Origin of the sequence: Gellertiella hungarica, from assembly GCF_014197145.1 — a bacterium.
Classification (GTDB): Bacteria; Pseudomonadota; Alphaproteobacteria; order Rhizobiales; family Rhizobiaceae; genus Gellertiella; species Gellertiella hungarica.
The window spans coordinates 523396-569968 of sequence record NZ_JACIEZ010000003.1; the positions used below are offsets into that span (position 1 = coordinate 523396).

The window sequence follows — 46573 nt, forward strand, 5'->3', positions numbered from 1 at the left end:
AGAGCCGCAGGCTGAAGAGCCCGCGCCGGCGGAAGAGCCGCAAGCCGAGGAGCCGCAGGCCGAAGAGCCCGCACCGGCGGAAGAACCGCAGGCCGAGGAACCGCAGGCCGAAGAACCGCAGGCTGAAGAACCGGCACCGGTGGAAGAGCCGCAGGCCGAGGAGCAGCAGGTGGAAGAGCCGCAGGCGGAAGAACCGGCACCGGCGGAAGAACCGCAGTACGAGGAACCCGCACCTGAGCCCGAACCGCAGGCCGAAGAGCCCGCGCCCGAGCCTCAGTACGAGGAGCCCGCACCGGAACCCGAACCGCAGGCAAAAGAGCCCGCACCGGAGCCCCAGTACGAGGAGCCGGCACCGGAACCCGAGCCGCAGGCCGAAGAGCCCGCACCGGAGCCCGAGCCTCAGTACGAGGAACCGGCGCCCGAGCCGGAGCCGCAGTATGAAGAGCCGGCACCTGCTGAAGAGCAGGCGGCACCGGCCTGCGAGGACGGTTCGGAAGAGTGCCCCCAGTAAGGGGCACGGCCGCCGCCTGACCGAGATGCAGAAAGCCGGCACGGAGCGATCCGTGCCGGCTTTTCCTTTTTCAGCGAAGGGCGTTTCAGAGCGGCAGGGCGTTTCGCTGCCAGATGGGGCGAAGAACGGGGTGGGACGAAATGCGCTGGGCAAGCTGGATCAGCCCCGGGAACACGTCGCGCATGCCCTCCTGGTTCTCCTCCCATCCGATCAGCATCGCCGCATAGATATCCACCGCGCTCATCTTCGTTCCGAGCAGATAGGGGCTGGTGCCGAGCCCCGCCGCCAGCACGGCGAATTCGCGGGTCAGGCGGGAGATCGCGGCATCCTTGACCGCTTCGGCTCCGGCGGGATCGGCCGTGTAGCGCTCTGGATAGAACTTGCGCAGCGAACTCGGATAGACTGCCGATGCAAGAAAGGCCATCCAGCGGAGATAGCGCGCCCGCAGGGGATTGGAGGGAACGGGGGCCAGATCCTTCTCCGGCACGAGATCCGCCAGATACAGCGTGATCGCCGCCGATTCCGTCATGATCTCCCCATGGGGCAGCTTGAGAACCGGCACCTGTCCGAGCGGATTGACCTGAATGAGTTCGGGATCGGGCCCGGTCGGTGCAAGAATCGTCACGTCCACCCGGCGATGCGGCAGGCCGCTGAGGGCGAGCACGGCCTCGCAGACGACGGAACCGGTGCCTTCACTGGCATACAAGATATAGGTCACGACTTCCTCCTGGCGGCTCCGGGAAGCAGCAGCCGGAGCCCATGTCGGGGAAAGTGTGCAATTTTCGAAGCTCCGTCAACGCCTTCCGGGGCCTGGCGACAGCCTGCGCGATGCGTGCGCCCGAACGAAAAAGGCGCGCCCCTTTCGGGACGCGCCGCATCGTCTGGCTGCCGGAGGCAGGTATCAGGCGGAAACCTTCGCCGCGATCTTGGCCACATGGGCGCCCTGGAAGCGGGCAGCGGCCAGTTCGTTCGCGGAAGGCTGACGCGAGCCGTCGCCGCCGGTGATGGTGGAGGCGCCGTAGGGCGAGCCGCCGGCGATTTCGTCCATGGTCATCTGGCCCTGGTAGGCATAGGGCAGACCGACAACGACCATGCCGTGGTGAAGCAGGGTCGGGATGAAGCCGAGGATCGTGCTTTCCTGACCGCCGTGCTGGGTAGCCGACGAGGTGAACACCGAGCCGACCTTGCCGACGAGGGCACCCTTGGCCCAGAGGCCGCCGGTCTGGTCGATGAAGGCGCGCATCTGAGATGCAACGGTGCCGTAGCGGGTGCCGGCGCCGAAGATGATGGCGTCGTAATCGGCCAGTTCATCCGGCGTTGCGACGGGGGCGGCCTGGTCCAGCTTGAAGTGGTGGGCACGGGCGACGTCTTCCGGAACGGTTTCCGGGACGCGCTTCACGACGACATCGGCACCGGCTTCGCGGGCACCTTCGGCAACGGCATTTGCCATGGTTTCGACATGGCCGTAGACCGAATGATAGAGAACGAGAACTTTTGCCATTTCAAGGCTCCTTCGCAAATGTGGAACGGGGTGATAGGGGGGCGGGGCCGCGTCCTGGCGCATCGCGACCCCTGTTGAACCGATTGATATTGAAGATGCCGCCGGCGGGTAAGCCACCGATGGGCAAACGCACTGTTCAACAAGTGAACCCTTGAACCGGGTTTCGCGGGACGGCAGGCGATGCCGGACAAATCCTCTTTCGCCGCATTGCATTGGCCGGTCGGCACGCTAGATTTGCGGCAGCAAACCCTCATCCGGATGATCTCCATGAACGCCTCTTCACCGCAGCAAACCATTGTCACCGCTGGTATTCTGGCCATCGGCGACGAACTTCTCTCGGGCCGCACCCGCGACCGCAACATCGGGCATCTCGCCAGCGTGCTGACGGCGGCCGGCATCGATCTCCGGGAGGTCCGCATCGTTGCCGATGACGAGGACGCCATCGTGGAAGCCCTGAACGCGCTGAGGACCCGCTACGACTATGTCTTCACATCGGGCGGCATCGGCCCCACCCATGACGACATCACCGCCGATGCGGTTGCGAGGGCCTTCGGTCTGCCCTGCGAGCACGATGCGGAGGCGATGCGGCTGCTCGGGGACATGTATGCCGCCCGCGGCCTCGAATTCACCGAGGCGCGCCAGCGCATGGCCCGCATGCCGCGCGGCGCCCGCCATATCCCCAATCCGGTCTCCACCGCACCCGGTTTCATCGTGGAGAATGTCCATGTCATGGCCGGGGTTCCGCAGGTCTTCGTGGCCATGGTCGAGGCGGTGATGCCGACGCTGCGCACCGGCGCAACCGTCCACTCCCTCACGGTCAAGAGCCCCTTCGGCGAAGGGGATATCGGCACCGCGCTGGGCAAGGTGCAGGCCGCCCACAAGAACACGGCCATCGGCTCCTATCCGAAATATGACGGGAAGAGCTTTTCGACCGAGATCGTGGTGCGCGGCCGGGTGCTCGAGGATTGCGAGGCCGCAGCCCGCGCGGTGGAGGCCATGCTCGAGGACATCGGGCGCCGCAAGCAGGCCGCAGCGGCGATCATGGAGGCCTGAGCCCCGGGCGACCCAGCAGATTTCACGTAGGGCCGTTGACATTGTCCACAGCACTTATTGATTGAAATCAAGGGAGCGTCACCGGCCCGGTGTATTCTGGTTGCGGAAAGGGGCGGACGGGTTCCGCCCCGGCAAGACGAGCCAAGGCACCGGCGAGCCACGCGCTGCTCCGTGCCGACGCCAAACCGCCACAAGGAGGCCCCCATGGCTTACAAGACCATCGTCTGCGTTCTTTCAAACGCCAGGAACGCCGATAACCTGCTTCAATGCGCGATTGATCAGGCACGGCGCAACGACGCGCACCTGATCGGGCTGCATGTCGAGCAGGTATCCATCGCCCCGCTGGCGGCCCCGATGGCCATGCCCGACCCGGTCAGCATCCAGGCGCTGCAGGATGCCGCACGCGAGACCAGCAACGAGCTGAAAGGGATCTTCGAGGAAGCCTGCCGCCGCGAGGGCATCTCTTGCGACTGGCGCAACGTCGTCTCCATGTCCGGCTACGGCGCCGGCAGCAGCACGGACATCCTGCGCTGCGCCGACCTGATCGTGGCGGCCCAGGCAGATCCTTCCTATGCCAGCGACGACTCCGAAATCGAGCAGGTGCTGTTCGAAAGCGGACGCCCCGTGCTTCTGGTGCCCTACATCTTCACGACGGCAAAACCGATCAACCGCGTGCTGATCGGCTGGAACGGGACGCGCGAGGCGACGCGCGCCGTGTTCGACGCCCTGCCCTTCCTGAAGAAGGCGCAGTCCGTGGAGGTCTTCACCGTCGATCCCGAAACCAGCGGCGATCAGGCCGCCGATCTCGCCGGGGCGGAACTTGCGGCAACGCTTGCCCGCCACGGCATCAAGGTGAATGTGGTCGCGGTCGCCAGCGAGGGCCTGTCTCCGGCAACGGTTCTCGAAAACCGCCTGTCGGATGCCTCCATCGACCTGCTGGTCATCGGCGCCTATGGCAAGAGCCGCCTGCGCGAGATGCTGTTCGGCGGGGTGACGCGCACCCTGCTCGACTCGATGACGGCGCTGACGCTGATGTCGCGCTGACACGCCGGCTACAAGTTCGAAATTTGGGGGAGCGGACTGCAGGGTCCGCTCCTTGTTTTTGCCGTCTTGCGCTCCGATATGCGCATTCGGTCACGCACCGTTCACGGATAATGCAGTTGCCTCCCGGCCCGCTCCTGGGGAATAAGCGGAAACGACACTGGATCATCGAGGACGGCCTTTGCAGATCGACCTGCCCCAACTGAGAAAGCATCTGCACCTGGCTTCGGGCCTGGTGATGGGCGCGTTCATCATCGGGCATTTCAGCAATCATGCGCTGGGTCTCGTATCGCTCGGCGCGATGGAGCGGCTGCGCGAGACGCTCAGCCTCGTGTGGCGTTCGGCGCCCGGGACGGTGCTGCTCTACGGCTCGATCCTCACCCATTTCCTGCTGGCGATCGATTCCCTCTACCGCCGTCACACGCTGAAGATGCCTTTCCGCGAGGGGCTGAGAATCGCGCTCGGCCTGTCGCTGCCGTTTCTCATCGCCGTCCATGTGATCGCCACGCGGGTCGACTATTCCCTCACCGGCCATGCCGGCGGATACACCGAGACGCTGGCGCGCATGGCCCAGAGCCCCGGCACCATCGCGCGCCAGTCCATCGCGCTCCTGGTCGCCTGGACGCATTTCTGCCTTGGCATATGGTTCTGGATCCGGAACCGGGACTGGTATCAACGGGTGAAGATGCCGCTCTATACCGTAGCGATCCTGCTTCCCGTTCTGGCCCTGCTCGGCTTTTCGCTCGGGATGCGGTCGATCGACTACCAGCCGACGCCGATGTGGTTCCGCGACCGCTCATCCGAGCTTGCGATGCTCGCGCGGATCACCGATGGCGTCTATGCCTTCCTGACGGGCGCGATCGGCTGCGTTCTGGTCGCCCGGGCCATTCCGCGCTCCGGCCGGGTGCGGATTTCCTATCCCGATGGCGGGGCTGTGACGGTAGAGGCCGGAACGAGCGTGCTGGAGGCGAGCCGCCTTGCCTCGCGCCCGCACCTTTCCGTCTGCGGCGGGCGCGGGCGCTGTTCCACGTGCCGGGTCAAGGTGCTTGCCGGAATCGAGGGCCAGCCGGAGCCGAGCGGGCTGGAGCGCGCCACGCTGGAGCGGATCGGCGCGCCCGGCAATGTCAGGCTTGCATGCCAGCTGCGCCCAGAGGCGGACATCACCGTTTCTCCGGTGCTCAAGGCAGCGCCGCATCTGCGACGGGCCCATGCGCTGCGCGAGAACGCCGGTGGCCGGGAGCGCCAGCTTGCCGTTCTTTTCTGCGACCTGCGCGATTTCACCCGCCTGTCCGAGGAGAAGCTTCCCTTCGACACGATGTTCCTGCTCAACAGTTATTTCGAGATGATCGGCGAGGCCGTGGAGCAATCCGGCGGCGTGATCGACAAGTTCATCGGCGATGGCGCGCTCATCCACTTCGGCCTGTCCGACGGCTACCGCACCGCCTGCATCAAGGCCATCACGGCGGCGGTACGGATCTCCCAGGGCATCGACGACCTGAACCGCAGCTTCAAGGGCGAGCTGAAGGAACCGCTGCGCGTCGCCATGGGAATGCATGGCGGCCCCGCCATCATCGGGCGGGTCGGCTATGGCGAAATCTCCGAACTGACGGTGGTGGGCGACACGGTCAACACCGCAAGCCGCCTTGAGGGCGTCGCCAAGGAATATGACGCGGAGCTTGCCGTATCGTCGGACATTCTCGATGGAGCGGGCATGCGGGTCGAGGCGGCGCTGAAGCAGGAGATCGCGTTGCGCGGGCGGGCCCAGCCGGTGATCGCCTCCATCTTCACGGATGCGCGCGAACTCAGCCGCTTTCTCTATTCAAGTCTGTGAGGAGAAGGCCGCGCAAGCCGGCGCGCCCTTGCCAAGCCCGCGGCAGATTCGGTATCTCAGGTCATCATTCCCGCAGACACTGGCTCTCACAAAGGTTCGTTCATGTCCCTTCCCGACAAAGCATTCCCGGTTTCCTGGGATCAGTTCCACCGCGATGCCCGGGCGCTTGCCTGGCGGCTGGCCGGCCTCAACCAGAACTTCAAGGCCATCGTCTGCATCACCCGCGGCGGCCTCGTTCCGGCGGCCATCATCTCGCGCGAGCTCAACATCCGCCTGATCGAAACCGTCTGCATCGCCTCCTATCACGACTATGACACGCAGGGCGAAATGAACGTGCTGAAGGGCGTGACCGAGAAGCTGACCGAGAATGGCGGCGAAGGCGTGCTTGTCATCGACGACCTCACCGATACCGGCAAGACCGCGGCCGAAGTGCGGGCCATCCTGCCGAACGCCCATTTCGCCTGCGTCTATGCGAAGCCGAAGGGCGTGCCCATGGTCCACACCTTCGTCACCGAGGTGTCGCAGGACACCTGGATCTATTTCCCCTGGGACATGGGCTTCACCTACCAGGAGCCGATCGCCAAGGGGTCGCGCGGCTGACGGGCCGCCTCGACGCCTCTCGACGCTGTTTTCACGATCCCCGGCCCCGCGCCGGGGATTTTGCGTTTCGCCGCCTCTATCGCGGCTGATCCCGAAGGAAAGGAACGGCATCCGCATCGACCGGCATGTCGAGTTCGCGTGCATAGCGATGGCCGGCATAGGTGGCATGGACGATCATACCCGGGGCATGGGCGTCGCCGATGGTGGTGACGCTTTCCAGCCCGGCATCGGCCCATTCCGCTTCCCGCGCCTTCAGCGACCGGAAGAGCTCGAGCTGCGGCTCGCGGCTTGCCACCAGCACCACGTGATCGGCCGCGATCTCGAAGGGACGGCCGGTGACGCCGTCACTGCCTGCAAAGGTGCCCTTGCGGATGCCGGCCGCGACGCCCCGGGTGACGATGGCGACGCCGCTCTCGACGAGCCGTGCCTCGATGAATCCCTGCTCCAGCGTGTTGTGGGTCCAGTGGGAGACGAGCGGCGCCGGGGTGACCAGCGTGACCCGACAGCCCGCCGCGGCCAGCTTTTCCGCCAGCGCCGAGCCGATGGCATAGTGATCGTCGTCGTAGACGACCACATCGCCCGACGGAGCCGCCCCTTCGAAGATGTCGTCCGGGGTGAAGACCGAAGCCCCTTCCCCGACCGGAATCCCCTGCGGATGATTGCGGCCACGGCCGTTTGCCCGGAAGCGCGCGCCGGTTGCGACCGCCACATGGGTGGCGCCGAAGGCCAGCACGTCATCCGCCGTCATGAAGCTCGCAGGATAGGTCTCGACATTGGCGAGCTTCCCGATCTGGCCGAGGCGGTAATCCGCGACCCGCTGCCAGGTGCGAAGGCCGGGCAAGGTCGTCTCGCGGACCACGCGGCCGCCGAGCGTGTCGCGGGCATCGGTGAGCGCTACCTCGTAGCCGCGTTTTCCCAGCTGGTGCGCCGCTTCAAGACCGGCAGGACCGGCGCCGATGACAAGCACCCGCGCCTCGCGCGCCTTCGGTGCGATCTTCTCGGGATGCCAGCCGCGCCGCCACTCCTCGCCCATGGTCGGGTTCTGGGTGCAGCGGAGCGGCACCGACTGCATGTCTCCGGCCACGCAGATGTTGCAGCCGATGCATTCGCGCAGATCCTCGGAGCGGCCTTCCTCGATCTTCTTCGGCAGGAAGGGATCGGCAATGGAGGGGCGCGCCGCGCCGATGAAATCCAGCACGCCGGAACGGATCTGCTCCACCATGGCATCGGGCGAGGTGAAGCGGCCGACTCCGACGACCGGCTTCGTCGTCAGCTTCTTCAGCCCGCGCACGAAGGGTTCCTGGAAGCCTTCCGCGGAAAAGCGGGCCGTGCGGCTGTCGCGCGACCAGGACCCCATGCAGAAATCCCAGAGATCGGGAAGTTCGGCGAGCATGCCGACGATATCTTCCATCTCCGCCCGCTCCAGCCCCAGGGGCAGCTGGCTTTCCTCGACCGCGATGCGCAGCGGAACCGCGCAATCGTGGCCCACGGCGTCCCGGGTGTCTTCGAGAAGCTCCCGGAGAAAGCGGACCCGGTTTTCCAGCGAGCCGCCATATTCGTCCGTCCGGTCGTTCGTGGCGCGGGAGAGAAGCTGCTGGGTCAGCGTAAGCCCATGGCCGGCATAGACATAAATCAGATCATAGCCGGCCTTGCGGGCCCGCAGCGCCGCGTTGCGATGCCAGCGGCGGATGGCGCGGAAATCCTCCCGGTCCATCGCCCGGCTCTGCTGCGGCTCCAGCCATTCGGAATTGACCGGCATGGAATTCACCCCCATCGGCGGCAGGCGGGAGGCGAGATTGGTGCGCGGGCCGTTGTAGACGAGCTCGATGCCGGCGAGCGCGCCGTGGCGGTGAATGCCTTCCACCACGCGCTCATGGGCGAAGATATCCTTGTCCTCCCAGATGCGGCCCTCGATCGCGGGCGACACCTCGCTGGAAGGATGGATTTCCACCTCCTCCGTGCAGATGACCGCCCAGCCGCCTTCCGCCTTCATGGCACGCATGCCGGCAAGGGCGGTCGGCTCGCGGTGGCCCATCCCGTTGCAGTGAGGCACCTGGTAGAAGCGGTTGCGCGCCACCTTCGGGCCGATGGCCAGGGGTTCGAACAGGATGTTGTGCCGGGGATCACGCATGAGGCGATGCCTTTGTTGTACGAGCGAATAATTTCACCTATTCGTACCCGCAAACCTGATCCTGTCAATGGCTCGCCGGGCTTGGCGCACAGCCGGGCGAGCCTTTCTCACCGGATGAAGCTCTGAACAGAGTGAATCCGGTTCTTCCGCTTACCCGTTATAAACAATAGCCAATTTGTTCCCCGCCGGATCGCGCACATAGGCGCTCATCCAGTTCGGTCCGTACTGGGGACGCGGGCCGGGAGCCCCCTCGTCCGTGCCGCCATGGGTCATCGCGGCGGCATAGAATGCCTCCACCTCCGCATAGGTCGCGGCATCGAAGCCCAGCATGGCCCCGTTCCCGGCTGTGGCGGGCTCGCCGTTGAAGGGTTCGCAGATCCACAGCGTGAAGCCCTCGCCCGACCCTCCGCGGGAATAGGCGCGCCAGCCGGGAAATTCCGTATGGCTTGCCCAGCCGATGGTCGCGAGCACCGCATCGTAAAAGAGCGTCGAGCGGGTCAGATCGTTGACGCCGAGCGTTGCGTAGAGGCCCATGGGCGATTCTCCTCCGGAATGTATGGAACATAACAAGAACACAACCGATCTTCAGCGGCAAGGGCCCCCTCACCGGAAAAGATTTCACTTATAACAAAAAAGGCTCGTTCCGGTTCACTGCGAGCGCGGATTTTCCAAACCGGTGTCAAGGGCTTGGCGGCGGTTTCCAATGTCATCTTTTTTTCATGTTTCACCGTCGCAAAACCCCTGTGGGAAGGTCGCAAAAGGGGACGGCACGGTGGAAAACGTCTGCATCCCTGCTTCCAAGTTTTTGATTTTCCTTTTGAAGTTTGCTTTCCCCGTTTTCCACAGCACAATGACACAAGATATTGTGGTTAAAAAACTGACAAGAACCACCGCTTGACGGAATCAGGTGTTTCAAAGTTAATGGGGACCATGTTGCGGCGGCGACTGGACCGGAAGTAACGAGGCCGGTTCGATACCAGACAGGAACAGCGGAAAACACTCCCGTGCGCCGATGGTGCGGCCGGGAAACGGGATCCCTTGCGCCCTCGTCCGGTAGCACTCCAATCGCCCGCCCACAGAGGGGACATGGGTAATTTTACGGAGTTGGCAAAAATTCTGTAAACACTATATTTAGTGTTTACGAGCTACGATCTCCACAATATAGAGTGCCGCATGACAGCGGCTCATCCATCAGGGACAGCCATCCGGTTCGCGGCAGACGCGGCCCGGAACCGAAACATCGCGCGCCTTCGACATTGGGCGCCACGCATCGAAAGAGGACGGAAACACCATGCGCATCGAACGCCGTTTCACAAAGCCCGGGCAGTCTCCCTATGCGGAGATCCCGTTCCGCAAGGCGACCAGTGAAATCAAGAACCCCGATGGGTCGATCGTGTTCCGCCTCGCGGATATCGACGTGCCGGAGCAGTTCAGCCAGGTGGCGGCAGACATCCTCGCGCAGAAGTATTTCCGCAAGGCGGGCGTGCCCGCGCGGCTGAAGAAGGTGGAAGAGAACAGCGTTCCGTCCTGGCTGTGGCGCTCCGAAGCCGATCTTGCCGCGCTCGAGGCCCTGCCGAAGGAAGAGCGCTACGGGTCCGAAACCGATGCGCGCCAGGTTTTCGATCGCCTGGCCGGCACTTGGACCTACTGGGGCTGGAAGGGCGGCTATTTCCACACCGAGGAAGATGCCCTCGCCTTCCGTGACGAGCTGGCCTACATGCTCGCCACCCAGCGCGTTGCGCCGAACTCGCCGCAGTGGTTCAACACCGGCCTGCACTGGGCCTACGGCATCGATGGCCCCGGCCAGGGCCATTTCTACGTCGACCCCTTCACCGGCAAGCTGGTGAAGTCGAAGTCGGCCTATGAGCATCCGCAGCCGCATGCCTGCTTCATCCAGTCCGTGGAAGACGACCTCGTCAACGAGGGCGGCATCATGGATCTGTGGGTGCGCGAGGCCCGCCTCTTCAAGTATGGCTCCGGCACCGGCTCCAACTTCTCCTACCTGCGCGGCGAAGGCGAGAAGCTTTCGGGCGGCGGCCGCTCCTCCGGCCTGATGAGCTTCCTGAAGATCGGCGACCGGGCAGCCGGGGCGATCAAGTCGGGCGGCACCACACGCCGTGCGGCCAAGATGGTCGTGGTCGACATCGACCATCCCGACATCGAGGAATACATCAACTGGAAGGTGAAAGAAGAGCAGAAGGTTGCCGCGCTCGTCACCGGCTCGAAGGTCGTCGCCAAGCATCTGAAGGCGATCATGAAGGCCTGCGTCAACTGCGAGGCCGACAATGACGACTGCTTCGACCCCGCCCGGAACCCGGCGCTGAAGCGCGAGATCCGCGCCGCCAAGAAGGACCAGGTGCCGGAAAACTACGTCCAGCGCGTGATCCAGTTCGCCCGTCAGGGCTATACCTCTATGGAATTCAAGACCTATGACACGGACTGGGATTCCGAGGCCTATCTGACCGTCTCCGGCCAGAACTCCAACAACTCCGTCTCCATCAAGGACGACTTCCTGCGCGCCGTCGAGACCGATGGCGACTGGCACCTGACCGCCCGCAAGGACGGCAAGGTGATGAAGACGCTGAAGGCGCGCGACCTGTGGGAAAGCATTTCCTATGCCGCCTGGGCATCGGCCGATCCTGGCCTGCACTTCAACACCACGATGAACGACTGGCACACCTGCCCGGCTGCCGGCCCGATCCGCGCGTCGAACCCGTGCTCGGAATACATGTTCCTCGACGACACGGCCTGCAACCTCGCCTCGCTGAACCTGCTGCAGTTCAAGGATGCCGTCACCAAGCGCATCAACATCGGCGACTACGAGCATGCCGTGCGGCTGTGGACCATCGTTCTCGAGATCTCGGTGATGATGGCGCAGTTCCCGTCGCGCCAGATCGCGGAGCTTTCCTACGAGTACCGCACGCTCGGCCTCGGCTATGCCAATATCGGCGGCCTGCTGATGTCCTCGGGCATTCCCTATGACTCGGCCGAAGGCCGTGCCATCGGCGGCGCGCTGACGGCGATCATGACTGGCATTTCCTACGCCACCTCGGCGGAAATGGCGGCCAAGCTCGGCACCTTCCCCGGCTTCAAGCCGAACCGCGAGAACATGCTGCGGGTGATGCGCAACCACCGCCGCGCCGCCTATGGCGAGGCCACCGGTTATGAAGCCCTGTCGGTTAACCCGGTTCCGCTCGCCCATGGCGACTGCCCGGACCAGGACCTGATCGCCCATGCCAAGGCCGCCTGGGACAAGGCGCTGGAGCTCGGCGAGAAGCACGGCTACCGCAACGCCCAGACGACGGTGATCGCGCCGACCGGCACGATCGGCCTCGTGATGGACTGCGACACGACCGGCATCGAGCCCGACTTCGCGCTCGTGAAGTTCAAGAAGCTCGCCGGCGGCGGCTACTTCAAGATCATCAACCGCGCCGTTCCGGAAGCGCTGCGCACGCTCGGCTACACGGAAAGCCAGATCGCCGAGATCGAGGCCTATGCAGTCGGCCACGGCAACCTGAACCAGGCGCCGGGCGTGAACCCCTCGACGCTGCGCGCCAAGGGCTTCACCCAGGAGAAGATCGACGCCGTCAACGGCGCGCTGAAGAGCGCCTTCGACATCAAGTTCGTCTTCAACCAGTGGACGCTGGGTGCCGACTTCCTGAAGGATGTGCTCAAGGTTTCCGACGAGCAGCTTTCCCAGATGGATTTCAACCTGCTCGATCACCTCGGCTTCACGAAGAAGGAGATCGAGGCCGCGAACATCCATGTCTGCGGTGCGATGACGCTGGAAGGCGCCCCGCATCTGAAGGCCGAGCACCTGCCGGTCTTCGATTGCGCCAACCCCTGCGGCAAGATCGGCAAGCGCTATCTCTCGGTCGAAAGCCACATCCGCATGATGGCGGCTGCCCAGCCCTTCATCTCCGGCGCGATCTCCAAGACGATCAACATGCCGAACGATGCGACGGTGGAAGACTGCAAGAGCGCCTACATGCTGTCCTGGAAGCTCGGCCTCAAGGCCAATGCGCTTTACCGCGACGGCTCCAAGCTTTCCCAGCCGCTCAACGCCTCGCTGATCGAGGATGAGGAGGACGAGGACCAGCTGGAGGAATTCCTGCAGCAGCCGGTGGCCGCGCAGGCCGTGACCGTCACGGAAAAGATCGTTGAGCGCGTCATCGAGAAGGTGGTGCATGGCCGCGACAAGCTGCCGAACCGCCGTCAAGGCTACACCCAGAAGGCCGTCGTCGGCGGTCACAAGGTGTACCTGCGCACCGGCGAATTCGGCGATGGCCGTCTCGGCGAGATCTTCATCGACATGCACAAGGAAGGCGCCGCCTTCCGTGCCATGATGAACAACTTCGCCATCGCGATCTCGCTCGGCCTGCAGTACGGCGTGCCGCTCGAGGAATATGTGGAGGCCTTCACCTTCACGAAGTTCGAGCCGGCCGGCATGGTGCAGGGCAACGACGCGATCAAGAACGCCACGTCGATCCTCGACTACGTGTTCCGCGAACTCGCCGTCTCCTATCTCGGCCGCCACGATCTCGCCCATGTGGACACGTCGGATTTCGGCAACACCGCGCTCGGCAAGGGCATCCAGGAAGGCAAGACCAACCTGATCTCCACCGGCTGGACCCGCGGCCACAAGCCCACCCTCGTCTCCGGCCACATGCCGATGGGCGAGGCCAAGGGCGCGGCAACGGCAGCCCCCGCCAAGGCCTCCTCTTCGGGCAACGTGACGGCCTTTGCCGGCTCCGCCGCCCGCAAGCTGGAAACCACGGTCGCCATCTCCACCTCGGAAGTGGTGTCCTTCAAGCGGGACTATGAAGAGCGTGCCGCGGAACTGGCGGAAGAAATCGCCGAGGAAATCGCCACCGAAGAGCAGCAGTCCACCACCGCCCTCTTCTCCGACAAGGCCGCCGCCGACGCGGCATCGGCCAAATCCGAAGCCAAGAAGGTCGAAGCCGAACGCCGCGCCCGCTCCATCATGCAGGGCTACACGGGCAACATGTGCTCCGAATGCCAGAACTTCACGATGGTCCGCAACGGCACCTGCGAGAAGTGCGATACGTGTGGGGCGACGAGCGGCTGCAGCTAAGGCAATCGCATAACAACAGTCAGGGGATCAAACCCGGTGTCATGCGCCGTATGATATTTGTCTGACGCGCACCAGTTTTGCCGAAATAGCTTCTCCCGGAACCTCATTCAGCTTCCGGGAGAAGTACTTTAGAGCCAAGCGCTGAAGCTGCTGCCTGCTGTGCATCTGTTCAGGAACGCGCCTTGTAGACGAACGCTCGCCGCCATCCTCCCCTGCGTCAGCTTTAGCCTAGTCCTGCAGATACCTCGGACCTGCTCGATACGCCGTGCGGAAATCTCGGAACACCTCGTCCGAACTCGGCAAGGTCATCATCTTTACAGATGAAGTTCTGTTAAGAGTGACGTTGCAGGACCAATATTTAATAGGGCGATACAGCTGATCACTGGAATTGGTTCATTGCCACCAGTGTCAGTATTACTTTTCAAACATTCAATTTTTTTCTAGAGAAGATAGTGGCGATGTCTAATAAATGCCTATTTTGCCAAATTGCAAAGCGATCGATCTCAGCAAGAATATTTTGGGAGTCGGAGACGCATATGGCGTTCCTTACGCCGTACCCTAATACCCTCGGCTTTACCGTTGTGGCGACAAAAGCTCATCTCCAAAGTGACATTTTCTGCCTGAACGAAGTGAATTTTAGAGCGATTTGTAGCGCGGCGAAGGAAGTTTCAGGCTTACTCAAGAAAAAATTGGAGCTTGCACGAGTCGGATGCGTATTTGAAGGCTATGGAATCAATCACGCGCACGTCAAACTTGTTCCAATGCACGGGATCGCGGCGGGTCCTTGGCGACCGATAGCGAGTTCCGAGGCGGATCGAAGGTATTACGATGCATATCCGGGTTTTATTTCTTCACATGATGGCCCCAGAATGGACGACACTTCTCTGGACGAAGTCTTTCGGAAGCTGTCCAATCCCGGATGATCAATTAATCCCCCGGCGCGGAGGCAGCCATGCCAGCAGTCGTGAACCACGTCACAGCACATCTGGGCGCATTTCGGCCCAGCGACCGCTCGGCCTTGGATCGCTACCTAAAGGACGAAAAATCCGCTCGGAAACGCTGTCAGCGATCAAGGATTTCGTCGTTCGGTGGGAGGAAGCCGACTGGCTGGAAGCCTATTCCATCGAGCGCATCGGCAAATGGATCGCGAAGCGCCAGCTTTCTGAAACGTCCGAGGAATTGACGCGCTGGTGCAAAAGCGGGTCCTCCGACGCCCGCATGGCGCTGCTCAGCGGTTTGCAGCAGGGCCTCGGCGAGCGCCAGGCAGCATTGGCCTGAAGCAAATCTCCCGTTAGGGGCATGGCCGAGCCGCCCCCTCATCCGGCGCTTCGCGCCACCTTCTCCCCGGTGGGGAGAAGAGTGAGTTTGCGGCATCGGCTTCCCCTGAAGTCTCCTGCCACCCCGGCGGTTTATGGCCCCCGGCAGCGCCGCTTGCCTCTTCTCCCCGCCGGGGAGAAGGTGCCGGCAGGCGGATGAGGGGGCGGGCGGCATCGCATGGGCCTCATCCCCCGAGGCGGATCAGGGGCGGGCGCCGTTTCCCCTTTCCATTCCATCGATCCTTTCTTATATTAGCGCTCGAACGGGCCATATCCCGTTCAGGGGCCTGAGAAACCCCTCTAGAATCGGTGCGCCAACCCCTCTTCCGGGTAACGCGAACCCGTGCTTTAAAAGCACTCGCCTGCCTCTTTGGCCGGGGAGGTCGCTGCGCATGTCCAGGGCTCACGCCTAAAGGCAGCGACGGCCGTACACGTGCGGTTTTCTTAGCTCCCCTGGCCGCCAGAGAATTTCCTCTGGCGGCTCTCAACCAAGGGGGAACCGCCATGGACTGCACCTTCAATCCGATCGAATTCTACCGGGTATCGCCAGACTGGATAAAGGTTGTGTGGATCCTTTCGATCCCGCTCTTCGTCGCGGCCATGACGGCGATCGTGCTGCGGTATCGCATCGAGCGCGAACGGCTGGCGCTGTCCGCCCGGGCGATGGGCGAAACGGGCGTCTGAGACCTCAGAAGACGAACATGTCCGACGTGAGCTTGCCGTTCAGTTCGGCGATCAGGCGCGCCTGATGATTGGTGACGTCGACGACGAACCAGTCGTTGTCGAGGCCGAGGGCGCGGTCGGCAGGGCCGGTCACGGTGGAGGAAAGGCCGTTCGCGCCGCGGACGGTCCAGATCGCGCCGACATCGTCCGAGACGAGATAGCGTCCGTTGGCCATCGCCCAGCCGGCCCGCAGATCGAGCGTTCCCGCGGGAATGAGATGGTCCACATGCAGGCCGTGAAGGTCCACCCGGTCTCCGGCATTGATATCCGTGAAGGTGAGGTCGGCAGGCGCGGTTCCCCGCGAGGCGAAGACGAAGGTGTCATTGCCGCCGCCACCGGAAAAGGCGATCTTCACCGGAGCGCTGCCGGTATGGTTGACGGAGATGGTGGACGAGCCCGCATTGCCCGTTACCGAGAGGTTCATGCCCGTATCGGGCGCGACCTGACCCGGCGCGGCGAAGGTAAAGGCCGCGCTCGAAACCCCCGGCGCGAGAACGACCTTCTCGACATGGTCGATCGCGAAGGCACCGTTCGCCTCCACGCGCACCGTATCGACGCCGCCCCCGGCACCTTCGACGATCCGGTCGCCGGGCGTCTCCACCACGTAGACATCATTGCCCGCGCCGCCCTGCATCACGTCGCGCCCTGCCCCGCCGACAAGGAGATCGTGCCCTGCCCCGCCGGTCAGCGTGTCGTCTCCCGCCTGGCCGAAAAGCGCCTTGTTGGAAACCGCGAGCTGGCGGCCGGACGGATCCATCGCCTCACGGCCCCTAAGGGTGTCGGCGGCCGCCGAGCCCGATGTCAGGATGTGCAGCGTGCCCCTGTAGCCATAGGCGCCGGCCAGCTCGGCCAGCAGCTTCCCCGCTTCCGGAATGAAGCGCTCCGCCTGCGGCAGGGCATAGCTCACGTCGCGGGCGAGCATGGTGGCATAGAGATCCTTGCCCGACTGATCCCGGGCATTGAACAGGAAATGGAGGTTGCGGACGATTTCCGCGATCCCGTGCTTTTCCGGCACGATGCCGACCCGTTCGGATTCGTCGATCCGCCGAAGCTCGTTCTGGTTCTTGTGATTGTAGCGGATCTCGTACCACAGCGCCCCGCGCAGGTCGTTGCGGATGGCATATCGCACCCCGTTCCCCACCAGCGCCGGGCTGTTGTAGTACATGGACAGAACCGCCGCCCTTTCCACCGAATCCATCAGCGCGGCATCGGCACCGAGCGCTTTTGTCAGGCGGGCATCGATGCTGGAGGCGAAGATGCCCGCGCGGCCGAAAAGCATTTCACCGAGCAGCCTGTCCTGCTGCGCGGTGGTCAGCGTGAAGCTCTGAAGCGCCGCCTGCTGGGCAGCGGTGCCGGCCTTTCCCGCCATGATGTCCTTGAAGAGCAGCGCGTCGAAGCTGCGATACGTCCCGCCGATCAGAAGACTGCCGCCCGCCTTGTAGATCGACAGCAGCTTCATGCCCTCCGCCTGGAGCGCCGAAAGGCTGCCGAGCGCGAAGGTGAGAGCCTTTTTCACGTCGGTGAAGCTGAAGGCATCGATGTTGAACCCCCGGCCGATGGTGGGGTGCGGGTCCCAGGGCGCATTGACGTAGAAGCGGGAACCGGAGCCCTCGTAGCGCCCGATCAGGCTCGTGGCATAGCTCTCGAAGGCCGCTTCACGCGCAAAGAGGGTCTGTTTCGAAAGGGCCATGGCACGGTCCGGTGATCGATATCGGCACAGAGCATAGCCGCCAATCGCCACCACCGGGTTGACGGGAATCCTCGCATTCGAACGATTGCCTCATGCGGCACCCAGAAAGAGGTGGGATTCCGATTTCGCGACCCCCTCCATGGCGCGCAGCTCGGTCACCACATGGTTGAACTCGCCGAGCGACGCCACCTCGATCTCGCCGATGAGATCCCACAGGCCGTTGGTGGTGTGAAGCGCCGCGATGCCCGGCAACCGCCGAAGGCTGGCCGTCAGGGCCTTGATGTTGCGGCCCGACAGCTCGATCATCACCACGCCGCGAATGCGCTCCTGCGCCATCCGGTCCTTCAGGCGCACCGTGAAGCCCCGGATCGTGCCGGAGGCGATCAGCCGGTCGAGCCGCGTCTGCACCGTGCCGCGCGCCACGCCGAGCAGCTTTGCAAGAGTCGGCACGGTGGCCCGGGCATTGATCTTCAGCTCCTCGATCAGCCGTCGGTCGAGATCGTCCATGGCACCCTCCCTGCGCATTACGCCAATCCTCTGACGATATCGCCAGAGAATGACATTTCCGCAAGCAGTTTTGCCGTTTTGTCTGAACGCCACCCTGCCTAAGCTTGCCGCACATATCATTCCGGAGGAGACCCCACCCATGTCAGAGCACCCCTTCGCCCCCGAGGAGCGATGCCGCGCCCTTTCCGTTGCCATGACCCGCTGGAAGAGCGAGACGGGAACGGAGGGCGAGCGCGATTTCGGGCCGAAGCTTGCCGCCACCCTTTCGGAATGGCCCTATTTCCGCGCGCATCCCGAGAACCTGAAACTGGTCCCGAGCCATGACGGCACCATGAATGTCGTGGCGCTGGTGCGGGGGCAGCCCGGCCACCGCCGGACGCTCGCCTTTGCCGGCCACTACGACACCGTTCCTGTTGCCAATTACCGGGATCTTGCCAGCCTGGCCACGGAGCCCGATCTGCTTCTCGACGCCCTCCTCGCCGATCTTGGCTCCCGCGCTCTCGGCCCGCAGGAGGAGAAGGCGCTGGCCGATTTCGAAAGCGGCGACTTCATCCCCGGCCGCGGGCTTCTCGACATGAAATGCGGCCTTGCCGCCGGCCTTGCCGTCCTCGAGCATTTCACCGCGCGGAGCGATCTGGCGGGCAACCTGCTTTTCATGGCCACCCCGGACGAGGAGCGCAATTCCCGCGGCATGCGCTCCATGCGCGATGCGCTGCCCGGCCTTGCCCGCGAATGGGATCTCGAGATCGTCGGCGGCATCAACCTCGATTCCACCAGCGACCAGGGAGACGGGGCGGAAGGCCGCGCGATCTATCGCGGTACCATCGGCAAGCTCCTGCCTTTCGCCTATGTGATCGGCCAGCCCTCCCATGCGAGCTATCCCTTCGAGGGGGTGAGCGCCCATCTGATCGCGGCGGAAATCCTGCGCCGCATCGAGGCCAATCCCGCGCTGTGCGACACCGGCGATGGCGAGGTTTCCCCGCCGCCGATCTGCCTGGAAGGCAAGGATTTTCGCGGCGGCTACGATGTCACCACGCCGGACGCGGTCTGGCTCGGCTTCAACTGGCTGTTCCACAGCTGGTCCCAGGACCGGCTGCTGGCCCGCTTCAACGGCATCGTGACCGAAGCAGTGGAATGGGCGACCGCAACGCTTGCAGGGCATGCGGAGGCCTATGCCGCCCTTTCCGGCACCGGCCGCGCCGAAATCGAGCCGGGTTTCGTCATGTCCTTCGCCGAACTCAAGGCAAGGGCGTTCGCGGCCGGAGGGCCGGCGGCGGAGGAGCGATTCGCCGCAAGGGCGCAGGAGGTCGCCGCCCTCGGAAATCCGCTGGAGACCAGCCGCCTGCTGACAGCCCATCTGATCGCGGAAGCGAGGCTGACCGGACCGGCGGTGGTGACCGGCATCGCCGGGCTTCATTATCCGCCGACCCGGCTCGACAGCACCTCTCCCCCCACCGATGCATTCGAGGCGGCCATCGAGGCGGCGCGGCAGGAGATGGAGGAGCGGCACCGCGTCGGCATCCGCTACCGCAACATCTTCACCGGCATCTCCGACATGAGCTTCTTCGGTCACCGGCCGCCGGAGGCGGCGATCGAGGCGGTGGCCGGCAACACCGCCGATCCCGCCATGGTTGATCGTCCGCCGGCGGAGGCGCTGGTCTTTCCGGTGGTAAACATCGGTCCCTGGGGGCGCGAATACCACCAGCGGCTGGAAAGAGCCCATGCCCGTTACGCCTTCCGCGATCTGCCGATTTTCCTGCAGCGGATCGTACTGCAACTTTTGATGGCCCAATAATAATCCTCCGAAACCGGGTCGGGCGGCGGATGCAAAATTGAAAAAAGACAGCTATGGTCCGCTCCGCAAGCGTCACGCTGCGGACCTGCGTCCGCCTCTTTCAAAAGGTTCGACTATGAAAAAAGCAATCATTGCTGCCCTTCTCCTGGCTTTGGCTCCGGCTGCCTCCTACGCCGGTACGCTGAACTTCCCGAGCGATGCGCCGGCAGCGACCATCACCATCCCGGACGACTGGAAGCCGGAAGAGACCGATTCCGGTATCCAGGCCGAATCGCCGGATGGCGCGATCTACATGTCCATCGACGTCGCAGGCGCCGAGAACGTGGAAAAGGTCATCCAGGACGCCATCACCTTCCTGAAGGACCGCGGCGTCACCGTCGACCCGGCCAGCCAGAAGGAAACCGACAACGAGCTGAACGGCATGCCGGTCAAGAACTTCGACTGGAACGGCAAGGACGAGAACGGCGACGTCTCGATCGCCCTCTCGCTCGTGCAGCCGAGCGAAGACAAGCTCCTGGTCCTCACCTACTGGGGCACCCAGGGCGACCAGGACAAGCACAACGACGCCATCGTCGCCATGCTCGCCTCGCTGAAGCCTGCCCAGTAAGCGGCCGGATTCAATCAGCCTTTCGGAGCCCTGCCGTCCTGCGGCAGGGCTTTTTTCATGTGGGCCGACGGAACAACCTTTCCTTGCGCGGTGTTCTTCATGCGTATCGAACAGGACAGGAGACCGAAGGCCATGCGCGGTTTGAACATCATTACCCTGCTTCTCATCATCATCGGCGGCGTGAACTGGCTGCTCGTCGGCCTTGCCGACTACGACCTCGTGGCCGCTCTCAGCGGTGGCCAGGATACCGCCCTCGCCACGATCATCTATGTGGCAGTCGGCGTTTCTGCCCTCTGGCAGCTGGTGCCGTTCTTCAAGGCCATGTCGGTCGGCGAAGAGCTGGCCGAAGCCGGCACGCGCCGCACCTACTGATCCGCGAGATCATCCCCCCGAGGAATCGAGGGCCCCGCAGCGATGCGGGGCCCTTTTGTCGTTGAGAAACCGATTCATGTTGCTCGCGATCCGATTCAGCAAACCGCGCCAAGCACCTGATGCGGAATCCTATTTGGCATTCCGCTCCCGTCTCAGCTTCGACCACCAGTCCAGCCGCTTGCGGATCTCGCGCTCGAAGCCGCGTTCTGGCGGATCGTAGAACTGCCGCCGCCCCATCTTTTCCGGAAAATAGTCCTGGCCGGAAAAGGCGTCCGGTTCGTCATGGTCATAGCGGTAGCCGTCCCCATAGCCCTCGCCCTTCATCAGCTTGGTCGGCGCATTGAGAATATGCTTCGGCGGAAGCAGCGAACCGTTCTCCTTCGCCGCCCGCATGGCGGCCTTGTAGGCGGTATAGACGCCGTTGGATTTCGGTGCGGTCGCCAGATAGACGCAGGCCTCCGCCAGCGCGAGCTCTCCTTCCGGCGAGCCGAGAAAATCATAGGCGTCCTTGGCCGCATTGCAGACCACCAGCGCCTGCGGATCGGCAAGGCCGATATCCTCGACCGCCATGCGCACCAGTCGCCGCCCGATGAAGAGCGGGTCCTCGCCGGCATCGAACATGCGGCAGAGGTAGTAGAGCGCGGCATCGGGATCGGAACCGCGGACGGATTTGTGGAGCGCGGAAATGAGGTTGTAGTGGCCGTCCTGCCCCTTGTCATAGACCGGAGCGCGGCGCTGGACGACCCGGGAGAGGCCTTCCGTATCGAAGACCTCGCCCTGTCGCGCTGCCCGCCACACCTCTTCGGCCAGTGTCAGCGCGGCGCGGCCATCGCCATCCGCCATGCGGATGAGGGCCGCGCGGGCATCCGCATCGAGCGGCAGCGGCCGCTCCTCCACGGTTTCGGCGCGCGAGAGGAGATGCTCGAGGCTCGCCTCGTCATGCGCCCTGAAGGTCAGCACCCGGGCCCGCGACAGCAATGCGGCATTGAGCTCGAAAGACGGGTTCTCCGTCGTCGCGCCGACGAGGATCACGGTCCCGTCCTCCATGACCGGCAGGAAACTGTCCTGCTGGGCACGGTTGAAGCGATGGATCTCGTCCACGAAGAGCAGGGTCTGGCGGCCGTTCATCCGCCGCGCGCGGGCGGCTTCGAACACCTTCTTCAGGTCCGCCACGCCGGAAAAGATCGCGGAAATCTGCTCGAAGGCAAGCCCCGCCTCGCCGGAGAGCAACCGTGCGACGGTGGTCTTGCCGGTGCCGGGCGGCCCCCAGAAGATCATCGAGCCCAGGGTCCCGCTTTCGATCATGCGCGTCAGCACGCCGTCCGGACCCGTCAGGTGCTCCTGGCCGGAGACTTCGCCGAGATTGGCGGGGCGCAGCCGGTCGGCCAGCGGTCTGCGACTGGCGACATCGTCGGGTATGCGCGGCGAAAACAGGTCGCTCATCGGAAGATCTGCCGGAAAATCTGGCCGCCGCGATTGATCTCCACCTGCCAGAAGCCCTGATCCTGGCCCAGCTGCGCTTCCAGCGTGGCGGTGCTGTCGATCGCGGTTCCGTTCAGCGACAGCACGATGTCGCTCGGCCGGAAGCCGACGTCATCCGCGGGCGAACCGCCCTTGATCCTCAGAATGATGACGCCCTTGAGATCGCTTGGCAGATGCAGCTCGTCGGCCAGCCGCGGCGAGAGATTGGCGACCAGCGCGCCGGCAAGCGGGTTGTTGCCCTTCAGCAGTCGCTCGTCGCGCGGCTGGGTTTCCGGCGGGCCGGCAAGCGACAGCTTCACGGCGCTCTTCTCGCCATTGTCCATCACCTCGAGCGTCACGCTGGTGCCAAGGCCGGCGGTCGCCAGGCGGTAGCCAAGGGCATCGGGATGTTCCACCTCGATGCCGTTGACGGCGGTGATCACCTCGCCCGGCTTCAGGCCGGCCTTTGCCGCCGGTCCACCGTCGACCACCTTGACGATCAGGGCACCCCGGGCGCGGGTCAGCCCCAGCGCCGACGCGACCTCCGAGGTGACCGGCTCGAAGGTGGCGCCGATATAGGGCCGTTCGAAACTCGTCGCACCGCGCTCGGCAGCATTGAGGAACGCCTTGACCAGATTGGCCGGGATCGCGAAACCCACGCCGTTCGATCCGCCGCCGCGCGAGAAGATCGCCGTATTGATGCCGATCAGCTCGCCCTTCATGTTCATCAGCGCTCCGCCGGAATTGCCGGGATTGATGGCTGCATCCGTCTGGATGAAGAAGCCGAACTCGGATTTTACCACCTGGTTGCGCGCCAGCGCCGAGACGATGCCCGAGGTCACCGTCTGGCCGACGCCGAAGGGGTTGCCGATGGCCAGCACCAGATCGCCCACCTCCACCTGGTCGGAATTGCCGATCGTGAGCGCGGCGAACCGGTCCCTGCTCTTGATCCGCAGCACCGCCAGATCGACCCGCTCGTCCTTCATCACCACCTCGCAGGGGTATTCCCGCCCGTCGGCAAGCGCCACCTTGATGTCGTCTGCACCCTCGATCACATGGTTGTTGGTGATAACCATGCCGTCCGCCGTGGCAATGACGCCCGAGCCCAGCGAGGACTGCTTCTCCGTGCGATTGGGCATGCGCTGGCCGAAGAACTGCTCGAAGAACGGATCGTCGAACACCGGCGACCGGCGCTGCACGATGCGTTCGGCATAGACATTCACCACGGAATTCGAAGTCTGCTTCACCAGCGGCGCAAAGGAAAGCTGCATCTCCGCCGCCGATTGCGGCACGGTCTTGGTCTCCTCGGCGCGCATGCCGGCAGCAGGCAGAAGCGATGCCACCAGCACCAGGCCCAGAACGCGGCTTCTGTTGAAAATCATGCTGATTCCCTTTCGATCTCTCCACCGGAAGATGGTCGCTTGCAGCTTCGATGAAAAGGGGGCGAAAGCATGAAGATGACCGTTGCGGGCGATGGCCGACTGTCCCGCATGCCGTCGATTTTGCGCTACTGCCCCCTTGTGCCGGGAGCAGCGTGGGGTTGGAGGGGCTGTAGTGCGCTTGGGCCGCGCGCGGCGTCGAGTGTGCCGATGCGCACCCCCCTCTGCCCTGCCGGGCATCTCCCCCTCAAGGGGGGAGATCGACCGTAGTCTTTTGGTTTCCCCAAATAACAAGCGTCTCAATTGCAGATACGCTTGCGAGGGACTGCCTACATAAACCCCATCCCGATCTCCCCCCTTGAGGGGGAGATGCCCGGCAGGGCAGAGGGGGGTGCGGTGCGTCACACTCAACCCAGTGCGAGGCAGAGCGGGGTGCGGTGCCTAGCCCTCGCCGTCCCGCGGACACCACGTGGTGCCCCCTCGTGACGCCCCGTTACTTCAGCAAGCTGAGGTCGCGGACGGCGCCCTTGTCGGCGCTGGTGGCGAAGGCGGCGTAGACCTTGAGGGCGGTGGAGACGGCGCGTTTGCGGGGTTCGGCGGGCTGCCAGCCCTTCTTGTCCTGCTCGGCGCGGCGGGTCGCAAGTTCGGCTTCCGACACCCGCAGGCTGATGCCGCGGTTGGGGATGTCGATGTCGATCATGTCGCCGTCGCGCACGAGGCCGATGACGCCGCCATTGGCGGCTTCCGGCGAGACGTGGCCGATGGAGAGGCCCGAGGTGCCGCCGGAGAAGCGGCCGTCGGTGACGAGTGCGCAGGCCTTGCCCAGGCCCTTCGACTTCAGGTAGCTCGTGGGATAGAGCATTTCCTGCATGCCCGGGCCGCCCTTCGGGCCCTCGTAGCGGATAACCACCACGTCGCCGGCCTTGATCTCGTTCGACAGGATGGCCTTGACGGCCGCATCCTGGCTTTCGAAGACGCGGGCCGGACCCGAGAAGACGAGGATCGATTCATCGACGCCTGCCGTCTTGACGATGCAGCCATCGACAGCGAGGTTGCCCTTCAGCACGGCCAGGCCGCCATCCTTGGAGAAGGGATGCTGCGCATCGCGGATGACGCCGTTTTCGCGGTCGAGATCGAGCTCCTCCCAGCGTGCCTCCTGGCTGAAGGCGACCTGGGTCGGAATGCCGCCGGGCGCAGCCGAGAACAGCTTGTGGGCTGCCGGATTGTCGGTGATGGCGATATCCCAGTTGTCGAGCGCCTCGCGCATGGAGCTGGAATGCACGGTCGGCAGGTCGCTGTGCAGCAGGCCTGCCCGATCCAGTTCGCCGAGGATCGCCATGATGCCGCCGGCACGGTGGACGTCTTCCATGTGCACGTCCGACTTGGCCGGCGCGACCTTCGACAGGCAGGGTACCTTGCGCGACAGACGGTCGATGTCGTCCATGGTGAAGTCGATCTCGCCCTCATGGGCGGCGGCAAGCACGTGGAGCACGGTGTTGGTGGAACCGCCCATGGCGATATCGAGCGCCATGGCGTTCTCGAAGGCGCGCTTGTTGGCGATCGAGCGCGGCAGGACACTTGCGTCTTCCTGCTCGTACCAGCGGCGGGCGAGATCGACCACGCGGCGGCCGGCCTCCAGGAAAAGCTGCTTGCGATCCGCATGGGTGGCAAGCGTGGAGCCGTTGCCCGGCAGCGAAAGGCCGAGCGCTTCCGTCAGACAGTTCATCGAATTGGCCGTGAACATGCCCGAGCAGGAGCCGCAGGTGGGGCAGGCCGAACGCTCGATGACCTTAACGTCCTCGTCGGAAACATTGTCGTCCGCGGCGGCAACCATGGCATCGACGAGGTCGAGCGCATGCTTCTTGCCGTGCAGCACCACCTTGCCCGCTTCCATCGGACCGCCGGACACGAAGACGGCGGGAATGTTGAGGCGCATGGCAGCCATCAGCATGCCGGGAGTGATCTTGTCGCAGTTCGAGATGCAGACCATGGCGTCGGCGCAATGCGCATTGACCATGTATTCGACGCTGTCGGCGATGATTTCGCGCGACGGCAGCGAATAGAGCATGCCGTCATGGCCCATGGCGATGCCGTCGTCGACGGCGATGGTGTTGAATTCCTTGGCGACGCCACCGGCCGCCTCGATTTCGCGCGCGACGAGCTGGCCAAGGTCCTTCAGGTGCACGTGACCAGGCACGAACTGGGTGAAGGAATTCACCACCGCGATGATCGGCTTGCCGAAATCGCTGTCCTTCATGCCCGTGGCACGCCACAACCCGCGTGCACCGGCCATGTTGCGGCCATGGGTCGTGGTTCTGGAACGGTAGGCAGGCATGGGTTTGTCCTCGAATAGAGCTTCAGGGGTTGGGGCGGATGCCGCAGCCGGCGGCAGGGGCCTCGCAAGCCCGATTTCCTACCGGAAAGGGCCCGGGCTGTCACTATCACCTCGGGCCAAAGCGGTACGCCTGCCATGGGGCGTTTTTTTGTTGGCGGGCAGAAACAATTCCGCTCCCGGCTTCGTATTCACTTCCGAGTACACGAAAATGTGGTCAGGCTGCCCCTTTTCCTGCCGCGTGCGGCGGATAAGACAGGAAGCAGACGACGAGCCCCGATGAGGACAGCATCATGCCGAGCTTCAAGGTACCGAAAATCCCCTCCAGCGAAATCACCCCGCAGCGCATCTATGCCCGGCGCCGTGAGATCCTCGGCCTCATGGCCGGCGGCGCGGCGCTGGCCGCCGCCCCATCCGCATTTGCAGCGGCCCTGAAGACGGTGCCCTCCCCCTACAGGCTCGACGAGGAGCTGACGCCCAGGGAGAGCGTGACCACCTACAACAACTTCTACGAATTCGGGACCGACAAGGGCGACCCGGCCGCCAACTCCGGTACGTTCAAGCCCATGCCCTGGACCGTGGAGGTGGGCGGCATGGTGGCCAAGCCGAAAACCTTCGGCCTGGAAGACCTGATGAAGGCCTATCCCATCGAGGAGCGCATCTACCGGATGCGCTGCGTCGAGGCCTGGAGCATGGTGATCCCCTGGAACGGCTTTCCGCTTGCTTCGCTGCTGAAGGCGGTGGAACCGCTCGGCTCGGCGAAATACGTGGCCTTCGAAAGCGTGGTGCGGCCGGAGGAAATGCCGGGCCAGACGGGCGGCTTCCAGCCCCTGCCCTGGCCCTATGTGGAGGGCTTGCGGCTGGACGAGGCGATGCATCCCCTCACCCTTCTTGCCGTCGGGCTTTACGGCGAGACGCTGCCCAACCAGAACGGCGCGCCGATCCGCCTGGTCGTTCCGTGGAAATACGGCTTCAAGGGTATCAAGTCGATCGTCAAGATCACGCTGACCGACAAGCAGCCGCCTTCCACCTGGAACATTCTCGCGCCGCAGGAATACGGCTTCTATTCCAACGTCAATCCGGCAGTCGATCATCCGCGCTGGAGCCAGGCGACGGAGCGGCGGATCGGCACCGGCGGCTTCTTTGGCACGAGCCGGGTCGATACCCTGCCCTTCAACGGCTATGCGGACGACGTGGCGAGCCTTTATGCCGGCATGGACCTGAAGGCGAACTTCTGAGATGGCGCCGGCAAAGCTTTCGCCGCGGGCGCAATCGGCGCTGGTCTGGGCGGTCTATGCGGTGGGCCTTGCGCCCGCGCTCTGGACATTCTGGCTCGGCGCCAGCAACCAGCTCGGCGCGGACCCGGTGAAGACATTCGAGCGCTTCCTCGGGCTCTGGACGATCCGCTTCCTGATCCTGACGCTGGCGATCACGCCGCTGCGGGACCTAGGCCTCTTCAACGGGCTGCGCTACCGACGGGCACTGGGGCTGCTTGCCTTCTACTATGCCGCCCTGCATTTCCTCACCTATGCGGTGCTCGACCAGACCATGGTGCTCTCGGCCATCGTCGCCGACGTGGTGAAGCGCCCCTTCATCACCTTCGGCATGATCGCCCTCACCCTGCTGGTGCCGCTTGCCGTTACGTCAAACAATGCATCGATCCGCCGCCTCGGTTCGCGCTGGTCAAGCCTGCACAGGCTCGTCTATCCCGTGGCGGCCCTGGGGGCGCTGCATTACAGCATGGCGGTCAAGGTGCTCGGCGCGGAGCAGTATATCCATATCGGCCTTCTGGTCCTGCTGCTCGCCTATCGCATCGCCCGCCCGCGGCTGATGGAGGCAAAACGGCAGAAACGGCGCGCCGCGGCGTGAGCCCTAGCATCAGCCGCAGCGCCCTTCACAAAGCAGGAAACGAAGGCTGATTGTCTGGTCCAGCTCCCGTTCGAAGGCGCGAGCAAGGTGATCGCAGACCCCTCCGGGATCCGCCCCTCTCCTCGTCATCTCCTCGCGGAACAGGGTTCCGCGAAGAAAACCCGTTGCGAACTCGAACGGATCGCCGAGGCGTGACGATCTGACGACCACCTCCGGCCCGGCGGTGGAGAACCCGTTCTCCTCAAGGGCGCCCCGGATAACATCCACCTGATGATAGGCATAGGGGGTCTGGAAATAGACGGGCGGATCTTCCGGAAAGAATTCCGACAGCGCGCGGTTGAGGACCATGGCGAAGGGATTGTGTGCCAGGCTGTCCCAGACCGTGAAGACGAAACGGCCCTCCCGCTTCAGGACACGGCGCGCCGACGCGTAGGCTCCGGCCTTGTCCGAAAACAGCATGAGACCGAACTGGCAGACCACAAGGTCGAAGCTGGCCGGGGTAAAGGGCAGGTTCGTCGCATCGCAGACCCGGAATTCGAGCTTGTCAGAGGCGAGGAATTTTCTTCTTGCCACCTCCAGCGCAGAGCCGTTGAGGTCGGAGGCAACGTATTGTCGGATCTTCGGCGCCCTGTCGAAGATTTCACGGGTCAGGATGGCCGTACCGGCCGCCGTTTCGAGGATGTCATCACAGCCGAGGGCCGCGACATACTCTGCGACATGGCGTGCAGGTTCCCGAAAAATGACCGGAACAAGATAGCGGTCATAGCACTCCGGCATCGTCATCGCGGGGCGGTCGTCCATGGCAAACCTCGAAAGCAGCAACGGGGGCTACGTGAAAATCCGGCTTTACATTATTTTTTCCTGATATTCATATATAAAGCGGCCTCGGGTCAAGCGGCGGGGGCATCTGTTGGCGCCCGATCCACGGCGACCGATTTTTTTTGCCTCCTTTGTCGAATCCGGCTGCGCTTGCGCGTCATGTCGATATGCGCACAGGATGCGCACAGACGAACCGAAGGAGAAATGCGATGCGTGTGGTGGTTTTTGTGAAGGCGACCGGGGACAGCGAAGCGGGCGTGATGCCGAGCAGCGAGCTTGTGGAAGCCATGGGCCGTTTCAACGAGGAACTTGTGAATGCCGGCATCATGCTGGGTGGCGAGGGTCTCAAGCCCTCGAAGATCGGCAAGCGCGTCGCCTTCGATGGCGAGAGCCGCCGGGTAATCGACGGTCCCTTCGCCGAGACGCGCGAACTGGTGGCCGGCTACTGGATCTGGGAAGTGCGCGACATGGACGAGGCGGTGGAATGGGTGAAGCGCTGCCCGAACCCCATGCCGGGCCCGAGCGAGATCGAGATCCGGCCGGTCTATACCATGGAGGATTTCGCCGAGGCGATGACGCCCGAAGGCAGCGCGGTGCACGACCGGGTGGCCGCCAAGCTGGCCGAAAAGCAGTGAGGCGCCCATGACCCGGATGATCTTCATCAACCTGCCGGTTGCCGACCTCTCCCGGTCGATCCGCTTCTATGCCTCCATCGGCGCCAACCAGAACATGCAGTTTTCCGACGAGCGGACGGCCTGCATGCTGCTCTCGGACAGCATCGGAGTGATGCTGCTCACCCACGACCGCTACCGGGATTTCATCTCCCGTCCGATCGGCGATGCCCATGCGGAAAGCCAGCTGCTGATGGCGCTGACCATGGAAAGCCGCGATGCGGTGAATGCCACGGTCGATAAGGGCGCCGCCGGAGGCGGCAGGGCCGATCCCACGCCGCAGCAGGATCACGGCTTCATGTTTTCCCGATCTCTCGAAGATCCGGACGGCTATGTCTGGGAGCTGATGTGGATGGACATGTCCGCCGTTCCCCCGCAGGCCTGATCCCGCCGGCCTGTCAACTCCCCGGACGGCGTCGATTGACGATCCCGCCGCCCGGGGGATAATCCCCCGCATGAACCAGCATGACATTCACCGCACCGTCGAAACCGTGTTCCTGATGGAGCGCACCCGCCTGATCGCGGGTCTCGCCCGGACGACCGGAAGCCTCGATCTTGCCGAGGAACTGGCCCAGGAAGCGCTGGCCGCCGCGCTCGTGCACTGGCCGAAGACGGGCGTTCCCGCCAACCCCGCCGGGTGGCTGATGCTTTCGGCCAAACGCCGCGCCATCGATCTTCATCGCCGGCGCGTGACCGCCAGACGCGCGCAGGCGGAAATCGGCCTTGCCCGCAGCCACGACGAGGAGGCCCTGCACGAGGCCTTCCTCGACGGGCTCGACGACGATATCGGCGACGACCGGCTGGCGCTGATCTTCACGGCCGCCCATCCCGTCCTGCCGCCGGACCAGCGCGCGGCACTGACGTTGCGTCTCATCGGCGGATTGACGACGGCTGAAATTGCCCGCGCCTATCTGACCGGCGAACCAACCATTGCCCAGCGCATCACCCGCGCGAAGAAGCGACTTGCCGATCCGGCCATCGCCTATGAGGTGCCGCAGGGAAAGGAGCGCCCGCCCCGGCTCTCGTCCGTGCTGGAGGTGATCTACCTGATCTTCAACGAAGGCTATTCCGCAACATCCGGCCCCGAGGCGGTGCGGGCACCGCTCTGCCACGAGGCGCTGCGGCTCGGGCGCATTCTCGCCGCCCTGATGCCCGAGGAAGCGGAAGTGGCCAGCCTGCTGGCGCTCATGGAGATCCAGGCGTCCCGCCTTGGCGCCCGCACCGCGGCGGACGGCCGGTCGATCCCTCTGCCCCGGCAGAACCGCGCACTCTGGGACCGGCTTCTCATCCGACGCGGCCTGGAGGGTATCGAAAGGGCACGAGCGCTCGGCGGCGGCACGGGCCCCTATTGCCTTCAGGCAGAACTCGCCGCCTGCCACGCCCGCGCAGCCCGATTCGAGACGACGGACTGGGCGAGGATAGCGGCGCTCTATGGCGATCTCCTCGCCCTTCAGCCATCTCCCGTCGTGGCGCTCAACCGCGCGGTCGCGGTCGGCATGGCACAGGGCCCCGCCGCGGGGCTGCAACTGCTCGAGGACCGGTCCCTCGCCTCGACCCTCTCCACCTTCGCCCCCTATCACGCGGCCCGCGGCGACTGCCTGGAGCGCCTCGACCGCCACGCCGAAGCGCGCACCGCCTTCACCCTTGCCGCCTCCCTTTCCGGTAACGATGCCGAACGCCGGTTCCTGGAAGACCGCGCCCGCTTGTGCGGGTGACTGGGAAGCTCCGCCCTCAGGGCGATGACGCGCTGTGTCGCGGGTGGCCGATGGGGCTTGTGCATCCCCTCGCCAGGCCGGGTTAGAGGCAGCGCCCACCCGTCTGTGCCTCGCAGGGAGGGGAGTTTGCCGTGCTGCACCCCCCTCTGTCCCTGCCGGGACATCTCCCCCACAAGGGGGGAGATCGGGATGGGGTTTATCATGGCAGTCCCCAGCAGACGTTTCTGCAATTGAGACATTTATTGTTTGAGGAAACCAAAAACCCCGCGGTCGATCTCCCCTCTTGAGGGGGAGATGTCCCGGCAGGGACAGAGGGGGGTGCGGTGCCACACACGCAACGCCCTGCAAGACCCAGTCGGACACCCTTCGGCACCCCACCCATTTCCCCAGAACGGCAAAAGGCCGGAGTGTTGCCACTCCGGCCCATGCAATTGTCCCACCGGGGGAACTGACCGATCAGGCTGCTTCGGCGGCTTCGGCTTCGGCGCGGGCCTTGTCGGCGGCGCCCTTGGCGTCGACGTCGCGGTCGACGAACTCGATGACGGCCATGGCGGCGTTGTCGCCGTAGCGGAAGCCGGCCTTCATGATGCGAAGGTAGCCGCCGTTGCGGTTGGCATAACGCGAGGCAATGGTGTCGAACAGCTTCGAGACGACAGCGGCGTCACGAACCTGGGAGATCGCCTGACGGCGGGCGTGCAGGTCGCCGCGCTTGCCGAGGGTGACGAGCTTCTCGACGATCGGACGGATTTCCTTTGCCTTCGGCAGGGTCGTCACGATCTGTTCATGGGTGATCAGCGAGGCTGCCATGTTGGCAAACATGGCCTTGCGGTGGCTGGCGGTGCGGTTGAGCTTGCGGCCGGCTTTCTGGTGGCGCATGAGCTTTACTCCTTGATGGCAGGCAGGGCCTGCTTAACGGTTAATACTGGTCTTCGTAGCGCTTGGCGAGATCTTCGATGTTCTCGGGCGGCCATGCGGGCACTTCCATGCCGAGGTGCAGGCCCATGGAAGCGAGAACTTCCTTGATTTCGTTCAGCGACTTGCGACCGAAGTTCGGAGTGCGGAGCATTTCTGCTTCCGTCTTCTGAATGAGGTCGCCGATGTAGACGATGTTGTCGTTCTTCAGGCAGTTGGCCGAGCGAACGGAGAGTTCGAGTTCGTCCACCTTCTTGAGGAGCGCCGGGTTGAAGGCAAGCTCGGTCACGGCTTCCTCGACGGCTTCCTTCTGCGGCTCGTCGAAGTTGACGAAGACCGAGAGCTGGTCCTGGAGGATGCGGGCCGCGAAGGCTACCGCGTCTTCACCGGTGACGGAACCATCGGTTTCGATGGTCATGGTCAGCTTGTCGTAGTCGAGAACCTGGCCTTCACGGGTGTTTTCCACCTTGTAGGACACTTTCTTGACCGGCGAGTACAGGCTGTCGACCGGGATGAGGCCGATCGGCGCGTCTTCCGAGCGGTTGCGCTCGGCCGGCACGTAGCCCTTGCCGTTGTTTACCGTGAATTCCATGCGGATCTCGGCGCCCTCGTCGAGGGTGCAGATCACGTGGTTCGGGTTCAGGATCTCGATATCGCCGACCGTCTGGATATCACCAGCGGTGACGGTGCCGGGGCCCTGCTTGCGGACAACCATGCGCTTGGCATCGTCGCCATCCATCTTGATCGCGATTTCCTTGATGTTCAGGACGATGTCCGTCACGTCTTCGCGAACGCCCGGGATGGACGAGAACTCATGCAGCACGCCGTCGATCTGGACGGCGGTGACGGCAGCGCCGCGGAGCGACGAAAGCAGCACGCGACGGAGCGCGTTGCCGAGGGTGAGGCCGAAGCCACGCTCCAGCGGCTCGGCGACGAGCGTAGCCTTGGTGCGGCCGGAGGAGGTGAACTCCACCTTGTTCGGCTTGATCAGTTCCTGCCAGTTCTTCTGGATCATTGTTTTTTCCTTCCGTTCGCCGCCACCATCCAATCGTGACGGCCGAGCATGAAACAAGCAGGGCGGACGGCCTTTCGGGCCACCCGCCTGCCACGGACGATGATCAGACGCGGCGCTTCTTGCGCGGACGGCAGCCGTTGTGCGGGATCGGGGTCACATCACGGATCGAGGTGATCATGAAGCCGGCAGCCTGAAGGGCGCGCAGAGCGGATTCACGACCGGAGCCCGGGCCGCAGACTTCGACTTCCAGCGACTTCATGCCATGTTCCTGGGCCTTCTTCGCAGCGTCTTCGGCAGCGATCTGGGCAGCGAAGGGGGTCGACTTGCGCGAACCCTTGAAACCCTTCGAACCGGCCGACGACCAGGCAATTGCATTGCCCTGCGCATCGGTGATGGTGATCATGGTGTTGTTGAAGGTGGAGTTGACGTGAGCAACGCCCGAGGTGATGTTCTTGCGCTCGCGACGGCGGACGCGGGTGGCTTCCTTGGCCATGGTCTTCCTTTCAAGTGATCTCTTCACCGCCGTAACACCAGCGGCTACACCGGAAATGTGAGTGAGTAGTGCGCAGTGAGAAGTGAGTAGTTCAGACCACCCTCAACCCGGACCCGTCGCTACTGACCGTCCATTTCCAACCCTCTCCCAGCGGGAGCATTTTTTCGCCGCCGGAGGGCGACGACATCATAAGCAAACAGCGAAAGTGAGCAGCAAGCAGAGACCTACTTACTACTCACTATTCGACTACTCACCAAATTTACTTCTTCTTGCCTGCGATGGCCTTTGCCGGACCCTTGCGGGTGCGGGCATTGGTGTGCGTGCGCTGGCCGCGGACCGGGAGGCCACGGCGATGACGCAGGCCGCGGTAGCAGCCGAGGTCCATCAGACGCTTGATGTTCATCGAGGTTTCGCGGCGCAGATCGCCCTCAACCTGATAGTCGCGGTCGATGGTTTCGCGGATCGCCAGTACGTCAGCGTCAGACAGCTGATGAACGCGACGATCGGACGGAATGCCAACCTTCTCGCAGATTTCCTTAGCGAATTTCGGACCGATCCCGTGGATGTAGGTCAGCGCGATTACTACGCGCTTCGCAGTCGGGATGTTGACGCCAGCGATACGTGCCACGCCTATTCTCCTTGCGTTCCCTGACGCCATCAGGCGCTAGGTGCTTGTTATGCGGCAAAGCCGCTTGTTTATCTTAAAGGGTTCGAACACGCAGACGCGACCGGACCCGGACTTCCCTTTGTCCGCGCCGTTCGCCTGATGTTGCGAGTTGGCGCGGTCTTTAACGGAATCGGCCGCAAAATGCAACCTGTCCCGCCATATTAATTGGCCTGGCGGTTCACCGCCAGGCGCAAGGGAGCATCGCGCCCCCTATTCGATGGAGCGGGAAACGCGTCCCCTGCCCCGAAACTCTTCCTATCGGCTGTAGCCGGACAGGATGCTGTCGATCGCCGCGGAAACCACATCGATGTCGGCCATGCCGTCCACCGACTTCAGCTTCTTCTTGGCGTAATAGTAGCCGATCAGCGGCGAGGTTTCCTTGTAATAGGCCTGCAGGCGCGTGACCATGGTCTCGGCATTGTCGTCCGGACGGCGCTTGAACTCGGTCGAGCCGCACTTGTCGCAGACGCCATCAACCTTCGGCTTGTGGTTATGGTCGTGATAGCCCGCGCCGCACTTGGCGCAGGTGTACCGGCCCGCCACGCGATCCACGAGAACCGCATCGTTCACCTGAAGCTCGACCACCACATCGAGCTCCAGCCCCTTGGACTGAAGCATCGATTCGGTCGCGTCCGCCTGAACCAGCGTGCGCGGGAAGCCGTCGAGGATGAAGCCGTTGGCGCAGTCCGCCTGATCGATCCGCTCGGATACGATGTCGATGACAATATCGTCGGACACGAGCTTGCCCGCATCCATCACCGCCTTGGCGCGCTTGCCGACATCCGTACCGGCGGCGACGGCTGCACGAAGCATGTCACCGGTGGAAAGCTGCGGAATGCCATACTTCTCCACGATCCGCTGGGCCTGGGTACCCTTGCCCGCGCCCGGCGGTCCTAACAGAATTAACCTCATCGTCCCCTCTTCCCTCCACGGAGCTTGCTCTTCTTGATCAGGCCCTCGTATTGCTGCGCAATCAGGTGCCCCTGGATCTGTGCTACCGTATCGAGGGTGACGCTGACAACAATCAAAAGCGATGTACCACCAAGGGCTAATGGGATGCCCGTCTGGGATACCAGGATTTCGGGAAGAATGCAGACGATCACGAGGTAGATCGCACCGACCACGGTGATGCGGGTCAGGACGTAGTCGAGATATTCCGCGGTCCGTTCGCCGGGGCGGATCCCCGGGATGAAGCCGCCGTGCTTCTTGAGGTTATCGGCCGTATCCTTCGGGTTGAAGACGATGGCCGTGTAGAAGAAGGCGAAGAAGGCGATCAGCAGCCCGTAGAGCACCATGTAGACCGGACGGCCGTGGCCGAGGGCGGAAATGATCATGGTGGCCCATTCGGGCAGGTTCTGGTTGTTCGAGAAACCGGCGATGGTGCCCGGCAGCAGCAGCAGCGACGAGGCGAAGATCGCCGGGATGACGCCCGAGGTGTTGAGCTTCAGCGGCAGGTGGGACGATTCGCCCCGCGACATGCCGTTGCCGATCTGGCGCTTCGGATACTGGATGAGCAGGCGGCGCTGCGCACGTTCCACGAAGACGATCAGCGCGATGACGGCGATGGCGACGACCAGCACCGTGAGGATCAGGCCGGTGGACAGCGCACCCGTGCGGCCGAGCTCCAGCGTGCCGGCGAGCGCGCTCGGCAGACCGGCGGCAATGCCCGCGAAGATGATCAGCGAGGTGCCATTGCCGATGCCGCGCGAGGTGATCTGCTCGCCGAGCCACATCAGGAACATCGTGCCGCCCAGCAGCGAGATGACCGTGGAGATGCGGAAGAACAGGCCGGGATCGGTGACCACGTTCGCGGCGCTTTCGAGACCGACGGCGATGCCGTAGGCCTGCAGCGCGCCCAGCAGCACGGTGCCGTAACGGGTATACTGGTTGATGATCTTGCGGCCCTGCTCGCCTTCCTTCTTCAGGTTCTCGAGCGCGGGGACGACGGAGGTCATCAGCTGCACGATGATCGAGGAGGAAATGTAGGGCATGATTCCGAGCGCGAAGATCGCCATGCGCTGCACGGCGCCGCCCGAGAACATGTTGAAGAGACCGAGGATGCCGCCAGACTGGCCCTTGAAGGCGCTGGCATAGGCTTCCGGATTAAGACCCGGCAGGGGGATATGGGTGCCGAGACGATAGACGATCAGCGCCAGCAGGGTGAACCAGAGGCGCTTCTTGAGGTCTTCGGCCTTGGCGAAGGTCGAAAAGTTGAGATTCGAGGCCAGTTGTTCCGCTGCAGATGCCATGCATTTCTCCGCACAACCCGTCCGGTGAAAGGCGTGCGCCCGGCTTCGGAGCAACGGGCCTCACCCGGAGTCAAATTAAATCGATTTGGAAAGCGGCGGCGGGCGTATCGCGGACCTGGTACGCGTGCCTCACCCTCGTCTTCCCTAGTGCCCGGCGGAGTACACGATTCCATCCGGACTGTGAGGCTCACATATGAGAGCAAAACCGCCCGGTGTGAAGTGCACCGGGCGGTCTTTTGCAAACTTATTCGGCAGCAGCCGGAGCGGCGAGCACCTGGACGGAGCCGCCAGCCTTCTCGATCTTCTCCACGGCAGCCTTGGAGGCGCCGGCGACGACGATCGTCAGCTTGGCCTTCAGTTCGCCGTCGGAGAGGACGCGAACGCCATCACGCTCGCGGCGGATCACGCCAGCGGCCTTCAGCGAAGCGGCGTCGACCGTTGCCTTGGCATCGAGCTTGCCGGCGTCGATCGCGGTCTGGATGCGACCGAGAGAGACTTCGACATAGTCGGATGCGAAGACGTTGGTGAAGCCACGCTTCGGCAGACGGCGGTAGATGGGCATCTGGCCGCCTTCGAAGCCGTTGATGGCTACGCCCGAACGGGCCTTCTGACCCTTGACGCCGCGACCACCGGTCTTGCCCTTGCCGGAACCGATACCGCGACCGACGCGCTTGCGGTTCTTGGACGCGCCTTCGTTGTCCTTGATTTCATTCAGTTTCATGGATCTTTCCTCCGGCTCACTTCTCGTCGACGACGCGGACGAGATGCTGCACCGCGCGGATCATGCCACGAACAGCCGGGGTATCTTCCAGCGTGCGGCGGCGATGCATCTTGTTCAGTCCGAGACCGATCAGCGTCTGGCGCTGTACATCCGGACGGCGAATGGGGCTGCCGATCTGTTCAACAGTGATCGTCTTGCCTTCGTTCTTAGCCATCGATCAATCTCCTCTTACTCTTCGGAGGCATTGCCGGAAGCAGCGCGGCGAGCCTGGAGCGTGGCGAACTTGATGCCGCGCTGTGCCGCGATGTCCTTCGGATGTACCTGGTGCTTCAGAGCGTCGAAGGTTGCGCGAACCATGTTGTAGGGGTTCGACGAACCGGTCGACTTGGCAACCACGTCATGCATGCCGAGCGTTTCGAATACGGCGCGCATCGGACCACCGGCGATGATACCGGTACCGGCCTTTGCGGAGCGCAGCAGAACCTTGCCGGCGCCATGACGGCCGTTGACGTCGTGATGCAGCGTACGGCCGTCGCGCAGCGGTACGAAGATCATGTCGCGCTTGGCAGCTTCGGTGGCCTTGCGGATGGCTTCCGGTACTTCACGAGCCTTGCCGTGACCGAAGCCGACGCGGCCCTTCTGGTCGCCGACGACGACGAGAGCAGCGAAGCCGAAACGACGGCCGCCCTTCACCACCTTGGCAACGCGGTTGATCGCGACCAGCTTGTCAACGAATTCGCTGTCGCGCTCTTCGCGGTTCTGGCGCTCATCGCGAGACGCCCGTTCCTTCTGTGCCATTGTCCTCTTCCTTTTTCTTTTCCGGGTGCAATGGATGACATTAAGGACCGCATCTCCCCGGAACGGGAGGATACGGTCCCGATGAGTGGACCTGCCATGGGGACGAGATCCGGATTCCGCCCGGAAAGACGCCTCTCGACGTCTTCCGGATCAAGAATCAGAAGCTGAGGCCACCCTCGCGGGCAGCTTCGGCCAGGGCCTTGATGCGGCCGTGATAGATGAAGGCGCCGCGATCGAACACGACTTCCTTCACACCGGCCTTGACGGCGCGCTCGGCAACCAGCTTGCCGACGGCAGCAGCTGCTGCCACATCGGCGCCGGTCTTCAGTTCCTTGCGCAGACCTGCATCGAGGGTCGATGCGGCGGCCAGGGTGCGGCCGGCGACATCGTCGATAACCTGTACATAGATGTTCTTCGACGAGCGATGAACAGACAGGCGCGGACGGCCGTTGGCCACCGCCTTGATCTGACGGCGCACGCGATTCGCACGACGTACAAGTGCTTCTTTCCTGCTAGCCATTTCGCGTGTTCCTTACTTCTTCTTGCCTTCTTTGCGGACAATCCGCTCTTCGGCATACTTGACGCCCTTGCCCTTGTAGGGCTCCGGACCGCGATATTCGCGGATCTCGGCGGCGACCTGGCCAACCTGCTGCTTGTTGATGCCGGTGACGATGATTTCGGTCGGCTTCGGAACAGCGATGGTGATGCCTGCCGGCGGCTCATACACGACGTCGTGGCTGAAGCCGAGAGCGAGCTGCAGGTTCTTGCCCTGCATGGCGGCGCGGTAACCGACGCCGTTGATCTCGAGCTTGCGCTCGTAGCCGTCCTTGACGCCCTTGAAGATGTTTTCGATCATCGTGCGGGACATGCCCCACTTCGAACGAGCATCCTTGGAGTCGTTGGCCGGCTTCACGACGACCGCGTTGCCGTCCATGGCAACGGAAACTTCGTCATTGACGACGAAGAAGAGTTCGCCCTTCGGGCCCTTCGCGCTGACCTTCTGGCCATCGACGGCGGCCGTTACACCAGCAGGAACCGGAACGGGCTTCTTACCGATACGAGACATTGTAATTCCCTATCTGTTTATGCTTGGCTCTACCGCGTCGATCTTAGAAGACCGAGCAGAGAACTTCGCCGCCAACGTTCTGTTCGCGAGCCTGGTGATCGGCCATCACGCCCTTCGGAGTCGAAAGGATGGTGATGCCGAGGCCGTTCGCGACCTGCGGAATGGATTTGACCGAGACGTATACCCGGCGGCCCGGCTTGGAGACGCGGCCGATCTCGCGGATGACCGAAGCACCTTCGTAGTACTTCAGTTCGATCTGCAGCTCGGACTTGCCGTTGCCGTATTCGACCTGGGTGTAGCCGCGGATGTAGCCTTCGGCCTGGAGCACGTCGAGAACGCGCGCGCGGAGCTTGGAAGCGGGAGTGGTAACGGACGACTTGCGACGTGCAGCGCCGTTACGGATGCGGGTGAGCATATCGCCCAGAGGATCTGTCATAGCCATGTGCCCGTCTCCTTACCAGCTGGACTTGACGACACCCGGCACCTTGCCGGTGTTGCCCAGTTCGCGAAGCGCGATACGCGACATGCGAAGCTTGCGATAGAATGCACGCGGACGACCGGTGACTTCGCAACGGTTGCGAATACGGGTCTTGGAACCGTCGCGCGGCAGGGATGCCAGCTTCAGGGTTGCCTTGAACCGCTCTTCGATCGGAAGAGCCTGGTTCTGAATGATTGCCTTCAGGGCAGCGCGCTTGGCGGCCTGGTTGGCAACCGTCTTGCGGCGGCGCTTGTTCTTTTCAATAGCGCTTGTCTTCGCCATAGAGGTGTTCCTTTTCTACGCTCGTCGTTACGGTTACTGACGGAACGGGAAGCTGAACTCCTTGAGGAGAGCCCGTGCTTCGTCGTCCGTGTTTGCCGTCGTGCAAACGATGATGTCCATGCCCCACATCTGATCAACCTTGTCGTAGTTGATCTCAGGGAACACAATGTGCTCCTTGATGCCCATGGCGAAGTTGCCACGGCCGTCAAAGCTCTTCGGGTTCAGGCCGCGGAAGTCGCGAACGCGCGGAAGCGCGATGTTCACGAGACGGTCCAGGAACTCGTACATGCGGGCGCCGCGCAGGGTGACCTTTGCGCCGATCGGCATGTTTTCACGCACCTTGAAACCTGCAATCGAGTTGCGGGCGCGGGTGATGACCGGCTTCTGGCCGGCGATGGCTGCGAGGTCGGCAGCAGCAACGGTGGGCTTCTTGGAGTCAGCCGTCGCTTCGCCAACACCCATGTTGATGACGATCTTGTCGATCTTCGGGATCATCATCTCGTTGGAGTAGTTGAACTTCTCCTGCATCGCAGCGCGGATGCGGGATACGTATTCCTTCTTGAGCCGCGGCTCATACTTTGCCTCAGCCATCGATCACTTCTCCCGAACGCTTGGCCACGCGAACCTTCTTGCCGTCAACAACCTTGAAACCGACGCGGGTCGGCTTGCCGTCCTTGTCCTGGATGGCGAGGTTGGACAGGTGAAGCGGCGCTTCCTTGGTGATAATGCCGGCTTCCTGGGTCTGCGTCTGGCGCTGGTGGCGCTTGACGAGGTTGATGCCACGCACGACTGCGCGGTCTTCCTTCGGCATAACCTGAATGACTTCACCGGTGCGGCCCTTGTCCTTGCCGGTGAGTACGACGACCTTGTCGCCCTTGCGAATCTTCTGCATCGTCATCGCTCCCTTAGAGTACTTCCGGAGCCAGCGAGATGATCTTCATGTGGTTCTTGGCGCGGAGTTCGCGCGGAACCGGTCCGAAGATACGGGTGCCGATCGGCTCTTTCTTGTTGTCGATAAGAACGGCTGCGTTGTTATCGAAGCGGATGACGCTGCCATCGGGACGACGGATGTCCTTGGCGGTGCGTACGACAACCGCCTTCATCACGTCACCCTTCTTGACGCGGCCGCGCGGAATGGCTTCCTTGATCGAAACGACGATGATGTCGCCGATGGAAGCATACTTCCGCTTGGAACCGCCCAGCACCTTGATGCACATGACACGACGCGCGCCGGAATTATCCGCCACGTCGAGGTTTGTTTGCATCTGAATCATATCAGGTCGCCTTCTTGTTGTTTACCGGACCGGTTGGGCCTCGTTTCCCGCATGCCCCTCTCCCGGGATCGTAGCGATCCCAAGGGTCATGCACGGGCCCCCTGTTCCAGCTTATTTGCTACATTCAAAGCAAAAGAACGCCCATTGCTGAGCGTCCTTTGCTCCAAGTCCGTGCTTCATACAGATATTTCGGCCAAGTGCAAGAGCACCAGGCCAAACCCCTTATGAATTAGGCCTGGACGTTGATGACCGTCCAGCACTTGTCCTTCGAAATCGGCGCGCATTCCTGGATGGATACGACATCGCCGACCTTGCACTGGTTGTTCTCGTCATGCGCCTTGTACTTCTTCGAGCGACGCACGGTCTTCTGAAGAAGCGGGTGAGCGAAGCGGCGCTCTACGCGGACCACGACGGTCTTTTCGTTCTTGTCGCTGACGACAACGCCCTGCAGAATGCGTTTAGGCATATTATTCGGTCCTTAGGCCTTGGCTTCTGCCGCCTTCTGGCGGGCAATGGTTTTCACGCGCGCGATGTCACGACGGACTTCCTGGATGCGCGTGGACTTTTCGAGCTGACCGGTGGCCTTCTGGAAGCGCAGGTTGAACTGCTCCTTCTTCAGCTTGGCAAGCTCGTCCTTGAGTTGGTCGGCGCTCATGGCGCGAACGTCTGCGGCTTTCATGGGCTTCTTCCTTACTCTGCAATGCGCTGTACGAAGCGCGTCTTGACCGAGAGCTTGGCAGCGCCGAGACGCAGGGCCTCGCGAGCGATTTCCTCGCTAACGCCGTCGATCTCGAACATGATTCGGCCGGGCTTGACCTTGCATGCCCAGTATTCGACCGAACCCTTACCCTTACCCATACGCACTTCAGTCGGCTTGGCGGTGACCGGAACATCGGGGAATACCCGGATCCATACACGGCCTGCACGCTTCATGTAACGGGTGATCGCGCGGCGGGCCGCTTCGATCTGGCGAGCGTTCACACGATCAGGCTCCTGAGCCTTGAGACCGAACTCGCCGAAAGCCAGGTCGGAACCGCCCTTGGCCACACCCTTGATGCGGCCCTTGAACTGCTTGCGGTACTTAGTACGCTTTGGCTGCAACATTTTCTTGTTCTCCGAACTTATCTTTCGCCAGCGCTAATCAAGCGTTTTCGCGGCGGCGTTCGCCACGTTCACGGCTTGCCGGACCCTGAGCATCGCCTTCCATAGCGCGGCGCTCGGAAGCCATCGGGTCGTGCTCGAGGATTTCGCCCTTGAAGATCCAGACCTTGATGCCGCAGATACCGTAAGCGGTTTCGGCTTCGGCCGTACCGTAGTCGATGTCGGCACGCAGCGTGTGCAGCGGAACGCGACCTTCGCGGTACCATTCGGTACGGGCGATTTCAGCACCGCCGAGACGGCCGGCGCAGGTGATCTTGATGCCTTCGGCGCCGAGACGCATGGCAGACTGAACGGCGCGCTTCATGGCACGACGGAAGGCAACGCGGCGCTCGAGCTGCTGGGCGATGCCCTGGGCAACGAGGGTCGAGTCGATTTCCGGCTTGCGCACTTCGACGATGTTCAGGTGCGTTTCGGAATTGGTCATCTCGGAAAGCTTCTTGCGGAGCTTTTCGATGTCAGCGCCCTTCTTGCCGATGATGAGGCCCGGGCGGGCGGAGTGGATCGTGACGCGGCACTTCTTGTGCGGACGCTCGATCACCACCTTCGCGATACCGGCCTGCTTCAGCTCGTTCATCAGGTAGGTGCGGATCTTCAGGTCTTCGTGAAGAAGCTGACCGTATTCCGCGTTGTCTGCGAACCAGCGGCTATCCCAGGTGCGGTTGATGCCGAGACGGAAGCCGATCGGATTGATTTTCTGACCCATTATGCGGCCTCCCCTTTGGCTTCCACTTCACGGACAACGATCGTGAGATGCGAGAAGGGCTTCTCGATGCGCGATGCACGGCCGCGGCCGCGGGCATGGAAGCGCTTCATGACGATCGAACGACCGACGTAGGCCTCGGCGACGATCAGCGAGTCGACGTCGAGATCATGGTTGTTCTCGGCATTGGCGATCGCGGACTGGAGGGTCTTGCGAACCGTCTCAGCGATGCGCTTGCGCGAGAATTCGAGCTCGGCAAGAGCCCGGTCAACCTTCTTTCCGCGAATCATCGCGGCAACCAGGTTGAGCTTCTGGGGGCTGACGCGGATCGTGCGCGCAACTGCCTGCGCCTCGTTGTCCTTCAGCCGGCGTTCGGCTTTAGCCTTGGCCATCGTTACTTCCTCTTCGCCTTCTTGTCCGCGCCGTGACCGTAATAGGTACGGGTGGGAGCGAATTCACCGAATTTATGTCCGACCATGTCTTCCGACACGGCAACCGGGATGTGCTTGCTGCCGTTGTAGACGCCGAAGGTGAGGCCGACGAACTGGGGCAGGATGGTGGAGCGACGGCTCCACATCTTGATCACTTCTGCACGGCCGCCTTCACGAACCTTCTCAGCCTTCTTGAGAAGATAGCCGTCAACAAACGGACCTTTCCAAACTGAACGAGCCATTGGAGACTTCCTCTCTTACTTCTTACGCTGATGGCGCGAGCGCATGATGAACTTGTCGGTCGACTTGTTCGAACGGGTGCGCTTGCCCTTGGTCGGCTTGCCCCACGGGGTAACCGGATGACGACCGCCCGAGGTACGGCCTTCACCACCGCCGTGCGGATGGTCGACAGGGTTCATGACCACGCCGCGAACATGCGGACGCTTGCCGCGCCAGCGCGAACGACCGGCCTTGCCATCGTTGATGTTGGCATGATCGGGGTTCGATACAGCACCGATGGTGGCAAGGCAAGTGCCATGCACCAGGCGCTGTTCGCCGGAGTTCAGCCGAAGGATCGCCATGCCCTGGTCACGACCGACGAGCTGCGCATAGGCACCGGCGGAGCGGGCGATCTGACCGCCCTTGCCCGGCTTCATTTCCACGTTGTGGATGATGGAGCCGACCGGGATGTAGGCGAGCGGCATGGTGTTGCCGGGCTTCACGTCGACAGCCTTCTCCGAAGCGATGACCTTGTCGCCGGCAGCGAGGCGCTGCGGAGCGAGGATGTAGGCCTGTTCGCCGTCGGCATAGTTGACGAGCGCGATGTAAGCGGTGCGGTTCGGGTCGTATTCCAGACGCTCGACCGTGCCTTCAACTTCAAACTTGCGACGCTTGAAGTCGACGAGACGGTAGGTGCGCTTGTGACCGCCGCCCTGGAAGCGGACGGTGATGCGACCGTAGTTGTTGCGGCCGCCCTTGGAAGTCAGACCTTCGGTCAGCTTCTTGACCGGCTTGCCCTTGTAGAGACCGGAGCGGTCCACGATGACCAGCTGGCGCTGGCTGGGCGTGGTCGGATTGAAACTTTTCAATGCCATTTTCTTTATCCCTTAGAGTCCGGTGGACACGTCGATGGACTGGCCTTCGGCAAGCGTGACGATTGCCTTCTTGACGTCCCTCTGACGGCCGGCGATGCCGCGGAACCGCTTCGTCTTGCCCTTGCGCAGAAGGGTGTTGACGGCCGTTACCTTGACACCGAAGAGAGCTTCAACGGCAGCCTTGATTTCCGGCTTCGTCGCGCCCTTGGCAACGTTGAAGACGACCTGGTTCTGTTCGGCGACCAGGGTCGACTTTTCCGTGATCGAAGGAGATACGATCACATCGTAGTGACGAAGATCAGTCATTTGAACCGCTCCTCCAGAGCTTCAACCGCAGCCTTGGAAAGCACGAGCTTGCCGCAACGCAGGATGTCGTAAACGTTGATGCCCTGAACCGGCAGAACATGCATGTTCGGGATGTTCTGGGCGGCCAGCTTGAAGTTGGCGTCAACTTCAGCACCACCGATGAAAAGGGCATTGTTCAGACCGAGCGACGCGAATGCGTTCACCAGGTTCTTGGTCTTGGCTTCGGCGGCGACCAGCTGGTCGACGACGATCAGGCCTTCGGCGCGAAGCTTGGCCGAGAGCGCATGGCGCAGAGCCAGCGCACGGACCTTCTTCGGCAGGTCATGGGCGTGGCTGCGAACAACCGGGCCATGAGCCTTGCCACCGCCGCGGAACTGCGGGGCGCGAGCGGAATGGTGACGAGCGCGGCCCGTACCCTTCTGCTTGTACATCTTCGAGCCCGTCCGCGCGATTTCCGAGCGGCCCTTGGCCTTGTGCGTGCCCTGCTGCTTCTTGGCGAGCTGCCAGCGAACCATGCGGGCGAGAATGTCTTCACGGGGCTCCAGGCCGAAGATGGCGTCCGAAAGGGAAACCGTGCCGGCGTCCTTGCCCTCGAGGGTCTTGACGGTGAGATCCATTGTGCGGCTCCCTTATTCTGCTGCTGCGCGGAGGCCGGCCGGACGCGGAGCGCCTTCCGGCGTGCCCGACTTCACGGCGTCACGGACAACGATCCAGGAACCCTTGGAACCGGGCACTGCGCCCTTCACCAGGATAAGGCCACGGTCGCTGTCGGTGGATACCACTTCCAGGTTCTGGGTGGTCACGCGGGTCTGGCCCATGTGACCAGCCATGCGCTTGCCCTTCCAGACGCGGCCGGGGTCCTGGTTGTTACCGGTCGAACCATGCGAGCGGTGCGAAACCGATACGCCGTGGGTCGCACGAAGACCGCCGAAGTTGTGGCGCTTCATGGCGCCGGCAAAGCCCTTACCGATCGAGGTGCCCGTGACGTCGACTAGCTGGCCGGCGACGAAGTGGGCAGCCGTCAGCTCAGCGCCGACGTCGATCAGGTTGTCTTCCGATACGCGGAATTCAACGAGCTTGGCCTTGGGCTCAACGGAAGCGGTCGCAAAGTGACCGCGAAGAGCCTTCGACGTGTTCTTGACCTTGGACTGGCCGGCACCGAGCTGAACTGCGGTATAGCCATTCTTGTCTTGAGTGCGCTGGGCTACCACCTGGCAGTTTTCCACGCGCAATACTGTTACCGGGATATGCTCGCCAGCGTCGTTGTAGACGCGGGTCATTCCCACCTTCTGTGCAATCACACCTGAACGCATCGGTTCATTCCTTCCCTAAGGCTCTGGCCTTAAAGCTTGATTTCCACGTCGACACCGGCGGCCAGATCGAGCTTCATCAGCGCATCGACCGTCTGCGGTGTCGGATCAACGATATCGAGGAGGCGCTTGTGGGTGCGCATCTCGAACTGTTCGCGGCTCTTCTTGTCGACATGCGGCGACCGGTTCACGGTGAATTTCTCAATCCGGGTCGGAAGCGGCACGGGCCCGCGCACACTTGCACCGGTGCGCTTGGCCGTCGACACGATTTCGCGCGTGGAGGCATCGAGAACCCGGTGATCAAACGCCTTGAGGCGGATGCGGATATTCTGGCCGTTCATTCGACTTGTCCTTGCTCGTGTTTACCGCGTGCCTCCGTATAAGGCACACATTAACTTAAGATTAACTGGACCGGCCCGCCTAAAGATGCAGGGACACCTTGCGGTGCCCCCGCTCTCCCGAACCGGTCCGGTCCGATTACTCGATGATCGAGGCGACGATACCGGCGCCGACGGTGCGGCCGCCTTCGCGGATGGCGAAGCGCAGCTTTTCTTCCATCGCGATCGGAACGATCAGCTCGACGTCAACGGTCACGTT

At 63.2% G+C, this 46573-nt stretch carries 54 protein-coding genes; 16 read left to right on the plus strand and 38 right to left on the minus strand.

Going from position 1 to position 46573, the window contains the following annotated elements; translation table 11 throughout:
- On the plus strand, nt 1-511 hold a 511-nt coding region (locus tag GGR23_RS11050), incomplete at its 5' end, for a hypothetical protein (RefSeq protein ID WP_183366311.1).
- A gap of 85 nt (nt 512-596) precedes the next feature.
- On the opposite strand, the gene GGR23_RS11055 is transcribed toward GGR23_RS11050, so the two are convergent.
- Nucleotides 597-1229, minus strand: coding sequence for a glutathione S-transferase N-terminal domain-containing protein (locus tag GGR23_RS11055; RefSeq protein ID WP_183366312.1), 633 nt, complete (start codon nt 1227-1229; stop codon nt 597-599).
- 183 nt (nt 1230-1412) lie between these two features.
- Nucleotides 1413-2012 (minus strand): NAD(P)H:quinone oxidoreductase type IV, encoded by a 600-nt coding sequence (wrbA, locus tag GGR23_RS11060; RefSeq protein ID WP_183366313.1) that lies wholly within the window; start codon nt 2010-2012, stop codon nt 1413-1415.
- A 267-nt stretch (nt 2013-2279) separates the two neighbouring features.
- Here wrbA and GGR23_RS11065 point away from each other — a divergent pair, with 267 nt between their 5' ends.
- The 4 genes from GGR23_RS11065 (at nt 2280) to gpt (ending at nt 6537) form a co-directional block, all read left to right on the plus strand.
- The gene (locus GGR23_RS11065) at nt 2280-3065 is read left to right on the plus strand and encodes a competence/damage-inducible protein A (protein WP_183366314.1); all 786 of its coding nucleotides are present in this window, start codon (nt 2280-2282) and stop codon (nt 3063-3065) included.
- A gap of 204 nt (nt 3066-3269) precedes the next feature.
- Nucleotides 3270-4109: a universal stress protein gene (locus tag GGR23_RS11070; RefSeq protein ID WP_183366315.1), complete on the plus strand. Its 840-nt coding sequence runs from the start codon at nt 3270-3272 to the stop codon at nt 4107-4109.
- Between the two features lie 178 nt (nt 4110-4287).
- Entirely contained in the window at nt 4288-5937 is a 1650-nt protein-coding gene (locus GGR23_RS11075) for an adenylate/guanylate cyclase domain-containing protein (protein WP_246365224.1), read from the plus strand.
- Between the two features lie 102 nt (nt 5938-6039).
- Complete coding sequence (gene gpt / locus GGR23_RS11080) at nt 6040-6537, plus strand: xanthine phosphoribosyltransferase (RefSeq protein ID WP_183366316.1); 498 nt, start codon at nt 6040-6042, stop codon at nt 6535-6537.
- Between the two features lie 76 nt (nt 6538-6613).
- On the opposite strand, the gene GGR23_RS11085 is transcribed toward gpt, so the two are convergent.
- Together GGR23_RS11085 and GGR23_RS11090 are read right to left on the minus strand one after the other, a co-directional pair.
- Nucleotides 6614-8668: an oxidoreductase gene (locus GGR23_RS11085; protein ID WP_183366317.1), complete on the minus strand. Its 2055-nt coding sequence runs from the start codon at nt 8666-8668 to the stop codon at nt 6614-6616.
- A 150-nt stretch (nt 8669-8818) separates the two neighbouring features.
- Complete coding sequence (locus GGR23_RS11090) at nt 8819-9202, minus strand: VOC family protein (protein WP_183366318.1); 384 nt, start codon at nt 9200-9202, stop codon at nt 8819-8821.
- A gap of 757 nt (nt 9203-9959) precedes the next feature.
- On the opposite strand from GGR23_RS11090, the gene GGR23_RS11095 reads away from it, so the two are divergent.
- The 3 genes from GGR23_RS11095 to GGR23_RS11105 all read left to right on the plus strand — a co-directional run bounded on the left by GGR23_RS11095 (nt 9960) and on the right by GGR23_RS11105 (nt 15763).
- Complete coding sequence (locus tag GGR23_RS11095; protein WP_183366319.1) at nt 9960-13763, plus strand: vitamin B12-dependent ribonucleotide reductase; 3804 nt, start codon at nt 9960-9962, stop codon at nt 13761-13763.
- Between the two features lie 828 nt (nt 13764-14591).
- A complete protein-coding gene (locus GGR23_RS11100) occupies nt 14592-15041 on the plus strand; it encodes a hypothetical protein (protein WP_183366320.1) in 450 nt (149 codons plus the stop codon).
- A 542-nt stretch (nt 15042-15583) separates the two neighbouring features.
- Nucleotides 15584-15763 (plus strand): hypothetical protein, encoded by a 180-nt coding sequence (locus GGR23_RS11105; RefSeq protein ID WP_183366321.1) that lies wholly within the window; start codon nt 15584-15586, stop codon nt 15761-15763.
- 4 nt (nt 15764-15767) lie between these two features.
- Here the strand turns inward: GGR23_RS11105 and GGR23_RS11110 are convergent, their stop codons facing one another.
- Together GGR23_RS11110 and GGR23_RS11115 are read right to left on the minus strand one after the other, a co-directional pair.
- The gene (locus tag GGR23_RS11110; protein WP_183366322.1) at nt 15768-17492 is read right to left on the minus strand and encodes a calcium-binding protein; all 1725 of its coding nucleotides are present in this window, start codon (nt 17490-17492) and stop codon (nt 15768-15770) included.
- A 90-nt stretch (nt 17493-17582) separates the two neighbouring features.
- On the minus strand, nt 17583-17999 hold the full coding sequence (locus GGR23_RS11115) for an Lrp/AsnC family transcriptional regulator (protein WP_183366323.1): 417 nt from the start codon (nt 17997-17999) through the stop codon (nt 17583-17585).
- A 139-nt stretch (nt 18000-18138) separates the two neighbouring features.
- On the opposite strand from GGR23_RS11115, the gene GGR23_RS11120 reads away from it, so the two are divergent.
- From GGR23_RS11120 to GGR23_RS11130, 3 genes are all read left to right on the plus strand, one after another.
- Complete coding sequence (locus GGR23_RS11120) at nt 18139-19794, plus strand: M20/M25/M40 family metallo-hydrolase (protein WP_246365227.1); 1656 nt, start codon at nt 18139-18141, stop codon at nt 19792-19794.
- A gap of 115 nt (nt 19795-19909) precedes the next feature.
- Nucleotides 19910-20401 (plus strand): histidine kinase, encoded by a 492-nt coding sequence (locus GGR23_RS11125; RefSeq protein WP_183366324.1) that lies wholly within the window; start codon nt 19910-19912, stop codon nt 20399-20401.
- Nucleotides 20402-20500: 99 nt separating this feature from the next.
- Nucleotides 20501-20773, plus strand: a complete 273-nt coding sequence (locus tag GGR23_RS11130) for a DUF378 domain-containing protein (protein ID WP_382341644.1) — start codon at nt 20501-20503, stop codon at nt 20771-20773.
- A 129-nt stretch (nt 20774-20902) separates the two neighbouring features.
- Here the strand turns inward: GGR23_RS11130 and GGR23_RS11135 are convergent, their stop codons facing one another.
- The 3 genes from GGR23_RS11135 to ilvD form a co-directional block, all read right to left on the minus strand.
- Nucleotides 20903-22216 carry a replication-associated recombination protein A gene (locus GGR23_RS11135; protein ID WP_183366326.1) on the minus strand — a complete coding sequence of 438 codons (1314 nt, stop codon included), beginning with the start codon at nt 22214-22216 and terminating at the stop codon, nt 20903-20905.
- Entirely contained in the window at nt 22213-23616 is a 1404-nt protein-coding gene (locus tag GGR23_RS11140; protein WP_183366327.1) for a DegQ family serine endoprotease, read from the minus strand. The genes GGR23_RS11135 and GGR23_RS11140 overlap by 4 nt, the downstream gene beginning before the upstream one ends.
- A 490-nt stretch (nt 23617-24106) precedes the next feature.
- A complete protein-coding gene (gene ilvD, locus GGR23_RS11145) occupies nt 24107-25948 on the minus strand; it encodes a dihydroxy-acid dehydratase (RefSeq protein ID WP_183366328.1) in 1842 nt (613 codons plus the stop codon).
- A 290-nt stretch (nt 25949-26238) separates the two neighbouring features.
- Between ilvD and msrP the strand changes: the two genes are divergently transcribed.
- Together msrP and msrQ are read left to right on the plus strand one after the other, a co-directional pair.
- Nucleotides 26239-27183, plus strand: a complete 945-nt coding sequence (gene msrP / locus GGR23_RS11150) for a protein-methionine-sulfoxide reductase catalytic subunit MsrP (protein ID WP_183366329.1) — start codon at nt 26239-26241, stop codon at nt 27181-27183.
- 1 nt (nt 27184) lies between these two features.
- Nucleotides 27185-27814: a protein-methionine-sulfoxide reductase heme-binding subunit MsrQ gene (msrQ, locus tag GGR23_RS11155; protein WP_183366330.1), complete on the plus strand. Its 630-nt coding sequence runs from the start codon at nt 27185-27187 to the stop codon at nt 27812-27814.
- Between the two features lie 9 nt (nt 27815-27823).
- Here the strand turns inward: msrQ and GGR23_RS11160 are convergent, their stop codons facing one another.
- Nucleotides 27824-28615: a class I SAM-dependent methyltransferase gene (locus GGR23_RS11160; protein ID WP_183366331.1), complete on the minus strand. Its 792-nt coding sequence runs from the start codon at nt 28613-28615 to the stop codon at nt 27824-27826.
- A 227-nt stretch (nt 28616-28842) separates the two neighbouring features.
- On the opposite strand from GGR23_RS11160, the gene GGR23_RS11165 reads away from it, so the two are divergent.
- The 3 genes from GGR23_RS11165 to GGR23_RS11175 all read left to right on the plus strand — a co-directional run bounded on the left by GGR23_RS11165 (nt 28843) and on the right by GGR23_RS11175 (nt 31019).
- A complete protein-coding gene (locus tag GGR23_RS11165) occupies nt 28843-29268 on the plus strand; it encodes a YciI family protein (protein ID WP_183366332.1) in 426 nt (141 codons plus the stop codon).
- Between the two features lie 7 nt (nt 29269-29275).
- Entirely contained in the window at nt 29276-29689 is a 414-nt protein-coding gene (locus tag GGR23_RS11170; protein ID WP_183366333.1) for a VOC family protein, read from the plus strand.
- 70 nt (nt 29690-29759) lie between these two features.
- Nucleotides 29760-31019, plus strand: a complete 1260-nt coding sequence (locus GGR23_RS11175) for an RNA polymerase sigma factor (RefSeq protein ID WP_183366334.1) — start codon at nt 29760-29762, stop codon at nt 31017-31019.
- A gap of 456 nt (nt 31020-31475) precedes the next feature.
- Here GGR23_RS11175 and rplQ read toward each other — a convergent pair whose 3' ends face one another.
- The 28 genes from rplQ to GGR23_RS11315 form a co-directional block, all read right to left on the minus strand.
- Entirely contained in the window at nt 31476-31895 is a 420-nt protein-coding gene (rplQ, locus tag GGR23_RS11180) for a 50S ribosomal protein L17 (RefSeq protein ID WP_183366335.1), read from the minus strand.
- 40 nt (nt 31896-31935) lie between these two features.
- The gene (locus GGR23_RS11185; RefSeq protein WP_183366336.1) at nt 31936-32946 is read right to left on the minus strand and encodes a DNA-directed RNA polymerase subunit alpha; all 1011 of its coding nucleotides are present in this window, start codon (nt 32944-32946) and stop codon (nt 31936-31938) included.
- A 103-nt stretch (nt 32947-33049) separates the two neighbouring features.
- A complete protein-coding gene (gene rpsK / locus GGR23_RS11190; RefSeq protein WP_183366337.1) occupies nt 33050-33439 on the minus strand; it encodes a 30S ribosomal protein S11 in 390 nt (129 codons plus the stop codon).
- A 259-nt stretch (nt 33440-33698) separates the two neighbouring features.
- The gene (rpsM, locus tag GGR23_RS11195) at nt 33699-34067 is read right to left on the minus strand and encodes a 30S ribosomal protein S13 (RefSeq protein WP_183366338.1); all 369 of its coding nucleotides are present in this window, start codon (nt 34065-34067) and stop codon (nt 33699-33701) included.
- A 294-nt stretch (nt 34068-34361) separates the two neighbouring features.
- Nucleotides 34362-35018 carry an adenylate kinase gene (locus GGR23_RS11200; protein WP_183366339.1) on the minus strand — a complete coding sequence of 219 codons (657 nt, stop codon included), beginning with the start codon at nt 35016-35018 and terminating at the stop codon, nt 34362-34364.
- Complete coding sequence (gene secY / locus GGR23_RS11205) at nt 35015-36355, minus strand: preprotein translocase subunit SecY (RefSeq protein WP_183366340.1); 1341 nt, start codon at nt 36353-36355, stop codon at nt 35015-35017. Before secY ends, GGR23_RS11200 begins: the two co-directional genes overlap by 4 nt.
- A gap of 244 nt (nt 36356-36599) precedes the next feature.
- Nucleotides 36600-37076: a 50S ribosomal protein L15 gene (rplO, locus tag GGR23_RS11210; protein WP_183366341.1), complete on the minus strand. Its 477-nt coding sequence runs from the start codon at nt 37074-37076 to the stop codon at nt 36600-36602.
- 16 nt (nt 37077-37092) lie between these two features.
- Nucleotides 37093-37290, minus strand: coding sequence for a 50S ribosomal protein L30 (rpmD, locus tag GGR23_RS11215; protein ID WP_183366342.1), 198 nt, complete (start codon nt 37288-37290; stop codon nt 37093-37095).
- A 14-nt stretch (nt 37291-37304) separates the two neighbouring features.
- Nucleotides 37305-37874 carry a 30S ribosomal protein S5 gene (gene rpsE / locus GGR23_RS11220; RefSeq protein WP_183366343.1) on the minus strand — a complete coding sequence of 190 codons (570 nt, stop codon included), beginning with the start codon at nt 37872-37874 and terminating at the stop codon, nt 37305-37307.
- A gap of 157 nt (nt 37875-38031) precedes the next feature.
- Entirely contained in the window at nt 38032-38394 is a 363-nt protein-coding gene (gene rplR / locus GGR23_RS11225; protein ID WP_183366344.1) for a 50S ribosomal protein L18, read from the minus strand.
- A gap of 12 nt (nt 38395-38406) precedes the next feature.
- Entirely contained in the window at nt 38407-38940 is a 534-nt protein-coding gene (rplF, locus tag GGR23_RS11230; protein WP_183366345.1) for a 50S ribosomal protein L6, read from the minus strand.
- Between the two features lie 43 nt (nt 38941-38983).
- Nucleotides 38984-39382 (minus strand): 30S ribosomal protein S8, encoded by a 399-nt coding sequence (rpsH, locus tag GGR23_RS11235; RefSeq protein ID WP_183366346.1) that lies wholly within the window; start codon nt 39380-39382, stop codon nt 38984-38986.
- A gap of 12 nt (nt 39383-39394) precedes the next feature.
- Nucleotides 39395-39700 (minus strand): 30S ribosomal protein S14, encoded by a 306-nt coding sequence (rpsN, locus tag GGR23_RS11240; RefSeq protein ID WP_183366347.1) that lies wholly within the window; start codon nt 39698-39700, stop codon nt 39395-39397.
- A 33-nt stretch (nt 39701-39733) separates the two neighbouring features.
- Nucleotides 39734-40291, minus strand: a complete 558-nt coding sequence (gene rplE, locus GGR23_RS11245; RefSeq protein WP_183366348.1) for a 50S ribosomal protein L5 — start codon at nt 40289-40291, stop codon at nt 39734-39736.
- Nucleotides 40284-40592 (minus strand): 50S ribosomal protein L24, encoded by a 309-nt coding sequence (gene rplX / locus GGR23_RS11250; RefSeq protein ID WP_183366349.1) that lies wholly within the window; start codon nt 40590-40592, stop codon nt 40284-40286. Before rplX ends, rplE begins: the two co-directional genes overlap by 8 nt.
- Nucleotides 40593-40605: 13 nt before the next feature.
- Nucleotides 40606-40974 carry a 50S ribosomal protein L14 gene (gene rplN / locus GGR23_RS11255; RefSeq protein WP_007770138.1) on the minus strand — a complete coding sequence of 123 codons (369 nt, stop codon included), beginning with the start codon at nt 40972-40974 and terminating at the stop codon, nt 40606-40608.
- 229 nt (nt 40975-41203) lie between these two features.
- Nucleotides 41204-41440 (minus strand): 30S ribosomal protein S17, encoded by a 237-nt coding sequence (gene rpsQ / locus GGR23_RS11260; RefSeq protein ID WP_183366350.1) that lies wholly within the window; start codon nt 41438-41440, stop codon nt 41204-41206.
- 12 nt (nt 41441-41452) lie between these two features.
- On the minus strand, nt 41453-41653 hold the full coding sequence (rpmC, locus tag GGR23_RS11265) for a 50S ribosomal protein L29 (protein ID WP_183366351.1): 201 nt from the start codon (nt 41651-41653) through the stop codon (nt 41453-41455).
- An 11-nt stretch (nt 41654-41664) separates the two neighbouring features.
- A complete protein-coding gene (gene rplP, locus GGR23_RS11270) occupies nt 41665-42078 on the minus strand; it encodes a 50S ribosomal protein L16 (RefSeq protein WP_183366352.1) in 414 nt (137 codons plus the stop codon).
- Nucleotides 42079-42115: 37 nt separating this feature from the next.
- A complete protein-coding gene (gene rpsC, locus GGR23_RS11275) occupies nt 42116-42838 on the minus strand; it encodes a 30S ribosomal protein S3 (protein WP_183366353.1) in 723 nt (240 codons plus the stop codon).
- Nucleotides 42838-43227 (minus strand): 50S ribosomal protein L22, encoded by a 390-nt coding sequence (rplV, locus tag GGR23_RS11280; RefSeq protein ID WP_183366354.1) that lies wholly within the window; start codon nt 43225-43227, stop codon nt 42838-42840. The genes rpsC and rplV overlap by 1 nt, the downstream gene beginning before the upstream one ends.
- 2 nt (nt 43228-43229) lie before the next feature.
- Complete coding sequence (rpsS, locus tag GGR23_RS11285) at nt 43230-43508, minus strand: 30S ribosomal protein S19 (RefSeq protein WP_183366355.1); 279 nt, start codon at nt 43506-43508, stop codon at nt 43230-43232.
- Between the two features lie 15 nt (nt 43509-43523).
- Nucleotides 43524-44360, minus strand: coding sequence for a 50S ribosomal protein L2 (gene rplB, locus GGR23_RS11290; RefSeq protein WP_183366356.1), 837 nt, complete (start codon nt 44358-44360; stop codon nt 43524-43526).
- A gap of 12 nt (nt 44361-44372) precedes the next feature.
- The gene (locus GGR23_RS11295; protein ID WP_183366357.1) at nt 44373-44666 is read right to left on the minus strand and encodes a 50S ribosomal protein L23; all 294 of its coding nucleotides are present in this window, start codon (nt 44664-44666) and stop codon (nt 44373-44375) included.
- Complete coding sequence (rplD, locus tag GGR23_RS11300) at nt 44663-45283, minus strand: 50S ribosomal protein L4 (RefSeq protein ID WP_183366358.1); 621 nt, start codon at nt 45281-45283, stop codon at nt 44663-44665. Before rplD ends, GGR23_RS11295 begins: the two co-directional genes overlap by 4 nt.
- Nucleotides 45284-45295: 12 nt before the next feature.
- Nucleotides 45296-45979 carry a 50S ribosomal protein L3 gene (gene rplC / locus GGR23_RS11305; RefSeq protein WP_183366359.1) on the minus strand — a complete coding sequence of 228 codons (684 nt, stop codon included), beginning with the start codon at nt 45977-45979 and terminating at the stop codon, nt 45296-45298.
- Between the two features lie 29 nt (nt 45980-46008).
- Complete coding sequence (gene rpsJ / locus GGR23_RS11310) at nt 46009-46317, minus strand: 30S ribosomal protein S10 (protein ID WP_006728688.1); 309 nt, start codon at nt 46315-46317, stop codon at nt 46009-46011.
- Between the two features lie 136 nt (nt 46318-46453).
- On the minus strand, nt 46454-46573 hold a 120-nt coding region (locus GGR23_RS11315), incomplete at its 5' end, for an EF-Tu C-terminal domain-related protein (RefSeq protein ID WP_484494484.1).

Excerpts from the sequence above, each read along its gene's own strand:
- wrbA (WP_183366313.1), bottom strand. The coding sequence starts at position 2,012 with ATGGCAAAAGTTCTCGTTCTCTATCATTCGGTCTACGGCCATGTCGAA.
- GGR23_RS11065 (WP_183366314.1), top strand. The coding sequence starts at position 2,280 with ATGAACGCCTCTTCACCGCAGCAAACCATTGTCACCGCTGGTATTCTG.
- GGR23_RS11070 (WP_183366315.1), top strand. The coding sequence starts at position 3,270 with ATGGCTTACAAGACCATCGTCTGCGTTCTTTCAAACGCCAGGAACGCC.
- gpt (WP_183366316.1), top strand. The coding sequence starts at position 6,040 with ATGTCCCTTCCCGACAAAGCATTCCCGGTTTCCTGGGATCAGTTCCAC.
- GGR23_RS11085 (WP_183366317.1), bottom strand. The coding sequence starts at position 8,668 with ATGCGTGATCCCCGGCACAACATCCTGTTCGAACCCCTGGCCATCGGC.
- GGR23_RS11090 (WP_183366318.1), bottom strand. The coding sequence starts at position 9,202 with ATGGGCCTCTACGCAACGCTCGGCGTCAACGATCTGACCCGCTCGACG.
- GGR23_RS11095 (WP_183366319.1), top strand. The coding sequence starts at position 9,960 with ATGCGCATCGAACGCCGTTTCACAAAGCCCGGGCAGTCTCCCTATGCG.
- GGR23_RS11100 (WP_183366320.1), top strand. The coding sequence starts at position 14,592 with ATGCATATCCGGGTTTTATTTCTTCACATGATGGCCCCAGAATGGACG.
- GGR23_RS11105 (WP_183366321.1), top strand. The coding sequence starts at position 15,584 with ATGGACTGCACCTTCAATCCGATCGAATTCTACCGGGTATCGCCAGAC.
- GGR23_RS11110 (WP_183366322.1), bottom strand. The coding sequence starts at position 17,492 with ATGGCCCTTTCGAAACAGACCCTCTTTGCGCGTGAAGCGGCCTTCGAG.
- GGR23_RS11115 (WP_183366323.1), bottom strand. The coding sequence starts at position 17,999 with ATGGACGATCTCGACCGACGGCTGATCGAGGAGCTGAAGATCAATGCC.
- GGR23_RS11120 (WP_246365227.1), top strand. The coding sequence starts at position 18,139 with ATGTCAGAGCACCCCTTCGCCCCCGAGGAGCGATGCCGCGCCCTTTCC.
- GGR23_RS11125 (WP_183366324.1), top strand. The coding sequence starts at position 19,910 with ATGAAAAAAGCAATCATTGCTGCCCTTCTCCTGGCTTTGGCTCCGGCT.
- GGR23_RS11130 (WP_382341644.1), top strand. The coding sequence starts at position 20,501 with ATGCGTATCGAACAGGACAGGAGACCGAAGGCCATGCGCGGTTTGAAC.
- GGR23_RS11135 (WP_183366326.1), bottom strand. The coding sequence starts at position 22,216 with ATGAGCGACCTGTTTTCGCCGCGCATACCCGACGATGTCGCCAGTCGC.
- GGR23_RS11140 (WP_183366327.1), bottom strand. The coding sequence starts at position 23,616 with ATGATTTTCAACAGAAGCCGCGTTCTGGGCCTGGTGCTGGTGGCATCG.
- ilvD (WP_183366328.1), bottom strand. The coding sequence starts at position 25,948 with ATGCCTGCCTACCGTTCCAGAACCACGACCCATGGCCGCAACATGGCC.
- msrP (WP_183366329.1), top strand. The coding sequence starts at position 26,239 with ATGCCGAGCTTCAAGGTACCGAAAATCCCCTCCAGCGAAATCACCCCG.
- msrQ (WP_183366330.1), top strand. The coding sequence starts at position 27,185 with ATGGCGCCGGCAAAGCTTTCGCCGCGGGCGCAATCGGCGCTGGTCTGG.
- GGR23_RS11160 (WP_183366331.1), bottom strand. The coding sequence starts at position 28,615 with ATGGACGACCGCCCCGCGATGACGATGCCGGAGTGCTATGACCGCTAT.
- GGR23_RS11165 (WP_183366332.1), top strand. The coding sequence starts at position 28,843 with ATGCGTGTGGTGGTTTTTGTGAAGGCGACCGGGGACAGCGAAGCGGGC.
- GGR23_RS11170 (WP_183366333.1), top strand. The coding sequence starts at position 29,276 with ATGACCCGGATGATCTTCATCAACCTGCCGGTTGCCGACCTCTCCCGG.
- GGR23_RS11175 (WP_183366334.1), top strand. The coding sequence starts at position 29,760 with ATGAACCAGCATGACATTCACCGCACCGTCGAAACCGTGTTCCTGATG.
- rplQ (WP_183366335.1), bottom strand. The coding sequence starts at position 31,895 with ATGCGCCACCAGAAAGCCGGCCGCAAGCTCAACCGCACCGCCAGCCAC.
- GGR23_RS11185 (WP_183366336.1), bottom strand. The coding sequence starts at position 32,946 with ATGATCCAGAAGAACTGGCAGGAACTGATCAAGCCGAACAAGGTGGAG.
- rpsK (WP_183366337.1), bottom strand. The coding sequence starts at position 33,439 with ATGGCCAAGGAAGCCACCCGCGTCCGCCGTCGCGAGCGCAAGAACATC.
- GGR23_RS11200 (WP_183366339.1), bottom strand. The coding sequence starts at position 35,018 with ATGAGGTTAATTCTGTTAGGACCGCCGGGCGCGGGCAAGGGTACCCAG.
- secY (WP_183366340.1), bottom strand. The coding sequence starts at position 36,355 with ATGGCATCTGCAGCGGAACAACTGGCCTCGAATCTCAACTTTTCGACC.
- rplO (WP_183366341.1), bottom strand. The coding sequence starts at position 37,076 with ATGAAACTGAATGAAATCAAGGACAACGAAGGCGCGTCCAAGAACCGC.
- rpmD (WP_183366342.1), bottom strand. The coding sequence starts at position 37,290 with ATGGCTAAGAACGAAGGCAAGACGATCACTGTTGAACAGATCGGCAGC.
- rpsE (WP_183366343.1), bottom strand. The coding sequence starts at position 37,874 with ATGGCACAGAAGGAACGGGCGTCTCGCGATGAGCGCCAGAACCGCGAA.
- rplR (WP_183366344.1), bottom strand. The coding sequence starts at position 38,394 with ATGGCTAGCAGGAAAGAAGCACTTGTACGTCGTGCGAATCGCGTGCGC.
- rplF (WP_183366345.1), bottom strand. The coding sequence starts at position 38,940 with ATGTCTCGTATCGGTAAGAAGCCCGTTCCGGTTCCTGCTGGTGTAACG.
- rpsH (WP_183366346.1), bottom strand. The coding sequence starts at position 39,382 with ATGGCTATGACAGATCCTCTGGGCGATATGCTCACCCGCATCCGTAAC.
- rpsN (WP_183366347.1), bottom strand. The coding sequence starts at position 39,700 with ATGGCGAAGACAAGCGCTATTGAAAAGAACAAGCGCCGCCGCAAGACG.
- rplE (WP_183366348.1), bottom strand. The coding sequence starts at position 40,291 with ATGGCTGAGGCAAAGTATGAGCCGCGGCTCAAGAAGGAATACGTATCC.
- rplX (WP_183366349.1), bottom strand. The coding sequence starts at position 40,592 with ATGCAGAAGATTCGCAAGGGCGACAAGGTCGTCGTACTCACCGGCAAG.
- rplN (WP_007770138.1), bottom strand. The coding sequence starts at position 40,974 with ATGATTCAGATGCAAACAAACCTCGACGTGGCGGATAATTCCGGCGCG.
- rpsQ (WP_183366350.1), bottom strand. The coding sequence starts at position 41,440 with ATGCCTAAACGCATTCTGCAGGGCGTTGTCGTCAGCGACAAGAACGAA.
- rpmC (WP_183366351.1), bottom strand. The coding sequence starts at position 41,653 with ATGAAAGCCGCAGACGTTCGCGCCATGAGCGCCGACCAACTCAAGGAC.
- rplP (WP_183366352.1), bottom strand. The coding sequence starts at position 42,078 with ATGTTGCAGCCAAAGCGTACTAAGTACCGCAAGCAGTTCAAGGGCCGC.
- rpsC (WP_183366353.1), bottom strand. The coding sequence starts at position 42,838 with ATGGGTCAGAAAATCAATCCGATCGGCTTCCGTCTCGGCATCAACCGC.
- rplV (WP_183366354.1), bottom strand. The coding sequence starts at position 43,227 with ATGGCCAAGGCTAAAGCCGAACGCCGGCTGAAGGACAACGAGGCGCAG.
- rpsS (WP_183366355.1), bottom strand. The coding sequence starts at position 43,508 with ATGGCTCGTTCAGTTTGGAAAGGTCCGTTTGTTGACGGCTATCTTCTC.
- rplB (WP_183366356.1), bottom strand. The coding sequence starts at position 44,360 with ATGGCATTGAAAAGTTTCAATCCGACCACGCCCAGCCAGCGCCAGCTG.
- GGR23_RS11295 (WP_183366357.1), bottom strand. The coding sequence starts at position 44,666 with ATGACTGATCTTCGTCACTACGATGTGATCGTATCTCCTTCGATCACG.
- rplD (WP_183366358.1), bottom strand. The coding sequence starts at position 45,283 with ATGGATCTCACCGTCAAGACCCTCGAGGGCAAGGACGCCGGCACGGTT.
- rplC (WP_183366359.1), bottom strand. The coding sequence starts at position 45,979 with ATGCGTTCAGGTGTGATTGCACAGAAGGTGGGAATGACCCGCGTCTAC.
- rpsJ (WP_006728688.1), bottom strand. The coding sequence starts at position 46,317 with ATGAACGGCCAGAATATCCGCATCCGCCTCAAGGCGTTTGATCACCGG.